Origin of the sequence: Burkholderia sp. Bp8992 (assembly GCF_003853705.1) — a bacterium.
Classification (GTDB): domain Bacteria; phylum Pseudomonadota; class Gammaproteobacteria; order Burkholderiales; family Burkholderiaceae; genus Burkholderia.
This window is the reverse complement of record NZ_QTQI01000014.1, coordinates 112,001-169,671: the sequence shown is the minus strand read 5'-3', so window position 1 is coordinate 169,671 and position 57,671 is coordinate 112,001. Positions and strand designations below refer to the sequence as shown.

50 protein-coding genes and 1 tRNA gene (2 of these 51 running past the window's edge) are annotated in these 57,671 nt (G+C 64.0%); 19 read left to right on the top strand and 32 right to left on the bottom strand.

What is annotated here, in order from left to right; genetic code table 11:
* The 4 genes from DIE03_RS21390 to DIE03_RS21375 all read left to right on the top strand — a co-directional run.
* On the top strand, nucleotides 1–182 hold the end of the coding sequence (locus tag DIE03_RS21390) for a type VI secretion system Vgr family protein (RefSeq protein WP_124453773.1). Its footprint begins 2,512 nt before the window's first position; the window shows 182 of its 2,694 coding nt (coding positions 2,513–2,694); the start codon falls outside the window, past its left edge; it ends in the stop codon at nucleotides 180–182.
* Complete coding sequence (locus tag DIE03_RS21385; protein WP_124453771.1) at nucleotides 175–1,080, top strand: hypothetical protein; 906 nt, start codon at nucleotides 175–177, stop codon at nucleotides 1,078–1,080. Before DIE03_RS21390 ends, DIE03_RS21385 begins: the two co-directional genes overlap by 8 nt.
* 1 nt (nucleotide 1,081) lies before the next feature.
* Complete coding sequence (locus DIE03_RS21380; protein ID WP_409364428.1) at nucleotides 1,082–2,317, top strand: WD40/YVTN/BNR-like repeat-containing protein; 1,236 nt, start codon at nucleotides 1,082–1,084, stop codon at nucleotides 2,315–2,317.
* Between the two features lie 273 nt (nucleotides 2,318–2,590).
* Nucleotides 2,591–3,751 (top strand): glycosyl hydrolase, encoded by a 1,161-nt coding sequence (locus tag DIE03_RS21375; RefSeq protein WP_124453822.1) that lies wholly within the window; start codon nucleotides 2,591–2,593, stop codon nucleotides 3,749–3,751.
* Nucleotides 3,752–3,932: 181 nt separating this feature from the next.
* Here the strand turns inward: DIE03_RS21375 and DIE03_RS21370 are convergent, their stop codons facing one another.
* The 9 genes from DIE03_RS21370 to recA all read right to left on the bottom strand — a co-directional run bounded on the left by DIE03_RS21370 (nucleotide 3,933) and on the right by recA (nucleotide 13,102).
* Entirely contained in the window at nucleotides 3,933–4,283 is a 351-nt protein-coding gene (locus tag DIE03_RS21370) for a TonB family protein (RefSeq protein WP_124453769.1), read from the bottom strand.
* A 452-nt stretch (nucleotides 4,284–4,735) separates the two neighbouring features.
* Nucleotides 4,736–6,514, bottom strand: a complete 1,779-nt coding sequence (locus DIE03_RS21365; RefSeq protein WP_124453767.1) for a Wzy polymerase domain-containing protein — start codon at nucleotides 6,512–6,514, stop codon at nucleotides 4,736–4,738.
* A gap of 153 nt (nucleotides 6,515–6,667) precedes the next feature.
* The gene (locus tag DIE03_RS21360; protein WP_124453765.1) at nucleotides 6,668–7,264 is read right to left on the bottom strand and encodes a pilin; all 597 of its coding nucleotides are present in this window, start codon (nucleotides 7,262–7,264) and stop codon (nucleotides 6,668–6,670) included.
* A gap of 95 nt (nucleotides 7,265–7,359) precedes the next feature.
* Nucleotides 7,360–8,064, bottom strand: a complete 705-nt coding sequence (locus DIE03_RS21355; protein ID WP_124453763.1) for a TerC family protein — start codon at nucleotides 8,062–8,064, stop codon at nucleotides 7,360–7,362.
* Nucleotides 8,065–8,221: 157 nt separating this feature from the next.
* Nucleotides 8,222–9,103, bottom strand: a complete 882-nt coding sequence (gene sucD, locus DIE03_RS21350) for a succinate--CoA ligase subunit alpha (protein WP_006477916.1) — start codon at nucleotides 9,101–9,103, stop codon at nucleotides 8,222–8,224.
* Between the two features lie 70 nt (nucleotides 9,104–9,173).
* Nucleotides 9,174–10,340: an ADP-forming succinate--CoA ligase subunit beta gene (gene sucC / locus DIE03_RS21345; protein ID WP_006755512.1), complete on the bottom strand. Its 1,167-nt coding sequence runs from the start codon at nucleotides 10,338–10,340 to the stop codon at nucleotides 9,174–9,176.
* Nucleotides 10,341–10,408: 68 nt separating this feature from the next.
* Nucleotides 10,409–11,017 carry a DUF2889 domain-containing protein gene (locus DIE03_RS21340; RefSeq protein ID WP_124453761.1) on the bottom strand — a complete coding sequence of 203 codons (609 nt, stop codon included), beginning with the start codon at nucleotides 11,015–11,017 and terminating at the stop codon, nucleotides 10,409–10,411.
* 145 nt (nucleotides 11,018–11,162) lie between these two features.
* Nucleotides 11,163–12,032 carry a recombination regulator RecX gene (gene recX / locus DIE03_RS21335; protein WP_124453758.1) on the bottom strand — a complete coding sequence of 290 codons (870 nt, stop codon included), beginning with the start codon at nucleotides 12,030–12,032 and terminating at the stop codon, nucleotides 11,163–11,165.
* Complete coding sequence (gene recA / locus DIE03_RS21330) at nucleotides 12,032–13,102, bottom strand: recombinase RecA (protein ID WP_124453757.1); 1,071 nt, start codon at nucleotides 13,100–13,102, stop codon at nucleotides 12,032–12,034. The genes recX and recA overlap by 1 nt, the downstream gene beginning before the upstream one ends.
* Before the next feature lie 184 nt (nucleotides 13,103–13,286).
* Here recA and DIE03_RS21325 point away from each other — a divergent pair, with 184 nt between their 5' ends.
* The 4 genes from DIE03_RS21325 (at nucleotide 13,287) to DIE03_RS21310 (ending at nucleotide 17,703) form a co-directional block, all read left to right on the top strand.
* On the top strand, nucleotides 13,287–14,015 hold the full coding sequence (locus DIE03_RS21325) for a response regulator transcription factor (protein WP_124453755.1): 729 nt from the start codon (nucleotides 13,287–13,289) through the stop codon (nucleotides 14,013–14,015).
* A 16-nt stretch (nucleotides 14,016–14,031) separates the two neighbouring features.
* On the top strand, nucleotides 14,032–15,579 hold the full coding sequence (locus DIE03_RS21320; RefSeq protein WP_124453753.1) for a sensor histidine kinase: 1,548 nt from the start codon (nucleotides 14,032–14,034) through the stop codon (nucleotides 15,577–15,579).
* A gap of 226 nt (nucleotides 15,580–15,805) precedes the next feature.
* Nucleotides 15,806–17,464, top strand: coding sequence for an MFS transporter (locus DIE03_RS21315; protein ID WP_124453751.1), 1,659 nt, complete (start codon nucleotides 15,806–15,808; stop codon nucleotides 17,462–17,464).
* 162 nt (nucleotides 17,465–17,626) lie between these two features.
* A tRNA-Met gene (locus tag DIE03_RS21310) sits at nucleotides 17,627–17,703 on the top strand.
* A 207-nt stretch (nucleotides 17,704–17,910) separates the two neighbouring features.
* Here DIE03_RS21310 and DIE03_RS21305 read toward each other — a convergent pair.
* From DIE03_RS21305 to DIE03_RS21250, 11 genes are all read right to left on the bottom strand, one after another.
* Nucleotides 17,911–19,010 (bottom strand): IS3 family transposase gene (locus DIE03_RS21305; protein WP_124453749.1). Its coding sequence is split into 2 segments (ribosomal slippage): nucleotides 17,911–18,758 and nucleotides 18,758–19,010, totalling 1,101 coding nucleotides; the frame shifts between segments, so codons are not numbered across the junction.
* A 357-nt stretch (nucleotides 19,011–19,367) separates the two neighbouring features.
* Nucleotides 19,368–20,087: a hypothetical protein gene (locus tag DIE03_RS21295; RefSeq protein WP_185658191.1), complete on the bottom strand. Its 720-nt coding sequence runs from the start codon at nucleotides 20,085–20,087 to the stop codon at nucleotides 19,368–19,370.
* A 181-nt stretch (nucleotides 20,088–20,268) separates the two neighbouring features.
* Nucleotides 20,269–21,306, bottom strand: coding sequence for a hypothetical protein (locus tag DIE03_RS21290; RefSeq protein ID WP_124453747.1), 1,038 nt, complete (start codon nucleotides 21,304–21,306; stop codon nucleotides 20,269–20,271).
* Complete coding sequence (locus DIE03_RS21285) at nucleotides 21,303–22,559, bottom strand: hypothetical protein (protein WP_124453745.1); 1,257 nt, start codon at nucleotides 22,557–22,559, stop codon at nucleotides 21,303–21,305. The genes DIE03_RS21290 and DIE03_RS21285 overlap by 4 nt, the downstream gene beginning before the upstream one ends.
* A gap of 346 nt (nucleotides 22,560–22,905) precedes the next feature.
* A complete protein-coding gene (locus DIE03_RS21280; protein ID WP_124453743.1) occupies nucleotides 22,906–24,714 on the bottom strand; it encodes a hypothetical protein in 1,809 nt (602 codons plus the stop codon).
* Nucleotides 24,714–25,199 carry an ABC-three component system middle component 2 gene (locus DIE03_RS21275; protein WP_124453741.1) on the bottom strand — a complete coding sequence of 162 codons (486 nt, stop codon included), beginning with the start codon at nucleotides 25,197–25,199 and terminating at the stop codon, nucleotides 24,714–24,716. The genes DIE03_RS21280 and DIE03_RS21275 overlap by 1 nt, the downstream gene beginning before the upstream one ends.
* On the bottom strand, nucleotides 25,174–26,232 hold the full coding sequence (locus DIE03_RS21270; RefSeq protein WP_124453739.1) for an ABC-three component system protein: 1,059 nt from the start codon (nucleotides 26,230–26,232) through the stop codon (nucleotides 25,174–25,176). Before DIE03_RS21270 ends, DIE03_RS21275 begins: the two co-directional genes overlap by 26 nt.
* 984 nt (nucleotides 26,233–27,216) lie before the next feature.
* On the bottom strand, nucleotides 27,217–27,543 hold the full coding sequence (locus DIE03_RS21265; RefSeq protein ID WP_124453737.1) for a hypothetical protein: 327 nt from the start codon (nucleotides 27,541–27,543) through the stop codon (nucleotides 27,217–27,219).
* Nucleotide 27,544: 1 nt separating this feature from the next.
* On the bottom strand, nucleotides 27,545–29,026 hold the full coding sequence (locus DIE03_RS21260; RefSeq protein WP_124453735.1) for a hypothetical protein: 1,482 nt from the start codon (nucleotides 29,024–29,026) through the stop codon (nucleotides 27,545–27,547).
* 68 nt (nucleotides 29,027–29,094) lie between these two features.
* Nucleotides 29,095–29,352, bottom strand: coding sequence for a hypothetical protein (locus DIE03_RS21255; protein ID WP_185658190.1), 258 nt, complete (start codon nucleotides 29,350–29,352; stop codon nucleotides 29,095–29,097).
* Between the two features lie 178 nt (nucleotides 29,353–29,530).
* Complete coding sequence (locus DIE03_RS21250) at nucleotides 29,531–30,244, bottom strand: hypothetical protein (RefSeq protein WP_124453733.1); 714 nt, start codon at nucleotides 30,242–30,244, stop codon at nucleotides 29,531–29,533.
* Between the two features lie 532 nt (nucleotides 30,245–30,776).
* On the opposite strand from DIE03_RS21250, the gene DIE03_RS21245 reads away from it, so the two are divergent.
* On the top strand, nucleotides 30,777–33,371 hold the full coding sequence (locus DIE03_RS21245; RefSeq protein WP_124453731.1) for a hypothetical protein: 2,595 nt from the start codon (nucleotides 30,777–30,779) through the stop codon (nucleotides 33,369–33,371).
* Nucleotides 33,372–33,374: 3 nt separating this feature from the next.
* The gene (locus tag DIE03_RS21240; RefSeq protein ID WP_124453729.1) at nucleotides 33,375–35,174 is read left to right on the top strand and encodes a hypothetical protein; all 1,800 of its coding nucleotides are present in this window, start codon (nucleotides 33,375–33,377) and stop codon (nucleotides 35,172–35,174) included.
* 452 nt (nucleotides 35,175–35,626) lie between these two features.
* On the opposite strand, the gene DIE03_RS21235 is transcribed toward DIE03_RS21240, so the two are convergent.
* The 4 genes from DIE03_RS21235 to DIE03_RS21220 form a co-directional block, all read right to left on the bottom strand.
* On the bottom strand, nucleotides 35,627–35,863 hold the full coding sequence (locus DIE03_RS21235) for a hypothetical protein (protein WP_124453727.1): 237 nt from the start codon (nucleotides 35,861–35,863) through the stop codon (nucleotides 35,627–35,629).
* Between the two features lie 71 nt (nucleotides 35,864–35,934).
* A complete protein-coding gene (locus tag DIE03_RS21230) occupies nucleotides 35,935–36,723 on the bottom strand; it encodes a hypothetical protein (RefSeq protein WP_124453725.1) in 789 nt (262 codons plus the stop codon).
* 255 nt (nucleotides 36,724–36,978) lie between these two features.
* Nucleotides 36,979–37,953, bottom strand: coding sequence for a LysR family transcriptional regulator (locus tag DIE03_RS21225; protein WP_124453723.1), 975 nt, complete (start codon nucleotides 37,951–37,953; stop codon nucleotides 36,979–36,981).
* Nucleotides 37,954–38,128: 175 nt separating this feature from the next.
* Nucleotides 38,129–39,103, bottom strand: coding sequence for a GlxA family transcriptional regulator (locus DIE03_RS21220; protein ID WP_124453721.1), 975 nt, complete (start codon nucleotides 39,101–39,103; stop codon nucleotides 38,129–38,131).
* Between the two features lie 117 nt (nucleotides 39,104–39,220).
* On the opposite strand from DIE03_RS21220, the gene DIE03_RS21215 reads away from it, so the two are divergent.
* A complete protein-coding gene (locus DIE03_RS21215; protein WP_124453719.1) occupies nucleotides 39,221–39,904 on the top strand; it encodes a DJ-1/PfpI family protein in 684 nt (227 codons plus the stop codon).
* A 59-nt stretch (nucleotides 39,905–39,963) separates the two neighbouring features.
* Entirely contained in the window at nucleotides 39,964–40,275 is a 312-nt protein-coding gene (locus DIE03_RS21210; RefSeq protein ID WP_124453717.1) for a cupin, read from the top strand.
* Between the two features lie 46 nt (nucleotides 40,276–40,321).
* Here DIE03_RS21210 and DIE03_RS21205 read toward each other — a convergent pair whose 3' ends face one another.
* The 4 genes from DIE03_RS21205 to DIE03_RS21190 all read right to left on the bottom strand — a co-directional run bounded on the left by DIE03_RS21205 (nucleotide 40,322) and on the right by DIE03_RS21190 (nucleotide 44,897).
* Nucleotides 40,322–40,606 (bottom strand): PAAR domain-containing protein, encoded by a 285-nt coding sequence (locus tag DIE03_RS21205; RefSeq protein ID WP_124453715.1) that lies wholly within the window; start codon nucleotides 40,604–40,606, stop codon nucleotides 40,322–40,324.
* 143 nt (nucleotides 40,607–40,749) lie between these two features.
* Nucleotides 40,750–41,952 carry a porin gene (locus tag DIE03_RS21200; RefSeq protein WP_124453713.1) on the bottom strand — a complete coding sequence of 401 codons (1,203 nt, stop codon included), beginning with the start codon at nucleotides 41,950–41,952 and terminating at the stop codon, nucleotides 40,750–40,752.
* Between the two features lie 92 nt (nucleotides 41,953–42,044).
* Nucleotides 42,045–43,541: an amidase gene (locus tag DIE03_RS21195; RefSeq protein ID WP_124453712.1), complete on the bottom strand. Its 1,497-nt coding sequence runs from the start codon at nucleotides 43,539–43,541 to the stop codon at nucleotides 42,045–42,047.
* A 39-nt stretch (nucleotides 43,542–43,580) separates the two neighbouring features.
* Entirely contained in the window at nucleotides 43,581–44,897 is a 1,317-nt protein-coding gene (locus DIE03_RS21190; protein ID WP_124453710.1) for an MFS transporter, read from the bottom strand.
* 199 nt (nucleotides 44,898–45,096) lie between these two features.
* On the opposite strand from DIE03_RS21190, the gene DIE03_RS21185 reads away from it, so the two are divergent.
* Nucleotides 45,097–46,014, top strand: a complete 918-nt coding sequence (locus DIE03_RS21185; protein WP_124453707.1) for a LysR substrate-binding domain-containing protein — start codon at nucleotides 45,097–45,099, stop codon at nucleotides 46,012–46,014.
* A gap of 9 nt (nucleotides 46,015–46,023) precedes the next feature.
* Here DIE03_RS21185 and DIE03_RS21180 read toward each other — a convergent pair whose 3' ends face one another.
* Nucleotides 46,024–46,416 carry an MAPEG family protein gene (locus DIE03_RS21180; RefSeq protein ID WP_124453705.1) on the bottom strand — a complete coding sequence of 131 codons (393 nt, stop codon included), beginning with the start codon at nucleotides 46,414–46,416 and terminating at the stop codon, nucleotides 46,024–46,026.
* Between the two features lie 418 nt (nucleotides 46,417–46,834).
* Here DIE03_RS21180 and DIE03_RS21175 point away from each other — a divergent pair, with 418 nt between their 5' ends.
* Nucleotides 46,835–49,942, top strand: a complete 3,108-nt coding sequence (locus DIE03_RS21175; protein WP_124453704.1) for a transglycosylase domain-containing protein — start codon at nucleotides 46,835–46,837, stop codon at nucleotides 49,940–49,942.
* A 34-nt stretch (nucleotides 49,943–49,976) separates the two neighbouring features.
* Here the strand turns inward: DIE03_RS21175 and DIE03_RS21170 are convergent, their stop codons facing one another.
* Complete coding sequence (locus DIE03_RS21170; RefSeq protein WP_124453701.1) at nucleotides 49,977–50,324, bottom strand: GFA family protein; 348 nt, start codon at nucleotides 50,322–50,324, stop codon at nucleotides 49,977–49,979.
* Nucleotides 50,325–50,476: 152 nt separating this feature from the next.
* Here DIE03_RS21170 and DIE03_RS21165 point away from each other — a divergent pair, with 152 nt between their 5' ends.
* A complete protein-coding gene (locus tag DIE03_RS21165) occupies nucleotides 50,477–50,722 on the top strand; it encodes a DUF1272 domain-containing protein (protein ID WP_124453699.1) in 246 nt (81 codons plus the stop codon).
* A gap of 27 nt (nucleotides 50,723–50,749) precedes the next feature.
* Here the strand turns inward: DIE03_RS21165 and DIE03_RS21160 are convergent, their stop codons facing one another.
* Nucleotides 50,750–51,454, bottom strand: a complete 705-nt coding sequence (locus DIE03_RS21160) for a FadR/GntR family transcriptional regulator (protein ID WP_124453697.1) — start codon at nucleotides 51,452–51,454, stop codon at nucleotides 50,750–50,752.
* A gap of 134 nt (nucleotides 51,455–51,588) precedes the next feature.
* Between DIE03_RS21160 and dgoD the strand changes: the two genes are divergently transcribed.
* Entirely contained in the window at nucleotides 51,589–52,737 is a 1,149-nt protein-coding gene (gene dgoD / locus DIE03_RS21155; protein ID WP_124453696.1) for a galactonate dehydratase, read from the top strand.
* A gap of 147 nt (nucleotides 52,738–52,884) precedes the next feature.
* On the opposite strand, the gene DIE03_RS21150 is transcribed toward dgoD, so the two are convergent.
* The gene (locus DIE03_RS21150; protein WP_124453694.1) at nucleotides 52,885–53,817 is read right to left on the bottom strand and encodes a CopD family protein; all 933 of its coding nucleotides are present in this window, start codon (nucleotides 53,815–53,817) and stop codon (nucleotides 52,885–52,887) included.
* Nucleotides 53,818–54,195: 378 nt separating this feature from the next.
* Between DIE03_RS21150 and DIE03_RS21145 the strand changes: the two genes are divergently transcribed.
* The 3 genes from DIE03_RS21145 to DIE03_RS21135 form a co-directional block, all read left to right on the top strand.
* Entirely contained in the window at nucleotides 54,196–54,960 is a 765-nt protein-coding gene (locus tag DIE03_RS21145; protein ID WP_124453691.1) for a c-type cytochrome, read from the top strand.
* Between the two features lie 19 nt (nucleotides 54,961–54,979).
* Nucleotides 54,980–56,278: a cytochrome c gene (locus DIE03_RS21140; protein WP_124453689.1), complete on the top strand. Its 1,299-nt coding sequence runs from the start codon at nucleotides 54,980–54,982 to the stop codon at nucleotides 56,276–56,278.
* A 128-nt stretch (nucleotides 56,279–56,406) separates the two neighbouring features.
* Nucleotides 56,407–57,671, top strand: the 5' portion of a protein-coding gene (locus DIE03_RS21135; protein WP_124453688.1) for a DEAD/DEAH box helicase. It continues 193 nt past the right edge of the window; the window shows 1,265 of its 1,458 coding nt (coding positions 1–1,265); it begins with the start codon at nucleotides 56,407–56,409; its stop codon lies off the right edge, out of view.

Below are 57,671 nucleotides of genomic sequence, written 5' to 3'. Positions count from 1 at the left end.
AGGCGTTCATCGCGCACTGGGCCGGCACCGACATTCCGGTCGCGAACACGCGGTACCAGATGTTCTCGAATGGCAAGCTGCTCTCGGAAGGCGTCACCAACGCGGCAGGCGAAACCGGGCTCACGCAGAGCCACGTGCCGCATGACGTCGTCGTCAAGTTTCTAGGGAAATCGAATGGCTGACGGACAACAGGACAAGGTGCTCGGCACCGGCGCGGGGATGCTGACCCCGACGGGATACCAGGATCGGCCGAAGGTGCAGATCAACATCTGCGACAAGCATGTGACGCCGGCGGCCGATTCCATTATCGGAACCTGTCCGTACTACTACCGGCCACTGCATGGCGAGTACTGGGAAACGGTCGAAAAGGTCAGCAAGTCGAGTATCTGGGCGACCGTCAAGAAATTCGCCACGTCATGGGATCCGTGGAAAGACACGAAAGTTGCCCGTGAGTTGCTGCATCGGCGGGAGAAGCTGATAGAAGTCGCAAGCACCGATTCCGACTGGTCACGCCACGGCAATTTCATGATGCGTCATATCGGGTGCGGACATAAGCCGCCGGGCTACTACGTCAGCTATGGTTACTACTACTGCTCGAATTACGGTAAATACCTGCTTCCGGAGTTGAGCGACAAAGGCAAGGCATGGCTGGCCAGCGCACGCTGGTTCCTGCAGCACTATCTGGAACAGGGTTTGCAGCAGAACATGCGCGGCGACACCATTTCCATCAGGGGCAAGAAGCCGAACAGCGGCGCCTGCGTGATGAACGTGCCGCAGTACACGCTCGAACTGGACGACGAAACGTTCAAGACATACGCGTTCAAGACCCATCCTCTCGCCTATCTCGACGGTGGTCTGGCCGGGCTCGGGCCTATCGACATGACGAATATCCTGATGCAACCCAACACTCAGGAATGGGGCGATGGTAGAACGTACCTCCAGGCATACGACAGCGCCAAAGGTGTCAGCAAGCAATATTTCGACAATACCGTGGAATTCGCAAAAGACGCAGGTGACGCTGTCAACAAAAATGTCGTCGATCCTGTTGCACGGGCACTCGACAAACTGATGTCGAAATGAAATGACGAGAAAATTCCTGAAGCTGTCGCTCGGTGCGGCAGTCGTGCTCATTGTCTTGATTGTCGGGTACTCATATATGTCGAATGACTGGCAGGTCGTTTCCAACAATTTCATGAAGAACAGCACGCCGTACGGCGGAGGCGACTTCGTGATATCGGGAAACGAAGCGATCACGCTGAAGATCAGCGATCCGGAGATTACCTTCAAGCCGTACGCGGAATGGAAGGACAAGGAAAAGGCGGAACCGGCCGAAGCCTGGATGAACGACAGCCGCGAAACGCTGAATCGGACGTCGGTCGAATTCTGGCGCGGCCCGGTGAACAGCGACATGACGCGCCATTTCAAGCAGGTCGGCCAGAACGCCGCCTGGTGGCACGCGAAGGATTGGACGGTCGAATTCATCAGCACCGGCTGGATGGACTACAAGTCGCCTCAGCCTGCCGACGGCCTGACGCCGCAAGTGACCAAGCTCTGGAAGTCATCCAATGGCGGACGCGACTGGGTGCAGCTCGCGTGGCCAGAAGACCGGAACATCGGTCGCCTGCTGTTTCTCGATCCGCAGCGCGGCTATGCGATCGGCTGGGGCCCGCATGTGTGGCGCACGTCCGACGGCGGGCAATCGTGGCGGGAAATCGAATTGCCGCCGGGCGCCGCGCAGGCAAGCAAACCTCGCCGCACATTTGACGGCATCGACCTCGGCCCGGACGGCACCTTGCGCGTGGCGTACCACGTCGAGAAATCCGAGCAAGCTGCCGCCGGAAGCGTCGTCTATCGGCTCGGTTGGGAGCAATCCGCGTTCGCGCTGGATGCCGTTTTGCCTGAACAGGTGATCGTCAACCTGTCCTCGTCACCGACCGCGTCGAATCACTATGCGCTTTACGCCCTGTCGCGCCTCGGTGAACCGCGCAATTCCGGCAATCCCGCCGACAAAGGGCAACGCGTCGGTGCCATTTCCACCTGGACGAACAGTGCACCCGAGCAGGTTCAGCAGTTGCATACGTTTGACGACAAGCTGACGCTCGATAGCCTGAGCGTCGGCCGGGACGGATTGCTGCTCGTCTACGCAACCGACTCCAGCCGCAACGGCACACCGCTCGATCTCACGTTCGTCAGCAGCGACGCGGGAAAGACCTGGAGCTCGAGCACGGAGAAACCGACTCAGGGCGGATATTTCAATGCCCAAACGAACACGCTGTATTCGCTGGTCGCCTATACGCTCAAGAAGCGGCAGTTCTGACCGTTCCGATGCGATTACCGCGGGGCCCCCGTCGCGATTCCGGCGTCGGCTCCGCGGCCTGCGGCCGATCCGAAATGGCCGGGCAATGCGGGGCCCGGCCGCACGATCGCGACGCGACGCCTGCCGTAGCTGTCAGATACCGGCCCTGCCGGGTCGGTCATGTCTCCGGGTGACCGCGTATCCAATGACATGCAAACACACACTCGCCGGATAGGGCTCGTCGTGAGCCTCGCCGTTCTGGTCGTGGCGACATTCGGTCATGTCCGCCCCACGATGGATCGGGAGACGATTTCGACAAACTTCATGCGGGACGAGACGCCATACGGCGGCGGCAGCTTCCGCATCAAGGGCAATGACGTGATGAGCGTCAAGCTCGCCAATCCCGTAGTAACGTTCAAGCCCCAGCCCGAATCGAACGAGCCGCAGCGGCCCGAGCCGACCGAAGCGTGGATGAACGACACCGGCGAGTTGCTGAACCGCATGACGATCAGTTTCTTCCGCGGAACCATCGATGGCGGGATGACACGCCATTTCCAGCAGGTCGGCCAGAATGCCGCCTGGTGGTACTCGCCCGACTGGACCGTTCAGTTCATCGGCACGTCATGGATGAACTACAAGGCTCCCGAGGCACAAGGCGGCGACGCGCCACAAACCACCAGGCTGTGGAAATCGACCGATGGCGGCCAGATCTGGTCGCAACTTCAATGGCCCGCTGGCCAGAACATCGGCCGGCTGCTCTTTCTCGATCCGCAGCGCGGCTACGCGGCCGGCTGGGGGCCCCGCATATGGCGGACTTCGGACGGTGGAAACACGTGGCAAGCGATCGATGTGCCGGCCGATGCGCACGTCGGCAGCGAAACGCGCCAGGATTTCAATGCAATCAGCCTCGGCCCGGACGGTGTTCTGCGGATCGCCTACCATGTCGCACAGACTGCCGAAGCACCGGCTCACAGCGTGGTCGACCGGCTCGACTGGGAGCAGCACGCATTCGTGACGGAAACCGTGGTGCCGGGTCAGGTCATCACCGCGCTCGACACCACACCGGGACCGGCACCACACTATTCGCTTTACGCGCTGTCGCGTCTCGACAAGGAGCAGAACGGCGAGGGTCGTGACAATGGCCACCGGACAGGCGCCATTTCCACGTGGACGAACGACCATCCCGACGCCGTGCGGCAGTTGCGCACCTTCGACGGGAAGCTCAGGCTCGACAGCATGAGCGTCGGTCGTGACGGCCTCTTGCTCGTCTACGCAACCGACCCGAACTCGGGAGATCGCGGCGGCTCACCGATCGACCTGACGTTCAGCAGCACCGATGCGGGAAAGTCGTGGAATCAGACGACCGACAAGGTCGCGCAAGGTGGTTACTTCGACGCACAGACCAACACGCTGTACTGGCTGCACGGATTCACGCTGAAGAAGCGGATCTTCTGATCGCGTGCGGGAGGCGTTGCCGGCCGGTCTGCGCCGATACGGCGAGCCGGCCCGCTACGGCTCGCCCGAGATGCTTCGAACACGAATCTCGAGCGCTCGGCACAACTACCGCGTATATCGACTTTCGATAGCCACGCACAACCGGTGCAGCCGCCTACGCACGACGTGCACTGCCCGCACGTCACTGGCCGCGTGACGGCTCGAATACGAACGGTTGGGTCAGCAGGAACGGATTCGCGGTCGCGCCCGTCTGCACGCAGCTTGCGTGCGTCATCGCGTCGACGGCCGCGCGATCGGCCGCCGCGTTGCGACTGCTCGTCGTCACGGTGACGTTCTGCGCTTCGCCGGATGTCGTCATCAGCGCACGCACGAGCACGGTCACCGGGCGCGAGAGCGGTTTGGCGGTGTCCGGATAGACGGCGCGCGGAATGTGACAGGTCAGCTTGCTTTCCTGCGACGACGACAGCATCGCGCAGCCGGAAAACAGCATCGCGACGGCGGGAAGGATCAGGTAGGTCGAGCGAATAGCCATGGTCGAATATCGTTCTTGGTACTGTTCCGGACGAACGCGTCGCGCCCAGGAAAAGTGCCCAGGGCCACGTCACGTGCGTCACACTGCGCCGCGGCCATCGGACCGGCGCCCCGTTACGGCCGCACGGCCGATGATGCTCGGCCGCGATCCTGCCTGGCAGACTACCCGGATGGCCGGGACGCTGCCTGTATTCATGCCGGCCGGCCCCCGCGCCGGCGGGCACGCGAGCGCTTTCGCGCATTGTGCACGCGGCGCCTCGTCAGCGGCGGCGATTTGACAATGGTTGACGCGAATCGCCGTTCATTCGACTGGAATCCACGCGATCCGCGATGTAATCGATACGCCGCTCGCGTCCCATGGCTCGCGCCGGGCTGCCCTGCCCGACGCCAGCCTCCGCCGCAGCGCGACACAATCAACGCCGGAATTCCCCGTTCCGGCGAGTGCTTCGCCCATCAATCCGAATCGTCGTCGTCCGAATCGTCGGCCGCATCGGCCGGTACTTCCCCGTACTTTGCCACGACGGCCGCCCTGAACGTCTTCAGCGCCGGCTGCTGGTCGCACAGCTTGTACAGCAGCGCCAGTTGCTGCGGCCAGTCCTTCAGCTCCTTCGCAAACACATGCAGGCGCGCGACGGTATCGAGCGCGTCGGCTTCGCGGCCCGCCAGCGCCTGCAGCACCGCATAGCGGCGCAGCACCGTCTCGCCGGGCAGCAGCGCGATCGCGCGCTCGTGCGCCGCGAGCTTGGCCGGCAAATCATCCGCCGAAATCGGCAGCAGCGTGGCCGCACCGTATTCGCCCCATGCGCCGAACAGCAGCGACGGCGCATCGCGGTACTGCGCAGCCGGATCGCTGCCGTAGTAAAGCACCTCCGCGCGCTGGTAGTCGCGCAGCACGGGCACGGCCGCCAGCACGCCGCCGAACGACAGCACCGCGAACAGCCCGAATGCCGCGCGACCCGGCAGGATACGCAACGGCTTCACGTCGAGCAGCCCGATCACGAACATCGCCGGCAGCAGGAAGAACATGTACTGCTGCGGATACTCGACCAGCGCATGCATCAGCACGATGCCGATCAGCGCGAAGCCGAACACGCGCATGCTCGACTGCGGCGCGCGCATCGCGCGCACGAACCACGCCACGAGCGTGACAACGAGTATGCCGAGGCCGACGAGGCCGGACTTCGCGAGCAGGTCGATGAAGATGTCGTGCGAGTTGTTCGCGATTTCAACGCCGCCGAGCGTGCGCACGAGCGCAAACTGGTGCGACGGGAATTCGCCCCAGCCGACGCCGAGCAGCGGATGTTCCCGGAACATCGCGAGCCCGTACTTCCACAGCGCGAGGCGCGGCGCGATCTGCCCCGCGTCGCGCATCCGGTCGGCCGCCGATTCCGCGAGATTCAGGTGATAGTGCACGTTGGCCCAGCGCACCGCGACGTTCACCGCGACGAACGCCGCCGCGAGCACGACCGGTATCAGCCACGCGCGCGCATTGCCCGGCGCGCGGCGCGATTCGAGCCACGCCATCCAGAAGCCCGCGACGACCATCACCGCGACCTGCAGCCACGGCCCGCGCGACACCGTCAGCGCGAGACCGACCGACAGCACGAGCGACAGCGCGAGCCACGCCCACACCGCGAGCCGGCGCGTCTGCACGAGATACAGCGCACCCGCGAGCGCGAACGCGATGTAGCTCGCCAGGTGGTTCGCCTGTGCCATGTTGCCGTACGGGCGGCGGTCGACCGCGACGTTGTACATCACGACGAACGGCGAAACGGCCGACTCGAGGTGGAACAACTGCACGATCTGGGTGCCGACCGCGAACACGCCGCCGACGATCAATGCGCCGGCCATCATCCGCGACACGGCTTCGGCCAGCCCGTCGCGCGCAAGCGCGTAGCCAGCCTGCATCGCGACCAGCGCGGCCGCGAGGTAGCCGACCGCCAGCCAGTTCATCGACGGCACCTTGAGCGGCATCAGCACGGTCTGCGCGATCAGCACGGCGGCAAACCCGAGCGGTACGACCAATGCGGCCGGCGCAGCAAACGGCTCGGCCGGGCGTTCGGTGCGCGTGAGCAGCACGACGGACAGCCCCACCAGCAGATACAGCACCAGCGCGGAAAACTCGGAATAGAAGGTCGGGATCGGATACGTGTGATTCGTGATCGCGTACGGCACGATCAGGGCGACAGCCAGCGCAACGAGCGACAACGAACGGGAAAAAGTAGAAGGCATGAGCGAACCGGATGTCAGCAACCGGCGCACTATACAAAACTTTCCCTCCTCTGTGCGGGGCCGTCGCGCCGCGACCGGGCGCGAAACAACGGCCCCGGCCGGCCGAAGCGGCGGCCCGCACGCCGTACGCGCCGCCGCCCGCCTCTTCCGGCACTATGCGCGGCACTCCGCGGGCGCAAATTTCGCGGGCAGCGTCGCGGCGTCGCCCGGCAACGGCCCGGCCCCCGGCGCCGGCAGCGACGACGCGTCCTTGCCGGCCGCGAAGCACTCCCACGCAATCGCACCGGCCTGCATCGCGCCCTTTTTAAGGGCCACGCGCGCAGTGGGCGCCTCGGCCTTGTCGGGTGCGGACGGCACGAGCACCAGCGTGTTCGCGCCGGCCGCGGCGACGCGGGTGGTGAACGCGACCGTGATCTGGCCGGTATCGCCGTCGATCGCAACGGATTCGACGTTGCGGGTCGCGGCAGGCGGGCTGTAGCCACCGTCGAGGCTCGCGCCGCTCGCCGCGTTGTCGGCGACCGCAAGCCGCGCGGACGACGCGAGCGCGAGCCCCTCGCCGACGCGCGAACGCGCAAGGTAATCCTGGTACGCGGGAATCGCATAGGCCGCGACGACGCCGACGATCGCCAGCACGATCATCAATTCGATCAGCGTGAAGCCGGCTGGCCGCCAGCGCGGCGCGGGCCGGTTCGCGCGCCGCAGATCGGCGGCAACGCGACGGAACAGGGAAACGGAAAAGGCTTCGAACATGGCAGGCTCCGGAAACGAAAAACGCCTGCCGATCAAGGCAGGCGTTTCGATCGTAGCCAGCGGGCCGCGAAGCCGACAGTCGGCCGGACGGCCAGTCAGGGCGCGTGCGGTGCGCCGTGGCGCTTCCTGAGCGCGTAGCCGATCGCCACGACGAACAGCGCGCCGGCAATGCTCGCACCGTAGAGCGCCTGCGGCGTATCGAGCACCGCCCAGCGGTCGCCGACCGGGTCGTTGACGATCAAACCGCCCGCGATCCAGCCGAGCAGCCCGGCGCCGAGCGCCACGACGATCGGGAAACGGTCGAGCAGCTTCAGCACCAGCGTGCTGCCCCACACGATGATCGGCACGCTGACGACGAGCCCGAAGATCACGAGCGCGATCCGGTGCGCCGGATCGGCCTGCTCGGCCGCGCCGGCGATCGCGATCACGTTGTCGAGGCTCATCACCGCATCGGCGATCACGATCGTCTTCACGGCGTCCCACAGCCGGCTGGCCGGCTTGATGTCGTCGTGCGCGCCCTCGACCGGCGCCATCAGCTTGATGCCGATCCACAGCAGCAGCAGCCCGCCGCCGAGCTTCAGGAACGGCACGTCGAGCAGCGCGACCGCGAACACGATCAGCACGACGCGCAGCAGGATCGCGCCCGCGGTGCCCCAGATGACGCCTCGCAGCCGCTGGTTCGCGGGCAGGTTGCGGCAGGCGAGCGCGATCACGACCGCGTTGTCGCCGCCGAGCAGGATGTCGATGACGACGATCTGGAGAACGGCGCCCCAGTGCAGGGATGTCAGGAATTCGAGCATGGCGGTGAGGACAGGACAGCGGCCGCCTCGCGGGCGGCCCGGTTCATCGCCGGCACATGCGCGAGGCATGCCCGGTGCTTACGAATCCATTGCGCGAGCATAACAAAAAACGCCGGCAAAGCCGGCGTTTTCTGCAGGACGAACCCCGGGGGAAATATTACAGCGCCTTCTTCAGCAGACGGCCCATTTCCGACGGGTTGCGCGTGACGGTGATGCCGCACGCTTCCATGATTTCCAGCTTCGCTTCGGCCGTATCCGCACCGCCCGAGATCAGCGCGCCGGCGTGGCCCATGCGCTTGCCCGGAGGCGCCGTGACGCCCGCGATGAAGCCGACGACCGGCTTCTTCATGTTGTCCTTGATCCACTCTGCCGCGTTGGCTTCGTCCGGACCACCGATTTCGCCGATCATCACGACCGCATCCGTATCCGGATCGTCGTTGAACATCTTCATCACGTCGATGTGCTTCAGACCGTTGATCGGGTCGCCGCCGATACCGACTGCCGACGACTGGCCGAGGCCGAGTGCCGTCAGCTGCGCAACGGCTTCATACGTCAGCGTGCCCGAACGCGACACGACGCCGATACGGCCCTTGCGGTGGATGTGGCCCGGCATGATGCCGATCTTCAGTTCGTCCGGCGTGATCGTACCCGGGCAGTTCGGCCCGAGCAGCAGCGTCTTGCGGCCTTCGCGACGCATGCGGTCCTTCACCTCGATCATGTCGCGCACGGGGATGCCTTCCGTGATGCAGATCGCGAGATCCAGATCGGCTTCGACCGCTTCCCAGATCGCAGCGGCTGCGCCTGCCGGCGGAACGTAGATGACCGACACGGTCGCGCCGGTTTCTGCCTTCGCTTCCTTGACGCTTGCGTAGATCGGAATGCCTTCGAAGTCTTCGCCGGCCTTCTTCGGGTTCACGCCCGCGACGAATGCTTCGCGGCCGTTTGCGTACTCACGGCAGGCGCGCGTATGGAACTGACCGGTTTTGCCGGTAATGCCCTGCGTGATGACCTTCGTGTCCTTGTTGATCAGAATCGACATGTATTTTGACCTCTGTTCGATTGGCGTCGCGTATGAACCGCGCCGCCATGCGTGTTCATTAGCGCGCGCTTTACTTGCCTGCGGCTGCCGCGACGACCTTCTGCGCAGCTTCTTCCATGCTGTCCGCCGAGATGATCGGCAGGCCCGAATCGGCCAGCATCTTCTTGCCGAGGTCCTCGTTCGTGCCCTTCATGCGCACGACGAGCGGCACGTTCAGGTTCACGGCCTTCGAACCGGCGATCACGCCTTCCGCGATCACGTCGCAGCGCATGATGCCGCCGAAGATGTTCACGAGGATCGCCTTCAGATCCGGGTTCTTCAGCATCAGCTTGAACGCTTCCGTGACCTTCTCGGTCGTCGCGCCACCGCCGACGTCCAGGAAGTTCGCCGGCTCGCCGCCGAACAGCTTGATCGTGTCCATCGTCGCCATCGCGAGGCCTGCGCCGTTCACGAGACAGCCGATGTTGCCGTCGAGCGAGATGTACGCGAGATCGAACTTCGACGCTTCGATTTCAGCCGGATCTTCTTCGTCCAGATCACGGTACGCGACGATTTCCGGATGGCGGAACAGCGCGTTCGAGTCGAAGTTGAACTTCGCGTCGAGTGCGATGACCTTGCCGTCGCCGGAGACGTTCAGCGGGTTGATTTCAGCCAGCGATGCGTCGGTTTCCCAGAATGCCTTGTACAGGCCTTGCAGGATCGCGCGTGCTTGCGGAATCGAAGCGGCCGGCACGCCGATCTTCGCGGCGAGGTCGTCGGCCTGCGCGTCCAGCAGGCCCGTCGACGGCTCGACGATGACCTTGTGGATCAGTTCCGGGTGCTTTTCGGCGACTTCTTCGATGTCCATGCCGCCTTCGCTCGAACCCATCAGCACGATCTTCTGCGAGATGCGGTCGACGACGAGGCTGACATACAGTTCCTGCTTGATGTCGGCGCCTTCTTCGATCATCAGGCGGTTGACCTTCTGGCCTTCCGGACCGGTCTGGTGCGTGACGAGCTGCATGCCGAGGATCTGGTTCGCGTATTCGCGGACCTGCTCGATCGACTTCGCCACCTTCACGCCGCCGCCCTTGCCACGGCCACCCGCGTGGATCTGAGCCTTCACGACCCATACCGGGCCGCCGAGCTCTTCCGCCACCTTGACGGCTTCGTCAACCGAGAACGCCGGCTTGCCGCGCGGTACCGCGACTCCGAATTTCCGCAGGATTTCCTTACCCTGGTACTCGTGAATCTTCATGCGTGATTCCCTTCAGTCTGAGAGTTGGATGAAAAGTCGCTTAAGACGCTTCTTCGAATGATTTCCGTTCATTCCTTCGTGCTGCCATCACCGGGCATATCCGGCCGAATCGGGCCATACCAGCGCGGGTAGTACTGCCGCACGACCTCGCCGTCGAACCGCAGCGCGCGGCAACGGCCGAGCTGGAAAGGCGGTTCGGCGTGCGCGCCGTCGTGATCCGGCCCTTCGCCGCCCTCCTCGCGCACGTTCCACACGTCACCGGCGAACGCCTGGATCGCTGCCGTCGGCAGCACGGCGCACAGTTCGGTGAGATGGGAGCAGCCTGCGACGCCGGCGAGCAGCCGGTTCGCGTTGCGGCGGAAATTGCGGAAGAGATTGAGCCCGATGAGGGCCCGGTAGGCAGGAGGGGCGGATTGACAGTGACCGGGATAGGGCACCCATTCCGAAGACGCTTCGGCGTCGACGACATTGAGTTCACGATCGATAGTCACGCGCAGCCAGAGTTCGTGGATCGGCAGGCCTTGGGGCCGGATGCCCGACGCAAGCGCGACATCGCGCGGCTTGTGGTCGGTCAGGCAGGCTTCGATGTCCCACAAGCCGTCGCCGCGCTCGTAAGCTTCCGCTCGGATTGCGCGTCGATGTCGCAACTGACGGGGCACGGGCTCGGATAGCGGCATGCTGGAGGTTGAGGCCGAAGAGGAAAACCCACGGATTTTAGCATATTGGGTATTTGAGACAGTTTGACGCGACGGCGGGTATTCCCGCCTGTCCGGAGGCAGTTGCATTGCAGCAAAATCGCGCGCCACGCGCGCGACCGGCCGGTCAGTCGTCGATCGGAAAATCGTCGCCGACCTTCAGCAACTTCACGATAGTCGCGCTCGAGAAGCCGCGCGCGGCGAGAAAGCGCGCCTGCTTCGCACGCTCAGCCGGCGTTTGCGGCAGTGCACCGAATTTCTTGCGCCAGACGGCCTGCGCGCGGGCCCATTCGGTCTCGCGCAGCTGGGCGTTCACCTCCTCGACGAGCGTGTCGCCGACTGCATGACGCTTCAGCTCGCTGACGATGCGCGCGGCGCCGACACGCGACGCGCGGCGATGCACGAGGCTCTCGGCGAAACGTGCGTCGGACAGCCAGCCTTCCTTCTCCAGCGCATCGAGCACCGGTTCGACGGATTCGTCTTCGCCGACGTAAGGCGCGAGCTTGCGCGCGAGTTCCGCGCGACTGTATTCACGCCTCGACAGATAGCCGAGCGCGCGGCCCTTCAATGACCGTGGCGGTTTCGACGACTTGCGTTCGGCGGCGCCCGGCATGTCGCCGGATGAAGGACTGGAAGCAGCGCCGGATGCACGGCGCGTGCGGCGCGGATGCTGGCTGCTGCGTGTATAGACGTCTTCTCTTGCCGGTGCCGGCGCATCGGCTGCGCGATCGCCGGGGAAGCTGACACCGGACACGCGACGGCGGGAGCGGTCGTGCGCGTCGAACGATTCGTCGTCGTCGAACGGATCGTCCGGCGCGACAATCTCAAACGAAACGAGGGCATCGTCGGATGCCCTCGTCGCGGTGCGGTTCGCGGCATGACTGCCTGCGCTCCGCCGGTCGGCGCCCGAGGATCCGGCTCGCCGGCCGGAGCGACCGGCCGCTTCGGGCGCATCGCTCTCCACCGGCTCGCCAGCCTGACCTCGGCGCGCCACCATCACTCTTCTTCGTCCAGCGCCTCGGCTTCGTTGGCTACGCCATCGGGCATGCTGACGACGCCGAGCGATTCGCGGATGCGGTTTTCGATCTCGCGCGCGATTTCCGGATTCTCGCGCAGGAATTCACGCGCGTTGTCCTTGCCCTGGCCGATCTTCTCGCCGTTGTAGCTGTACCAGGCGCCCGCCTTGTCGACGATCTTCGCCTGCACGCCGAGATCGATGATCTCGCCCTGGCGCGAAATGCCTTCGCCATACAGGATGTCGAAGATCGCTTCGCGGAACGGCGGCGACACCTTGTTCTTGACGACCTTCACGCGGGTTTCGTTGCCGATCACCTCGTCGTTCTTCTTGATCGAGCCGATCCGGCGGATGTCGAGACGCACCGACGAATAGAACTTCAGCGCGTTGCCGCCCGTCGTGGTTTCCGGGTTGCCGAACATCACGCCGATCTTCATCCGGATCTGGTTGATGAAGATCACGAGGCAGTTCGTGCGCTTGATCGTGCCGGTCAGCTTGCGCAGCGCCTGCGACATCAGGCGGGCCTGCAGACCCGGCAGCGAATCGCCCATCTCGCCTTCGATTTCGGCCTTCGGCACGAGCGCCGCGACCGAGTCGATGACGATCATGTCGATCGAGCCCGAGCGCACCAGCGCGTCGGTGATTTCGAGCGCCTGCTCGCCGGTGTCCGGCTGCGAGATCAGCAGCTCCGGCACGTTCACGCCGAGCTTCGCTGCATATTGAACGTCGAGCGCGTGCTCGGCGTCGATGAACGCTGCGGTGCCGCCCAGCTTCTGCAGTTCGGCGATGACCTGCAGCGTGAGCGTGGTTTTACCCGACGATTCCGGACCGTAGATCTCGACCACCCGGCCGCGCGGCAGGCCGCCGACGCCCAGTGCGATATCAAGACCCAGCGAGCCCGTGGAGACGACCTGGATATTCTCGGTCGCCTCGCCGTCGCCCATCCGCATGATCGACCCTTTGCCGAACTGCTTCTCGATCTGCGCGAGTGCGGCCGCCAGCGCCTTGCTCTTCTCGGCGGTCATCCCGGAGCCCTTCTTGCTATCTTCCATGAATCGTCCTTTGCTATGATGAGCAGCGTCTGTGAAAGGCGCGCCCGCTTTCAAGCGCCGCCGAATGCAGACACTGTATAAAAAAACAGTGTTTTATGCAAGCCCGCAATGCGGGCGTTGTACACGAATCACTCCGGAGACAGCCGCACCGGCGCAAACGCCCCGCCGGCCATCGGTCAGCAACATGCGAATCCTCATCGCCGAAGATGACAGCATACTCGCGGACGGCCTCACCCGGTCACTCCGCCAATCGGGCTATGCCGTCGACCACGTGAAGAGCGGCGTCGATGCCGACACGGCGCTGTCGATGCAGACTTTCGACCTGCTGATCCTCGATCTCGGCCTGCCGAAAATGTCCGGGCTCGAGGTGCTCAAGCGCCTGCGCGCGCGCAACTCCAACCTCCCCGTGCTGATCCTGACCGCCGCCGACAGCGTCGACGAACGCGTGAAGGGGCTCGACCTCGGCGCCGACGACTATATGGCCAAGCCGTTCGCGCTCAACGAGCTCGAGGCGCGCGTGCGCGCGCTGACCCGGCGCGGCGCGGGCGGCGGCCCGACCGTCGTGCGCCACGGCTCGCTCGCGTTCGACCAGGTCGGCCGCATCGCGTATGCGAACGACCACGTGCTCGATCTCTCCGCGCGCGAACTCGGGCTGCTCGAAGTGCTGCTGCAGCGGATCGGCCGGCTCGTGTCGAAGGAACAGCTCGTCGATCACCTGTGCGAATGGGGCGAGGAAGTCAGCAACAACGCGATCGAGGTCTACGTGCACCGGCTGCGCAAGAAGATCGAACCGAGCGGCGTGCGGATCTCGACCGTGCGCGGCCTCGGCTATTGCCTCGAGAAGGTCGCGCCCGCCGCGCCGGCCGACACGGCAGCGCCCCAGCCCGCGGTGGCCGGCACGCCGCTGCGCTGACACCGGCGTCGCCGCGATGGCCACGCCGGCCCACTCCCGCCACCCGACCGGCGCGCCGTCGTCGGCCGCCGACGACGCGCGCGACGCGCGCTACGAAAACCCGTTCGCGCCGCCCGACGAAACCGAATCGCCCGAGGCGCCGCGCCCGCGCTCGCTGTTCGGCGAGATCCTCGACTGGATGCTCGCGCCGCTGCTGCTGCTGTGGCCGATGAGCATCGCCGTCACCTACCTCGTCGCGAAGACGATCGCGAACAGTCCGTTCGACCGTGCGCTCGAAACCAATGCGTACGTGCTCGCCCGGCAGATTCATCCGGTGAACGGCGTGGCCGAGCTGACGCTGCCGGAACAGACGCGCGACTTCCTGCGCGCCGACAACGTCGACAGTGTTTACTTCCAGGTGCTCGGCACCCGCGGCGAACTGGTCGCGGGCGAAGCCGACATGCCGCTGCCGCGCGACGAGGACCGCCCGCCGCCGGGCGTCGTCGTGTTCCGCGACGACCTGCTGCGCGGCAACGACGTGCGCGTCGCGTATACGACGGTCGCACTGCCGCAATCGGGCGACACGCAGCCCGTGCTCGTGCAGGTCGGCGAGACGCTCGACAAGCGCAACGCGCTCGCGAACGACATCATCAAGGGCGTGATCCTGCCGCAATTCGTGATCCTGCCGCTCGCGATCCTGCTCGTGTGGTTCGGGCTGTCGCGCGGGCTCGCGCCGCTCAATGCGCTGCAGGCGCACATCCGCGCGCGGCGGCCCGACGACCTGTCGCCCGTCGAGGCGCAGCGCGCGCCGCCCGAGATCGAGCCGCTCGTCACGTCGTTCAACGACTTGCTCGCGCGCCTCGAACAGAACATGGCGCTGCAGAAGCGCTTCATCGCCGACGCCGCGCACCAGATGAAGACGCCGCTCGCGGGCCTGCGCACGCAGGCCGAGTTCGCGCTGCGCCACCCGGTCCCGCCCGACGTGCAGCGCTCGCTCGAACAGATCGCGACGAGCTCCGAGCAGGCCGCGCGGCTCGTCACGCAGCTGCTGGCGCTCGCGCGCGCCGAGAACCGCGCGAGCGGGCTCACGTTCGAGCCGGTCGAGATCGCCGCGCTCGCGCGGCGCGCGGTGCGCGACTGGGTGCAGGCCGCGCTCGCGAAGCGGATGGACCTCGGCTACGAAGGGCCGCCGGACGATGCGCCGCTCGACGTCGACGGCAATCCGGTGATGCTGCGCGAGATGCTCGGCAACCTGATCGACAACGCGATCCGCTACACGCCCGAAGGCGGCCGCATCACCGTGCGCGTGCGTGCCGACCCGGCCGCGCGGTTCGCGCATCTCGAAGTCGAGGATACGGGCCCCGGCATCCCGGCCGCCGAACGCGAGCGCGTCGTCGAGCGCTTCTACCGGATCCTCGGCCGCGAGGGCGACGGCAGCGGCCTCGGGCTCGCGATCGTGCGCGAGATCGCGACGCAGCACGGCGGCACGCTGACGCTCGACGATCACGTCTACCAGCAGGCGCCGCGCCTCGCCGGCACGCTCGTGCGCGTCAGCCTGCCGTTGGCCGGTACGGCCCCGGATTAACCCTGACACGCGCCGCCGCCGTGTGGCGCAAATGCGTCGAAACCGGCGATTTACCGGACGTTCGCAGCACAATCAACACGAGAAGCGGACGATTCGGCGCGGGTTAACGTGCAGTCGCTTTGTGCGCGCGAGTCAGTCCGCCGTAAGTTTCCGTGCCAATAATCGTCGACAGGCCCGCCCACCCAAGGCGGCCGCACATCTATATCAAGGGACTTGGAGACGATTCATGGCAACGTTAGGCGGGCAAATTTCGCACTCGCCGATGACGGGCGAAGAGAAGAAGGTGATCTTCGCGTCGTCGCTCGGCACCGTGTTCGAGTGGTACGACTTTTACCTGGCCGGTTCGCTCGCGGCCTACATCAGCAAGAGCTTCTTCTCCGGCGTCAATCCGACCGCCGCTTTCATCTTCACGCTGCTCGGCTTCGCCGCCGGCTTCGCGGTGCGGCCGTTCGGCGCGATCGTGTTCGGCCGGCTCGGCGACCTCGTCGGCCGCAAGCACACGTTCCTCGTGACGATCGTGATCATGGGCGTCTCGACGTTCGTGGTCGGCTTCCTGCCCGGCTACGCGTCGATCGGCATCGCCGCGCCTGTGATCTTCATCGCGATGCGGCTGCTGCAGGGCCTCGCGCTCGGCGGCGAGTACGGCGGTGCGGCGACCTACGTCGCCGAACATGCGCCGGCGAACCGTCGCGGCTTCTACACCGCGTGGATCCAGACGACCGCCACGCTCGGCCTGTTCCTGTCGCTGCTCGTGATCCTCGGCGTGCGCACGTTCATCGGCGAGGAAGCGTTCGGCAGCTGGGGCTGGCGCGTGCCGTTCGTCGCGTCGATCCTGCTGCTCGCCGTGTCGGTATGGATCCGGATGCAGCTGAACGAATCGCCGGTGTTCCTGCGCATCAAGGCGGAAGGCAAGACGTCGAAGGCGCCGCTGACCGAGGCGTTCGGCCAGTGGAAGAACCTGAAGATCGTGATCCTCGCGCTCGTCGGCCTGACGGCCGGCCAGGCCGTCGTGTGGTACACGGGCCAGTTCTACGCGCTGTTCTTCCTCACGCAGACGCTGAAGGTCGACGGTGCCAGCGCGAACATCCTGATCGCGATCGCGCTGCTGATCGGCACGCCGTTCTTCCTGTTCTTCGGTTCGCTGTCGGACAAGATCGGCCGCAAGCCGATCATCCTCGCGGGCTGCCTGATCGCGGCGCTGACGTACTTCCCGCTGTTCAAGGCGCTCACGCACTACGCGAACCCGCAGCTCGAGCTCGCGACGCAGAAGGCGCCGATCACGGTCCTGGCCGACCCGGCCACCTGCTCGTTCCAGTTCAACCCGGTGGGCACGTCGAAGTTCACGAGCTCGTGCGACATCGCGAAAAGCGCGCTCTCGAAGGCAGGCCTGAACTACGAGAACGTCGCGGCGCCGGCCGGCTCGCTGGCCGAGATCAAGGTCGGCGACGCGGTGATCCAGACCTACGACGGCAAGGCGGCCGACGCGAAGGCGCAGGGCGCGGCGTTCGACAAGACGCTCGCGTCGACGCTGAAGGGCGCCGGCTACCCGGCGAAGGCCGACCCGGCGCAGCTCAACTGGCCGATGACGATCGTGATCCTGACGATCCTCGTGATCTACGTGACGATGGTCTACGGCCCGATTGCCGCGATGCTGGTCGAGATGTTCCCGACGCGGATCCGCTACACGTCGATGTCGCTGCCCTATCACATCGGCAACGGCTGGTTCGGCGGCTTCCTGCCGGCGACCGCGTTCGCGATCGTCGCGGCGAAGGGCAACATCTATTCTGGGCTCTGGTATCCGATCGTGATCGCGCTGGCCACGTTCGTAATCGGCCTGCTGTTCGTCAAGGAGACGAAGGACTCGAACATCTACGCGCAGGATTGAGGTTGCACGCGCCGGCGGGGACGGGTTGCCGGACGGGTGTTCCGGTAGCCCGCCACCCGCCCTGTCGCGAGGCCGCCATGGGCCGCCCGGCAACTTTTTTCACGAAAGATGGAAAAAGCTGTTGACAGCCAAGCGGCCGACCGACATAATTCAATTCTTCACGGCGAATTAGCTCAGTCGGTTAGAGCGACGGAATCATAATCCGCAGGTCCGGGGTTCGAATCCCTGATTCGCCACCAAATGCGAAAGGCCGCTGCACCGCAAGGTTCAGCGGCCTTTTTCTTTGTCTGGCGCCACTCAGGCGAAGACATAAGTCCTTGTTTCACAAGGATATTTCTGAATTGGCCTGCTTTTCATGCTTTGTTCGACGTATTGAACTGGTACAAAGCGCTGGTACAAACCCGGCCACGCTTTTACCTTGACCTGCGGCGGGATTTTTTAGCCAGTTAAGCAGTGAGTCGCCTGTCGATATTATCGGAATCCAGCCAGGCTCGACGGACCGTGGCGGGAGGTTGGTAACGATGAGCGCTATGCGGTCGGCGCTCGTTGTAGAACTGCCGCCAGCGCTCGATGAGCACCTTGGCCTCGGCCCGGCTGCGAAACCACTCTCGGTTCAACAGTTCGTCGCGCAGCTTGCCGTTGAAGCTTTCGACGAAGCCGTTTTGCCATGGGCTACCGGGCGTAATAAAGGCCGACCCGATTGCCGCGTCACGCAACCAGCGCATGACCCGGGCGGCAGTAAATTCCGCGCCGTTGTCCGACCGAACGAACGCTGGCTTGCCGTACAGTCGCATCAATCGCGACAGCACCAGGATCACGTCCTGCGAACGCAGGCTGGCGCCGACTTCGATCTCCAGGCATTCCCGTGTGTACTCGTCGATCACGCACAGCATCTTCAAGACCCGACCGTCGACCAATTGGTCATGCACGAAGTCGTAGCTCCAGACCGAATTGGGCTTCGTCGCGCCTGGCAGACGGATATCGCTGCCGCAACGCCGTCGGCGCGGCCGTCGCTTCGGGATGTTCAGCTTCAACGCACGCCACATTCGGCGCACACGCGATTCACTCAACGACAGCCAGGCCGAGATCCGGCGATAGCCAAAGCGCGGCACCTCTTGGGAGGCCGCGATCAACCGTTCGCCCAAGCTCCGGTCTTTCTCCGGTTGCTTGAGCGCGTAGGTCGCCACCCGGCGGCTCAGTCCCAGGTAACGACATGCCTTGCGTTGTGACAGCCCCCACCGAGTCAGGACTTCCAGCGCTTCGCGCCGGCCCGCCGGGGAACTCATTTTTTTCGGCTGAACTCCTTCAAACCGTCGATCACCAGCAACTGCTCGGCGACCAACCGCTTGAGCTTCTCGTTTTCCGATTCCAGCTCCTTGAGCCGACCCGCCTCAGCCACGTCCATGCCACCGAACTTGGTGCGCCACCGGTAAAACGTCTGCTCCGAGATGTTGTGGCGCTTGCACAGATCCTTGACCGGAACCTCCTGGCTCTCGGCTTCCCGCAGAATGCGGATGATCTGTTCGTCGGTATGTCGCTTCTTCATCGAGTTCTCCTTGCCTCTAGGATAAGAGAACTCATTTGCCGTTTGGCTACACGATCCGTCTCAGGTCAGAAACGTACCGAAAAAATAAAATTTCCAAACGCACCTCTTGCGCCGACCGCCGCAAGAGGCTCACCGCCACTCGGCTAATGCGGCCTATTCGAATGCTGTTCTCATTTCCGTTTCTGCTGTTGTGTCCCGGCTCCACGCTGACTGCTCCACTGCCAGGTGTGAGTCTGCTTGAGGAAGGAGCGGGTTTGGCACAGTCGAAGCATCGCGGCGCCCGACCCGGTCGCCAGCGAAGAGGATAGGCTCGCCACTCGACTCGCTAGGCAGCGCCCGACACTCAACGTAACCGCTTCAATAGACGCGAAGATAGACTGCAATGCGCTTGCCGTCGGTTGTCCGTTCGGCATTTGCATGTGGCACGTTACCGTCAACGATGAATATTGTTCCGGCTGCGCCAAGTAGTAGCTGACATGCAGCATTTCCTTCCCTGCATGCCTGTGCAACTTTCTCTGCTTCATCGAAGCGCCGGGCATCTCGTAGGTTGGCGATGGCTACCCGCTCACCAGGCCATACCATCAGCGCCCCGTCGCCTTTATCGAGAACGTCGGTCAAGTAAACGCCAACGATAGCACGAGGGGTATTCGGTTCAGGCTCATTCTTACTGTATCCATCGATATGAGGGGCTGGCGACGGAACACCAGACTCGCGCACAGCAATCTGTGCGGGGCCACACCTCAACTCGTCTCGTGATTCAAGCACGTCGCTCGCAGTCTCGAACATCTGACTTACCAAGCGATTTAGCGGCAAATGATTACGATTACCAGACATCCACTGTTGGTATGCTTCGGAGACCATCGATGGGCATGCCGTAACGTAAATCACACCGTCGCGCTCTTTCTCTGTCTTACCAGGGCAGTAGGCTCTGGTGACCTCTGCAAGCAAGCTTTCTCTCAGCTCAACAGGAACAAGGGTCGGTACGATGGAATGTCCATGCGCCCTAAAGGCACTAGCCGCCACGTCATATTTTTTTCCATATGTGTAGATGGTTATACTTGAAATCGGTCTCGGCAATCTGCTATTCCCCGCCAGTTCAACCCGTCAGCCTGCCTTTACTGACGGTTACGATGCTGGGCAATTTCCTTATCGCTCAGACAACACCCATCGCGAGTTGAGTCTTTTGCCCCGTGGACAAGCCCCTGTATCCCCCAATAGACGGACGGAAGGCCGACGCTCCGACCCGAAACACACAATGTCAGACCAATATACGCTTTCTGTCGAGACCAAAAAAGTCGCACAGGACGCCCAATACGCTTTGCGCCCCCGCCGACAGGCGGGAAGGTGAATAAAATTCGAGCGCAAACGCACCAGCTTCAAATTCGCGAGCTGCGTCGAAAAGGGCGGTCTGAGCAACGTTTCGAGAAAAAAAGTCCGCCAGAATGTCAGCGCGCAAGTCCCCGGCCTGAGTGGCAAGCTCCCGTTCCAGGGTTTCTCTGAGTCCAGGCTGCGAAGCAACGCTCGCCACCAGACCGGCTGCAACCTTGCCAATCTTTTCGACGAACGTGCGTCCGGACTTGCCGTAGCGAAAGCCATTCTCCAAGACTACTCTGCGCTCGTCCTGCTCAAGGGTTACGTGGTCACGCAACACGAAGTCGAGTGAAATCAGGAACAGGGAACATGAAATATATGCGAGTCGCCATGCGGATGGGTCCTTGAACCCCATCGAACTGGCTTCCTTCAGGAAGTACTCGATATCAATCAGCCAGGCGTTACATCCGTCGAAGTCGAGCGAATCCAGCACCCTCGACTTGCTTTGCTCGTAGCGCCCGCGCCAGTCACCGCCCAGCTTCCCAAGCGATGAATCGTCGACGAACCGCACAAACTGCTCTTCCGTCAGCCGGTGCAACTGGCTTTTTTCGCTCCGCTTCAGACGTGAGACGAAGTGACCATCCAGCACCCGAACATCATGCTTTAGACCGAACTCCCGGACGTCCGGGCGCGCATCCGTCGTCGCCACCACACAGGCGTCTAGCCCCAGCACGTCCTGCAGCCCCTTGGCCCAGAAGATGCGCTCAAGTGCCTGCGGTGTCTTCTTGTCTTTAATGTCGACGTTTACACGTTCCCGGCTAAGCGGTGAATTCAGTCCATACAACCACAAGTCGATGTCCGTGACATCAAAATCGTTGTATTTGAACTTTGCCCCCCTTAGCACGAAATAGCCTACGCCGAGGAAGTAGTTGCGTAGCCGTTCTTCCGTCGCCGGTCCTTTGGGCAGTTGGTCCCGGTCAATCATTTGCCGAACCCTCCTGTCCTTAGTTCATTCAGGATGTTCGCCGTATTCATTTTTACCGCCTCGGTCACGTTCTTGCGCTGCACCTCCCGGGTCTGCTCAGGCGTTCCATATTCTGTGACACGCGCTCCGGGCATTTGTGCCACGCTTTCCGCCGTGATATCGCCGTCTTCGATGACAGCAAGCGCGAGCCGTCCCACTTCCGGTTTAAGCAGTTTCATCGTAAACATGCCCTTATCGGCAGGTGTCACCTGCACGACGCCACGATATTCGAGCGCCTGATAGTCGCTTCCGATGGCCGTTGCCGGGCCGACCTCACCGCCTCTGATGAGCTTATTCATCAGTAATGAAATCGCCTGAATGCGCCCTCGATAGTAGCTACTTTGCGTCATGCCATAGGTCAGCGAAGCCACAAACGCTTTGGCAAGGTCCAGCGCATCGTCGGCGATGGAATTGCTGAACTTGGAAAACGCTGCTGGCCGAGTGACGAAGAAGCTCTTGCCGCTATCATTGCCAACAGCGTTGACGTCAAACATGCCAATCGAATGGAGACTCTTGAAGAGCTCTTCACCCAAGACCTTCGTGGCCGACGTCAATGGCAGGCACCCTGCGGACTGCAGTTGTGCATTGAGTTCCTGCACCAGTCGCGCCTCATTTGGCTTGAGCGTAGACAAGACTCCGTTGATGCGTTTTGCATCGTCGCGACGAAAAAGATTGCCGTTAAACAGCAGTTTTTCCGAAGCCGAAATGGGTTCGGCATCGAAGAAGCCAATTCCAGTGCCGAGCCGCAGGGTGTCGCCCACCTCTTGGCTCGACAGCTTGTGCATATCGGCCAACAGTTCTGACGCGTGCCGGTCCGTTAGCGGGGATTCGGATGCGAGTTCCGACAGGTCAAGTACCGCATCCTCGAAAACCTCCCTATCGGATTCCTCGAAGATAGTGGACGTGTGCTCGAGAATCCGGTGTCCGCTCAGACCCAGGACCTCGACGTGTGTTGCGTTGGAATTTATCAGGCGCTGTCGCTCCAGCTCCTGAAGGATGGCGGGAACCTCGGTCTTTGGACTCAGGTGGTTTGCCTGCGCGAGTCGGTCGACTCGCCGACGCGTCAGCTGAGACTGCCCGTCTTCGCCAGCAAGCGCTGACAGCAAGATGCCGCACTTGCCCGCAAATCCAATTGCATCAAAATCTTGATTGGTCGTCGCCTGAACCTTGCGCGAATGGTGGACCAGCCACGCGCCCCGCGTTTTCTTATCCATGACTCCTCGCTTCTCTCAGATGCGCATCGGGGCGGTTGATTCCCCTCGGAACCCGCAGCAGGCCGCACTTTTGCTTCCTCGCGTACAGCAACGCCCGTCCGTGTGAGTTTGTAAAGTCTCATTCAGTTTGGCGAGAGACTTCCGCCCCCGCCGGTCACAGCCCACAGACCAGTAGCATATCCAGGTGTGCGGGAACGGGACAGTGCCAGCAGTAACCCTGCCGCCGCGTGTGTCCGCGAAGTGTAAAGAACTCGCAGTTCGGGCACTCGCCGGTTGCTTGTAGCAACGACAAACACGCTCAAGCGAGGTCCTCGTGGGGCTCACCAGCTGTTGGTCGAGGTTCTCTTCACGACGGAAAGAAGCCCCGTCGGCCCGCGCCGCCCGATTCACCGATAAATTCAGTGTGGGAGATTTGTTCGAGTAACGCCGTCGAAGGTTCCTCGTTTTCGAGCACGATAACCTGCCCCGGCTCCTGACGAGCGGCTAGCCACTCGTAAAAGCGGTCGGCCACCGTCGTGTCCAGCAACTCCTCGCCCTTCCCCCCGTGTTTAGGGTCCTTATAAGTGACGACAGGAGAGTCGACGGCTACAAATCCGAGATGTGGATTGCCACTCTGCAACGCGTGCTCCATCAGCGCCACCACATACGCCGTCAAAAAAATCCCGCGCTTTCCTTTCCCGAAGGAAATTCGATTCCGCTGATTTATCAGTATATCCACATTCTTCTCGTCGAAGTGCACCGCCTCGACTCCCGGAACTCCCCACTCTGACAGCAACGCTTTGATGCGACTGCAAACACTCACCGCATCTTTCGCCACGTTTCGGACTACGGTTTGAGTTTTTCGTTTGGCAAGTTGTGAGTACTCTTCACGGCGCTTGACCAGCACGTCGACACGGTCCAAGTCGCGCGATACGAGCGCCCATTCCGTTCTCTGCGTGGCCAGCACGCTCAGGCCGACGCCATCCGCGCCAGGCGATTTCGCGAACAGCGCGTCCTGCTCGGCCAAGTTTTCCTCTTCCCGTTTGCGCACTTCACGAAGGTCTACCGTCAGGCTCTCAATGTCGTCATCGAGTTCGCGAATCGCTGACGCAAGACCCTGCTGAAGATGCGAAATTTTTTGAGACTCTGCGCGCGCCGCCTCGGCCATCAGCGCAAAAGAGTCGTTCTCCGCGTGCACATGTCGCGACTGCATCACCAACGGCGTATCGCACAGCGGACAGGGCCGGGGAGCAAAAATATCCATCACCGACGCGGCCGTTTCGACGGCCTCCAGCCGCTGAAGGTCACTCGAATACTTCTCTCTGAGAAGTTCGAACCTCGTGCGGGCTTCCGTCAGTGCAATGCGCTCATTGGCGATGCGCCGGACCTCTCTTTGCAAGTGCAATCGGTCACGCTTAAGCTCATTTAGCGCGTTTTCATTGCTCCGCAAGAACGTCTGCAACTCCTGAATACGAGTGTCCAGCTTTGCCATCGCTTCAAGTACGTTCGATGAACTAACGTCCTTAGGAAGTCGCGCGTTTAGTATCGCCAGTTCCTCGTCGACTGCTTCGACATAGCCACCGGCACTCGCCCGTTTGGCGGCTGAGGCGACCAGCGTCAGTCCTTCGTCGTCATGTCCCGTTAGAATGACCGCACCACTGGCTCGTCTTCGTGTCAGCAGGTTTGTGTCCGTTCCAACCAACGGTTTCAAGTCAAGAGTTTCAATCTCGTCAAACAAACTGAAGTGACGCAGGTCGCCCGCCGCAAGCCCCTCGCGCTTCCCAGCTTTGACCAAAATTCGCTTTTCCGAGGCACCGCACAGCTGCGCCAAAACAACTGCTATCTTTCGCGGCTTGCCTCCGGGAACTGCGCCCTGAGGTGGGGTCTGATGGTAGCCATCGCATACCGCCTCGCTTCCGTCTACGAGGTCCCGAAAGAACGTCAACTCTTCGCCAGCGGCCGACTTTAACTGGAGCGCAAGTCGGGTATATCCCGCCGAGAACTGATTTTCGCGAGGCTTTCCTGAGGAGCCAAGTCCGTAGCGCAAGCTCTCAAGAACATATGACTTACCTGTATCGGTCGGCCCGAACACGAGATATGACCGTCCGGCGAACAGCAGTTCTGCTGGCTCCCGGTCTGGTCCGGTGACGCACAACCTGTGAAGCTGAATACTCATCAACCCTCCAAGATGTCGGAGCTGCCATCGACGAAATGGGCTCCCCATCGCAATCCGCGCTCGACAAACATAGCCTCTATCTCGCTTGCCGAGCAGCTCCCGAAAGTGTCCGCCACCCAGCGACTTCGCTCCGCCAATACCGCTCCGTATTCCCCGGCAATCAGTCCGACAAGTGCTGTCGCACTCTCCCCCGCCGAATACCAGATTCCGCCAGCGTCAACCTCTATCGACACGTGGCCCCTAGTCGACATCAGGTAAAGCCCTTGCTCGATGACATCTCGCCTGGAAAGGTACTCGCCATTCCGGAGCGGCACTGGCGTATGAAGGCTGCTTGGGCCGCCAAGGTCAGCTGAGTAAATTGCCGCATAGTCCAGATAGACAAGTGTCTGCAGGTCCGCCTTGCGAGGATGCAATGCGAGCAGCAAGAACACCATCCGGACGCCAAGCTCGAATGGACTGTTAAACACTTTCGCCGTCTGCTTCATCGCTTTCGACCCATTGGGCCCGACCTTGATTTGCGAGATGATGACAACTGCCCTGCAGGTCGCCGGACCTGAGGCGCGCCCGCAACGGGTTATTCATTATCTGCAACACGTTTGCTGTTTTAAGAACGGAGTGCAGCCGAACGAATCCGCTTTCGTGCGGAAAGGTCAACTCTGCCCCAATCCCGTTTTCTACCTCGTCCAGGAGCGCTTCAAATGCCCCAGGCAGCTTGTCACGGCTAAAGCGGTGCAATCCCTCCGCAGAATAAAAGAGCCGCCTCTGCGCCTTGAAGTGCGCTCCGTGCGCGGGCGGAATATCGGGCACGTCATCAATCTTCACCTGTGCATGCTCGGCATATACCCGCAGCAATGCAGTCACATACGTCGACTCGCTAGAAACCGGCTTTGGAGGCACTTCTGGGTCATTTTCTCGCGGAGCGAGGACTCCGAATCGCGCCCAATACGAAGCTGCATCTCTCTCGTGGATTGACAGCAGTTCCATGGGTGGCAGACGCTTCACAACTTCAAACGGGAATACCTCAATGAACTTTTCAAGGTCGGCGTCAAGGGGTTGTTTGAACTTCCCGAACTTGCCCTCTTTCTTTCGCCAGTCTTCGAGAAGTCGTTCCTTCAGTCGTACCGGATTCTTGAGCAGGTCAAAAAGCGTTGTGCCAACGTCCCTGCTTGCACATATGAAATACTTCGCAGGGCGCGTATAGTCTTCACGCCAGACGCACGTCACGAACTTCGCAAGCTCTGGAAAAAACTCGCTGGGCGTCAACGGACTATCGTAGTGTTTTGCCTGATAGAGGTCCCAGGTGCCCGCTGCCGGATATTCCTTCGAGTATCCACATACGTCACGACCTTTGTCTCCACTCCCCCCGAGAGCCACCACTTCAACATAGTGTCCCTCCTTCTGAAGTTGACGGACGCATTCCTCGATAAAGTCTTCCCACTCGCCCTCGTGCATCAACAGTAACCGCTGCTGTGGCGAAATAGCGGCAGGACCAGGATGGAAGATACTTGGATGGTTCATAACGAAAACCCGCAAACGATTTTCAAGCGCTGCCAGCGGGAACGCTCAAGGCGGCATGTTGGCATTCGAAACACCACGTCGGCTGTATCGACATGCGATTGAGGCGCCGGCGCGTGCAAGACCGCTGTTTATCGGCGCATTTCTCTAAACCTTGAGAATGATAGCGAACACGGCGGAAATCAAGACCGTCGTGCCTCACCTAGTCAAGGATGAAGAAGGCACGCTCTCGTGCCGCAATAGCTCAAAAAAGCGATATGGCCGCCAAACATCGAAGGCAACTGCGCGGCATCATCTTTGAGATAAAAGCTCGCTTCATGAGGTTACGCACCACGCGCGGCCGATTCAAGGAGCATGAACCTGCGCCCGACATTAGTCTGATACGGCGGGACGGTCCGAGTTTAATCAACTTGGTAGCACCAAAGCGCATGGGCCTGCCTAGCTCTACGATAGTAGATGCGTTCGCTTCTCTGCAAGTTGGCTGTCAGCCTGTGTCCAGGCTGACGAAAACGAGCAAACCGGCCAATCGCTGCTAGCACCATGCATCTAAGAGCTCTTGACAATCTTGCAATATTGACCGCTTTGCCGACTCCAATGATTCCGGCAGATTCTCGTTTGACTTCAAGCGAACGGCCTTCTCATTCAGAATCTGTTTTTCCCTCTCGGGGAAGCTCAGCCGGATTACCGCGAATTCGCGCAGTGCGGGAATCTAACTCGATGGGGTGCAGCTAGAAAAACTGATAGGAAGAAAGTCGAGGGATACCCCAGCGATGCAGGTGCTGGGCCAGTTCGTGCAGAGTTATGGCGTCGTGGGTTGGCACGGCGGCGGGCGGCCCCCTCAAAGCGTCGGCCAGTAAATCTGCCTGCCTCGATGCGTAACGCCGAGCTATCACAGCGTCGCGCAACGAAATCCACGTCTACGATAGATAGGCCGTAATGCCAGAATTCCAGCACGGGCCGCAAATGTCGCTCGCCTTGCGTCGCAACTTAGCGAGAGCCACTACCTCTACCGGCCGCTTGCACATACCCCTCATCGATGAGGCGTCGACACCCGGCAGACACCTGCAGGGCCGAAACGAGGTCCGCCTTATCGATATCGAACCGGGCCCCAAGCTCTCCTGCAAGCTTGAATCCAGCCTCGAGGCTCACATACCGGATTGCTTCACTGTAGGTACGCCCAATGACGTAGCCAATCCTGTACTCTGGAACCCTCGATTCGATTTCATGGAGCGGCGCGTCCTCAACGGCCTCCGCCCCATGTTCGAAGCCAAGCGCGAACGGGCTGCGCTGACAAGATCTGTTCTCCTTTGCCATTTCAGACAGCCACTATCGCGCCGTTTTCTTTCTGCTGCTCGATATAGGCGGCTACTTGCGTGAACAGGTTCAGAAGTTCCTTCGACGTGCGTCCCTTAACCGCAAACTCGAATAGCTGCTCGTGGTACGCACGCTTGACGGCCTGGGTTTCTGCATGTTGACGGACACTTTCGGCACGCAGGTCCCAGCCTTGATTCGAAAAAAACATCTGACCGTAGACCTGTTCGATGAGTTCTTCCGCATGGATGGGCAACATCAGGCCATCTCCGCTGTCCAGTGTCGAAAATGCCGGGTATCTTGAGCTGTTCTTATTATGCTTGGCGGGAAACTCCTTGAGAGTCTGGACAGGGCGGAGTTGTGATTTTCCGCCCCAATAATCCTTGACGTAAAAAACGCTTACCGTCGCCATGGCGAAAATAAACAGATTCTCGGGGCTCCCATGGGCCAACTCTGCCTGCTCTGGCCCACAGTTTCCTCCCCGGTTCGCCTTATACCGTTTTTGCACTGACTCAGTTAGCTGCACCGCCCGGTCGATGTCGTGGGGTGTCATGACCCGAGTGAAGAAATCGTCCTTTTCACGTAGCCATCCCTTTGCACCAAACCATCGCGACAGCAGCTCCGCAAGCCCTGTCCACTCGGCTCCCCGCGTCGGTACTTCGTCGGGTACCATCCAGATACCACAGCCATTGAGCCTGCTGAGGAACTGCGCTGCTACTGTGGCCGACTCTTCTCCTCTAGCGTCCTTCGCACAAGTCTCCCAAAGCGCGCGGTTCACCGACAGATTCACCGCGACCCGTGCCCGCAGACTATCGGAAGCTTCGCGTGCCAGGCTGGCATCCTTGCACCAGGCGTCGACGTTCTGCTTCATGAATTGAAGCGCATCACGGGAACACCGTTTGTCTTCGTTGGCTGGCAGCGCGACGCTTAGAGGTAATCCCAGGGCTTTGTGGCGCCGCCCTGCAAAAAGAGTGATCTGGAAACCGAGCAGTGTATCTAACCAGTTGATGGTCTCCATGAACGCGATATCCCCACTAAAGGGCAAGCTCTGCGCACCTTTCGACTTGAACTGCTTGGGAGACTTCCATTCGGTCATCGCCGCATAAGGGCCGCCAGGCTCGTGAAGTTCCTTCAACAGCTTCTCACGCTCTCCCGCCCACAGCTCCGCAGTCTCTTTGTCCTTGCCGATTAGCAAGGGCGAGAGATACCGCATCGACGCGAAGTCGCGGGGTGTGATACGGCGCTCGCCGGTTGTTCCAACGTCCCATGCATCAACAGGCAGCTTCGCGAGGAGCGGCGCATTCCACTTGTGGGCCAGCGTATTCGACGCCTTCCGAAAAAGTCCGACCAGAAAACTTACATCGTTCAGATGCCCGTCATGCAGAATTTCGGATGCCGTGCGCTCCTCAAGCGAGAGTATGTCCGCGAGATTTTCTCGCGCCCGGCGGAACTCTTCGTCCGTGTAGTTTTTCACGTCTTTGACCATCGCGCTCTCCACTTTCGGGTTGAATTGTTGCCGACCGGTGTGTTGCCGGCCGGCCTCCCGCGTCTAACTTAGTCGGGCTCGTGGATATCTTCACCGTCACCGCAATCACCGTCATCCGGGCCGTTGCATTCGTAGCAGTCCCCCTCGATGAACCCGTCACGGCGGATGTCACCGTCGTCCATCTCATCGATGTGCGTGCAGTCGTTCAGCGCGAGGGCTTCATCGCTGACGTAGCCCTCGAGCATGGTCGGATTGTCCTGCGGGCAGGTATCGCACGGAACCGGGCGGTGATTTTTGTCGTGTCTGGGCTTGGTCGAGCCGTACATGGTAATCCCCAAATGAAAAATTGAACGTCGTCTCGCGACGGATTGGATTGGTGTGTGGCGGCTTCATTTGAGCAAATTACGGAAAGAAAAGCTCGGGCCGAAATGCACACACCCCCTCGGTCGCCCGACACTGCTGGTCGAGGCTTTGCGCAGACAATTCACGGAACCTCTGCGGGCTTTACGTCGCGGGCTCCAGCGCTACCGCTCGCGACCGCCGCGCACGGCTGTCGATGTATTTCAGGGCAGCTGCAGCGAACGGTATGTTCAAACGCTCGAAACAGCGCCGGACGGCCTCCTCCTTCATGGCAAGCGCGGGAATCATGGCATCTCGAAAAGCGTCTGCCTGTTGCCGCAGTCCCAGTTCGTCCACAAGACTGTCAGCCGCCAGGATTTGCGGTCCCTCCATGAGCACATGGTGGGTGAACAGCCAGTTCACCAGCGCGTGCCGTCGCCTGTCATCCGGCACGAGTGGATTGACACGGATTTCTTCAAATTTCCTTGTCATGACACCGGCCCAGTACTCCCGCCGCCCGGGAAACCGGAAAATTTCTTCGGGCACGATGATGAGGTGCTCAAGGCCGTTATCGAGGTTTGTCAGGCCGCTCTCGAGCTCCGGAGTCCAGTCGTTGAAGTCGTCGTTCACAACTATTTGCGGGACACCGTCGACCAGAAACCGGCGCACATGCAGTAGTTCATGCATCACGGACGCGGGCTGAAAGAACTCCTCCCGGGAAACCAGCAGTGTCGCACCATGTTCGTCAACGTGGCAGGCCACGGTTCCGCCTCGCGCGGGCTCCACTTCGACCTGGACAACGATGCCGCCCTGCTGCTCGATGCCTCGCACGAGTGCCTGGAGGTCGTCCGGCAGTTGACGCAGGTAAAGGTCGTCCATGGCACGATGCTCCGTTTGGGTTGCCGGATTCTGCAAGCCTAAGGCACGGTCCGCCTTTCCGTCACGTCTCGCGCACCGCCGCAGTCGGTGGCTCCAGACAACCGGTGCCGCTGCGTATGGCGGACTACCTGCGCTCACCGAAGAAGCTGGCGGACCGGCAACTAGGCCTCGACTTTTAGCATAGGCAAGCTGGTGGACGCCGGACGACCTGCCCGACTATGTCTGCTAGCCTCGAGTCTCAGCACCATCGGCGCCGATGATGACCTGTTCTTTCGGTGTGCTGCGACTGTGTCGCGAACGGAATCGCTTCGGATGCCCTTATGGCGACCTGCCGAGAGGCCGGGATGGGCGTCGTCCATCGAGCGCAGCAATTTGCCGATTGGCGTGGACGTGGCGAAACGCGCAAGTGGCGTTGCAACAACTCGCGCCGTTTCTGGCGCGGGTTGCGGGCGCCAAGTAAAGTGAGATTGGCGCTGTTTGAAGCCGTGCGCGTTTAAAATTAAGCCCAATAAAAATGGCGAAGCGGGGGCGTATGCAAGCGAGACTGACTGACCTGTTAAAGGCTGTTAAGCCGGAACGGGCACTCCTCACCACCTTTACCCTGAGTCTGAGCTGGTTTGAAGCCTTTTGTTTGCCCATCCTGAGGGTGGAAGGCTGCGAACAGATTGACCTTTTTGTGGATTCTCGGGAAGCGTGCAAGCTGGGGGCCGAAACCACCAGTGCCTATGCCGGAACTGCCTTTCGGATTGTGTCGGTCCACATGAACAAGGCGGGTTTTTTCCACCCGAAAATCGCCTATCTTCAGGGAGCCGACGACGACACGCTGGTCGTGGGCAGTGGCAACCTGACCCAACCGGGCCAGGGCGGCAATCTCGAGGTCATTGACGCGGTCAATGCCTCGCAACACCCTCAGGTATTTGAAGAGTTCGCGGATTTCGCCGAACTCTTTGCCCGGCGACCTGGCCTGTCACCGCACACCGTTACCGTACTGAAGCAGTATGCAAAACGGGCGCGCGAGGTTGCGGCCAAAGCGCCCGCCTCAGTGCGCAATGGCCCGCGCTCGGCGTGGCTCGTTCACACCCTGACGGAGCCTGCCCAGGCGCAACTAGGAGGCCTTGTCGCCCGTGAACTTGAGAATCCCGTCGAGTTGACCGTTTTCTCACCCTTTCACTCCCCTTCAACTGAAGCCGTCGCCAAACTCGTGAAAAGTTGCGGCGGCCTTCGCACGCGCTTTGGCTTGATTCCAGTCTGGTCCGAAGAGGACAAGGCCTATTTGAATATCGCCCCCTTTGAGCGCGGTGCGAAACACCTGCCGAAAAAACCCGCCTTTGTCACGGCTGTCACTGGGTTCACGCCTCGGCGAGTCCATGCCAAATGTTTTGAAGTCAAAGGTGAGAACGCTTGCCTGGTGATGACAGGCTCCGTCAACGCGACACACCAAAGCCTTTGCGAAACACGCAACGTGGAAATTTCGCTTGTTCGCAAACTCTCCCAGTCACCCTTCAGCTGGAAAGCAGCCAAGCCTGACGACTACATCCCGTGTGAATTCGAAGGCGAAAGGGACACAGGCCCTCTGGGCTCAGTCGAAGCGTCCTGGTCCGATACGAAAATTTCGGGCGTCCTAGCTCCGAACGAGAAAGCATGTACGGTACGTCTCGAAATCTGGTCAAAGAACCGGCGCGAGATTTCCATCGATGATGTGTCTGTCGATAAGGAAGGGCTTTTCGAGGCTTCGACCCGCGAGACCTGTCAGGCTGACTATGCACGTCGCATCAAAATCGTCGAAGATGCAGCAGTCCTTGCGGTGGGCTGGCTCAATGTCGAAAACGCCCTTGCCTTTCCCCCTAATGACCGCGACCTGTCGAAAGCGGCCAACAATATTTCCACGGGAAAGCCTTCAGAACGTGACCTGCGGACCATCCTCGAGCATTTCCGGCGGGTACTGCGTCGTGAACGCACGACACGCCCGCCCGCACCCCTCAAAGTTCCGGGAGCCTCCCGGATATCGGTGCCCGTCCCGACGCCGACCCGATATGACGACTGGACTTCTGGCGAACAGAAGCAACTCGGCGTATCGCCAAGAACAGCGAAGCAGATTCTTGCCGCTGCCTTTGCCAGTCTGAGAAAGCCGGTTTGTCCCGATGCTGCGCCCCCAGCAGACCCGGAGGCAAAAGACCCTGCCGCCCCCGGGGAGCCGAATGGCACCATCGCGAAGCCGGTTCACGCCGTAAAAATGCGAAAACCCAGGAAGCGGCCCCGCCCAAAGCTTCCGGACAACCCGACGGCTGAAATGCTGAAGAAGCTGCCAGCTGTCCTGCAAATCAATGCCTCAGGCCTCTGGATACCCTCACTGGTGGCGGTTTCGCTCGGCGAACGGCTGACAAGCGCAGTCAAATCAGTGGAGGCAGATGCTTTACCGAAGAACGAAGGTCTGGCGTTGCTAGGCGATACCCTGCGCAAATGGCTCGTTGAATACGCTCGCTATGACTACGGCGAGGCGAATCGTGCCCGACTGATTGGCCTCTTTTGTGGTGCAGCGGCCTGCGCCGTGTTCTTTGGGGGCGAGGCTGTCAACCCTCCGCGCCTCAAGCAACTGCTCGAATCGTTTCGTCAGAGTCCGCTCGATAGCTACGAATGGCTGGACCTTGCTGACAAGGCGCTGGCGCTGCAACCCTTCGAGGCTCTCGATGCGACCACACGCAAGCACGTCCTCGATGGCGCACTCACGCTGGCAGAAACGCTGGTAACGCGACAAGTACTAGAATCACTGGTCATTGCGACCCTGAGCGTGAACAGTAGCACCGAGCCGCGTTTCCCGCGTTACCAGAAGATTCACGACCAGCTGGGCACGCTTCATCGCAACCAGGTCCGTAGCGGAAAGACGGGGCGGCTCTTTGGGATTATCAGTGCGGAACTCAGCCCACTGACAATGAACACGCGGTGCCCGGCCTGCAACGCGCTTCTCGGCACACGGGACATGGTCGCCCTCCTTTCACACAATGGCGTCGCCCTGCACTCGCCAGGCTGCAACAAGCCGGTCTTCGTTGGCCTTGACCGTGAGAAACTGGAAACAGCCCATATCCCGCGTGCCTTCTATGGCTACGTCGGCCCCGAACTCAAGGAGTAACCCATGCTTGACTATCCCCAATATGTGCCCCGCCCGGAAGGCGCACGCGGGCCGGACCCGCTGGGTATGCAGTCCACCATCATGGGCCTTTACCGCAAGGTCTTGCCCGGGCTGAATAATCGCGCAAGATACATCCGGGTCTACTCCGCGATTTGCTGGATGGTGTCGCAGATATGGAATACGCTGGACGACGACGCATCTGATGAAGCTATCCAGGCCGCCTTTGACGCAGGCATCCCCAAGATTCAACTGCTGCTGGTATGGGGCAATACCCGCTGGAACGTCCGCGCTATTCCCGGTTCGAGTCGGAAGTGGCCCACAGACAATGACCCTGGCGTGCTGTCCTACAGTGCCATGCCAACACGCGGCTCGAGCGCTGCTCTGGATGCGGATGATGAGGAAGAAGAAAGCGACGACGCTGGGCCCGACGGCACCACGTTCCTCGGGCCTGACGAGTACGCGCCCAGCATCACCAACGGCCTTCAATTTCTGAGCCGCTGGCAGGGCTACCATCAGGTCTTCGAGCTGACCGAGGCAGGCGAGGCGCTGGCGGAGTCCTTTGAGAAATTGTTGCGGGAACACTACCCCCAGAAGGCACAGTGGCTTCGCGACCCTTCCAGGAATTCCATCAAGGCCTCAGGCGTTGACGCCCTGTGGGAGGTGCTGCGTCTGGACAATACCACCCGCGATGAACGGGAGGCTTTTGCTCAACAGCTTTTTCCTGAGACCCCGACGTCGGCGCTTTCGCCTGATTTTGCGCTGCGGCGTGACGGCATCATGCTGGCGCTGCGCGCCCTCGCAGCAGAAGAGCAGTCCACACCGGGCGGGTATGTGGATGTTGGCCGCATCCGGCATACCATGGCGCGAGGTGTCGGCTCTGACGGAAAGCCCTTGAGCCTGAAAGGCCTGGAGACGACACAGCTTGTCTGGAAGAGTTTGCAAATCCGCAAGTACCTGAAAGTTGCTCTGGAGACACTTTTCAGGTCCTGCGAAGTCCGGATTCACCACGCCATAAGCCGGTCTTTTCAGACCGATGCGTCAGGTCGGCGGCATTACATTACCCGGGATATTGAATCCATCGCACGCGCGGTGGCCGAAGTTGGCAGCAAGAGTTTGCTGGGTGAAAAAGCTGGCACGGTTGCAAGACTGCTCGACGCTATCGAGGAACGTCGCAAGGATGCGCCGGACCTCTATTGTGCGGGTCTGAAGGACAAGGATATCGATCTAGCCAGCAATCTGGCCTATCTCGTAAAAAAGTCAAAGTTCCATATGACCGACGAGCGCGAAAGTGACGCCGTCGGGAGTGCATTGTTTGCCGTATTGTGGTGCGCAGTTCAGGCGCGCTATATGCCCTCGGCCTGTATTGTTGAGGATGGCGACCGGTTATCGCTGGATGTGCTGCAGGCGCTGGTACAACGCTTCCTGCACGATACTCCGGAGGACTTTCTCGTCGCCCTAATCAGCGAACATGTCATCAATCTGCATTTCGATGTTGCGCGGGAACGTTGCGAAGAAGACTACAGCGCGGGGCGAACCGTCAAAGACCGGTACCGGATTCTGATGGGTGATGACGGCCTTGAACGCAATCAGTCCAGAGGCCGCAAGCTGACCCGGGCCATCGAGATGCATGACATTCTGCTACATGCGCTGTACCTGCTCAGCCAGGCAGGATTTCTCGCGGAACACTCCGCTCGCGCCGGGCACTTCAAGCTGACCGCTGCCGGGGCACGACGGGCGGAAATGGACCTGGAAGAACTCGACGGTCCTGCCTCAGTGAACGAGAACAACCTGGTCCCCGTATAGCTGCTTGCGGTGAGACGGGTCCTATGCTTGCCACCTGCCCTTGAGGTCCACGAGCTTGAGGGCGGCGCCTGTCTTCCCCTGCCTAACCATCTCCTTGCACCAGTGCTCGTTAGCCGTCGCAAACAATCAATTCGGTCGCACGCTATGGAACGACGACGTGCCTTGCGACAACGGACGGCTTATGGTACAAAGTCCGGGTACAAAGCGTGATGCGGTCGATTCAACAACCCTTTGATTATTAAAGGGTAAGGCCATTTGGACACAGCAGGGAGTCTCCTCCCTGATTCGCCACCAAATGCGAAAAGCCGCTGTTTCGAAAGAAACAGCGGCTTTTTTCATTGCGTCACGCTTCAGCCCCTTCCTGTCGCAACATTCCCGCTGACATCAAACACCACCGCCCGCTCCCTCGTAATGATCCGGCCCGGTCATCATCGGACGCTCCAGGCACCCTATCACCGCTCGACCTCAACGAGCCGCACGAACAGGCCGTCTTGCGGGTCCGAAAAACCGTACATCGATCCGGAGATATCGAACAGAACGCTCACCGGGTTACCATCGCCCCCGGTCGACGCGCTCCAGTACGGACGGTCAGGTATGCCCGGAAAAGCGACTTCCGATACTGCCTTGCCGGCGGGCGTTTCGGGACACCCCTTCTGCACCACCTCCGGAGAGTGGATGCAGAGCAGCAAACCCGCAGTCGTTCTGGTGCTTCTTCATATCGATACTCGCCTCCCGGTCCCGCTACCGTCACCCGACCCGCTCACTTCTGCTGAACCGGTTCATAGACGCTGTCGATACGCTGATATCGGTAGGAAATCGTCTTGAACTCAGGATCGTAAAGTTGCTGATACGCGCCGTCGCAAGCTTTATCCAGTTTCACCGAGTAGCTCGGTGGCCATGCGGCAATGGGCTGACACCTGAAATCGTCGGCATTGGCGCCGTCCTTCTTGAATCGCAGGACCATCAGGCTTTCCTGGATTTCCTGTGCCATGTCCACGTAGTACGACTGGTTGTTCAGGACCACGCCGATCGGAAAATAATCCGATTTGAGGCCTTCGGCCATTTCCGGCGCGGCCACCATGACGGCCGCCTTGCGCAGATACGCTTCAGCCGCGGCGGGATCCGACCGCATCAGGCGCCATCCCTTGTATTTGTACGCGGCAGCCACGACCGGAAGCTGGCCGGGTGTCGGGTGCTCGCCCCACCATCCGATGATCTGGTCGAGACTACGCGCGAACAGCTGCTGATACTCGTCCGATTTTGATTGCGTCACGCGCAACGGCACTCGACAGTTCACCACGCATTGCGCGACGATCGGTGGATCTCCCGCGTTCCACCGCTTCCAGGTATCTTCCTCACGCGCATTCTGCCGGTGCTCGTCAATGGCGTTGGACACCAGTGCGACGGGCGCGACAGCGACGATGGCCGCGCCCCACGCAACCGTGCACGACGTCGAATGACTGCTGGCAAACAGATTGCGGCAATCGCTCGAACACGCACCGAGCGCCAGCGCGCACGTAACGTACGCCAGGCATCGGACGATCATCATGGGCCTCGACATCGCTTCCCCGCTAATCATTAATCGTTTTTTTTACACCGACATCCGCCTTGTCGGGGCTATCCGCCGGATGCGAAAAGCCGGTGCGTGAATTTAACGAATCAGTCGGTCAAAAGATAACTGTCGGGTCTGTCAGGGACTCGGCCATCCACAGCCGGACCGCGTGGCGGCGGCATTTGACGAGGCAACCTGAACGGCGGCCGAGCGCGGCGCGTCGATGCGCGGCGTGACGCAACATAGCCCGCCTTACGCCGCTACCGCCCCCCTCTGCACCTCCACCGCCTGCGCCCCCACCTTCCCCCGCCAGTTCTCCCCGCCCTCCAGCGCCGGCGTCGACTCGAACACCTCAGCGACCCAGTCGGCGAACACGCGCACCTTCTGCGACAAATGCCGGTTGTGCGGATAAACGATCGAAATCGGCTTCGGCTTCGGATTGCAGTCCGGCAGCACCTCGACCAGCGAGCCGTCGAGCAGGTTCGGCAGCACCATGAACAGCGTCGGCTGGATCATCCCGAACCCTTCGAGCCCGCACGTCACGTAGGCATCCGAATCGTTGACCGTGACGCTGCCGTTCATCCGCACCTCGAACGGCTTGCCGTCGATCATGAACACCCACGGAATCGCCCGTGCACCGTGGCTCGCACGGAAATTCACCGCATGGTGATCGGCGAGATCGGCGATTTCGTGCGGCTCGCCGTGACGCGCGAGGTAATCGGGCGACGCGCAGGTCACGCGCTTCAGCATCCCGATGCGCCGCGCGACCATCGACGAATCCTCGAGCGGCCCGACGCGGATCATGCAGTCGATGCCCTCCTCGACCGGATCCACGTAGCGGTCGGACAGCCCCAGCTCGAGCGTGATGTCCGGATAGCGCTGCCGGAAAATCGACAGCGACGGCAACACGATGCGCCGCCCGAGCGAACTCGGCATGTGGACGCGCAGCACGCCGGTCGGCTTGCGGTTGCCGGTCTGGAAGCTCGCGTCGGCCTCCGCGATCTCCGAGATGATCTTCATGCAATGCTCGTAGTACGCGGCGCCCTCCGGCGTCAGCGACAGTCGGCGCGTCGTCCGGTGCATCAGGCGCACGCCGAGCAGCGCCTCGAGATTCTGGATGATGGTCGTCACCGATGCGCGCGGCATCGCGAGCGTATCGGCCGCGCGTGTGAAGCTGTTCGCGTCGACCACACGGGTAAAAACTTCCATTGCCTGGATTCGGTCCATGCTGCTTCCCCCTTCCAATCGCCAACGGAACAGAATAGAGCGCGCGACGGGCGCGGCACAAGCCCCTGCCTATTGTTATCCGATCCTGAATAGTTGCAGTGTTTCGGACTGGAAATCGACTGTTTTTCGTTCAGTTCACGACGTCGACCGCACCGGCCCGATCCCGCCCCGCGCGTCACCGCACGAACCGCTCGCGATAACCCTGCGGCGACACGCCCAGCACGCGCACGAAACTGCGCCGCAGCGTCTCCTCCGAACCGAAGCCGCAGCGCGCGGCGATCCGCTTGACGGGCCACGCCGTTTCGCCGAGCAGGCGCTGCGCGGCCTCGATGCGGATCTGCTCGACCGCGCGCGCGGGCGTGCGGCCCGTCCCCGCACGATAGTGGCGCACGAAGCTGCGCTCGCTCATGCTGACGCGCTCGGCCAGCGCAGGCACCGACAGGTCGGCCGTCAGGTGCTCGGCCATCCACGCATGCAGGTCGCCGAACCGGTCGTCGGTGCGCTGCATCGACAGCATCGCGCTGAACTGCGCCTGTCCGCCCGGACGCTTCAGGAACACGACGAGTTCGCGCGCGACGTCGAGCGCGGTCGCGCGCCCGAGATCCTCCTCGACCAGCGCGAGCGCGAGATCGATGCCGGCCGTGACGCCGGCCGACGTCCACAGCGCGCCTTCGCGGATGAAGATCGGGTCGGGCTCGACGCGCACGTTCGGGTAGCGCGCCGCGAATTCGTCGCAGCGCGCCCAGTGCGTGACCGCGCGCCGCCCGTCGAGCAGCCCGGCCTCGGCGAGCAGGAATGCGCCGGTGCAGACCGACGCCACGCGCCGCGCGCGCCCGGCCTGCTGCCGCACCCAGCGCACCAGCCGCGCATCCTTCGACGCGGCGTGCACGCCCTTGCCGCCGGCGACGATCAGCGTATCGGGACGACGCGCGGCCGAGCGCAGCGACTCGGCCATCACGACGAGGCCCGACGACGTCTCGACGGGCCCTGCCTCGACTGCCACGACGCGCGGCGCATACGGCGCCGGCTGCCCGCGCTCCAGCGCAAGCTCGTTGACGGACGCGAACACCTGAAGCGGCCCCGACACGTCGAGCAGTTGCGCACGCGGGAACGCGAGGACCAGGATCGAACGCGGAGCATCGGCAGGCATGGCGATTGGCTGAAAACGTGGGTGATATGGCAATTTCGCCAAACACTACGCGCCTAGAATCGATCTGTCCATCCCGTGCCGGCAACGGCGCGCTCCCCTTCCACTCGGAGTCCTCGCATGACCCTGCACATCGGCCTTCTCGTGTTTCCGGGCGTCCAGCAACTCGATCTCACCGGCCCGCACGACGTCCTCGCGTCGCTGCCCGACGCAACCGTCCATCTGGTCTGGAAGTCGCGCGACGCCGTCGCGTCGAGCAGCGGCCTTGCACTCACGCCGACCTGCACGTTCGACGACTGCCCGCCGCTCGACGTGATCTGCATTCCGGGCGGAATCGGGATCAACGACGTGCTGCTCGACGCCGAAACGATCGCGTTCGTGCGGCAACGCGCAGCCGCCGCACGCTATGTGACGTCGGTCTGCACGGGTGCGCTGCTGCTCGGCGTGGCCGGCCTGCTGCGCGGGCGGCGCGCGACGACGCACTGGGCGTTCCACGCACTGCTCGAACCGTTGGGTGCGGTGCCCGTGCGCGAACGCGTCGTGCGCGACGGCAACCTGATCACCGGCGGCGGCGTGACGGCCGGCATCGACTTCGCGCTGACGATCGCCGCCGAACTGGCAGGCGATGAAGAAGCGCAGGCGATCCAGCTGCAACTCGAATACGCGCCCGCGCCGCCGTTCGCCGCCGGCTCGCCCGACACGGCGCCGGCAGCGGTCGTGAAGCGCGTCACCGAACGGTCGGCGGCCGGTTTCGCGAAGCGCAAGACGATCGTCGAGCAGGCGCTGCGCGCGACGGCGCGCTGAATGCGGATACGAAGAACGTGACGGAAGGACGGCGCGCGTTCGCGCGGGAGAACAGATCGATGAAGATTGTCCGGAGTGCGGACTTCACGGCGAATCGCGCGTGGGGCGCGCTCGATATCGCGAACCTGAACGGCATCACGGTCCGGTTGCACTGGACCGACGCGCCCTATCGATGGCACGTGAACGACGGCGAAGAGGTGTTCGCGGTACTCGACGGCCGCGTCGAGATGCGCTACCGCGAAGCCGGCGTCGAGCACGCGACCGTGCTCGATACGGGCGACGTCTTCCACGCGACGGTCGGCACCGAGCATGTCGCGCATCCGCTCGGCGAAGCGCGCATCCTCGTGATCGAGACGGCAGGCAGCGTCTGACGGCGGGCACCCGCCGTGCGCCGAAGACGCACGGCGGAAGCGGGTTTCAGCTCGTGATCGTCCCCGTACCCTGGGACGGAATCAGTTTCGGCTGCGGCGTGCAGACGCACTGGCACAGGTCATGCTCGAGCGCGACGACCTTGCCCATCACGGTCATCGTCCGCTCGCCGCCGTCCGACACGATCACGCCCGTCGTCTTGCAGGCGGCGCAGAACACCGGTGCGCCGAGATAGGCGAGTTCGCGTCCGTCGAACGACGAGTTGGCGATCCCCTCGAGCACCACGCCGCCGTGGTCGGTCGTGTCGCCCTTCAATATGAATTTGCGGCTCATGTGTCGGTTCTTCCCTCGGAAACGCCGCGCTGCGCGGCACTCGGCCGCGCACGGGCAATCGGAATCCGCCCGTCGGTCGCGGGCGTTCCGCGAGCATATCACCGCTCGCGGCCGCCGCTTGCCGATCGCCGCCGCCGCGCCCGTCAGAACTTGTGCCGGATGCCGATCCGCGCCTCGAACTGGCGGTCGTTCGCGGACGCGCCGGGGCCGTTGATCGCGGCGACCGCCGCGCGCCCCGTCGAATCGGTGCCCGATGCGCGCTGAAAGACGGCCGTCGCATACACGTCGGTGCGCTTCGACAGGAAATAGTCGAGCCCGGCCGCGACCTGGTGGTACGTCGCGCCGCCTCGGCCGTTCACGCCGCCGCCGCGCGTGTAGTCGTACGCAACGCCACCGAACAGGTAGGGCGTGAACTGGTAGCGCACGCTGGCCTCGACGTTGTTGAACACCGCGTTGCCGGACACGCCGCCCGGGTTCGGCCCGGACGACAGGTCGCCGAGCCGGCGAAACGACGTGTTCGTATACATCGCGCCGAGCGTCACCGCGCCGAGCGCGTAGGTGCCGCCCGCCGCCGCGACCTGCAGCGTGCGCGCCGACGCATAGCCGGAATACACGGGCGACAGCATGTTGTTGCCGGGCACGCCGCCGACGACCGGCGCGGGGCTGCCGGTCGTGCCGAAGAACGACACGTTCGGGTTGCGGGCATTCAGGTAGCCGGCCGCGACCACGAGCGGCCCGCGCGTGTAGCCGGCCGTCATCGACCACACCTGGTTGCGCGTCGCCGCGCCCGCGATGCCGCCCACGCCATACATGGCCGCGAAACGGAATCCGCCGTAGTCGTTGCTCGTGAACTTGATCGCGTTGTTGGTCGAGTTCGCGTTGTTCACATTGTCGAGATCGCCGGGGTGCGCAACCATGTAGCCGCCGAACTGCGCGGCGGCCTCGAGCGGCCCGAGGAAGTCGACGTTGGTATCGTACTGGCGCCCGAGCGTGACGGTGCCGAACGGCCCCGACAGCCCCACGAACGCCTTCTTGCCGAAGATCAATCCGCCCTGCCCGAGCTTGCCGGTGCTCGGGTCGAAGCCGTTCTCGAGCGTGAAGACGGCCGCCAGCCCGCCGCCGAGATCCTCGACGCCGCGCAGCCCCCAGCGGCTCGCCTGCTGCACGCCGCCGAGCATCCGCCACGCCGGCTTGCCGCTCGCGGTGCCGTTCGGGCCGGCGACCGCGAGGTTGCTCGTGTAGGTCAGCCCTTCGTCGATAATGCCGTACAGCGTCACGCTGCTCTGTGCGTGCGCCGCACCCGCGATCAGCGCGACGCCCGCGCCTGCCAACAGCCGTTTGTTCATCGGAAGGTCTCCATTGCGCGGGTCGAATGGCCAAACGCAGGCGTGCGCGTCCCCCGCAGGCGCGCGGCCTGCTCCGGTGCGAACCGGAACGGTCAGCGGTGAATCGGGGAAGACGGCTGGCGCAGCGCGTCGGCGACGACGGCCGGCGGGGCCCAGCGGCGGCCGGCCGCGATTTCGTACGCATGGCCGAACTGCAGCACGCCCCAGTCGTCGCGGTAGCGGCCGACGATCTGCATGCCGATCGGCAAACCGGTCGCGCCGAAGCCGCACGGCACTGACAGGACCGGCGCCTCGGTCGACGACAGGTACCAGCACACGCGCATCCAGTCGATGTACGACGTGCTCGCGGCGCCCTGCACGTGCGCAGGCGAACGCAGGTCGACGTCGAACGGCATCACCTGCGTGGTCGGCAGCACATAGAACGCGTAGCGCTGCATGAACGCGCGCATCCGCTCGAACAGCCGCGTCTTGCGCACGAACATGCGGCCGAGATCGGCGGCCGTCAGCGAGCGATGCAGCCGGTATTCATCGTGAATCTCGGGCTTCAGCGTCGCACGCCGCGCATCGTCGAACCCGTCGACCAGCGTGCCGATCGTCCAGGCGCGCTCGATGCGGAACACGTCCTCCGCGTCGGACAGGTCGGGATCGTCGAATTCGACTTCGCAACCGAGCGACGCAAACACGCGCGCTTGCGCCTCGACCGCGCGACTGATCTCCGGATCGACCGGCACGCCGGGCAGGCCGCGCGACATCGCGATGCGCGTGCCGCGGAAGTCGCGTTCGAGCGGCTGCGCGAAGCGCGCGCCCGGTTCCGCGAGTTCGGTCGCGGTCTCGCCGCTCGGCCCGGCGATCGCCGCAAGCAACAGTGCGGTATCGGCCACGTCGCGCGCCATCGGCCCGTCGACGCCGAGCGTCGTCCAGCCGTTCAGGTCCGGCGCGCGCGGCACGCGGCCCGGCGACGGCCGCAATCCGACGACGTTGTTCCACGCGGCCGGGTTGCGCAGCGAGCCGCCCATGTCGCTGCCGCACGCGAGCGGATTCATCCCGCACGCGAGCGCGGCCGCCGCGCCGCCGCTGCTGCCGCCCGCGGAGCGCGTCAGGTCCCACGGGTTGCGCGTCGCACCGAACACGTCGTTGAACGTATGCGACCCGGCGCCGAATTCGGGCGTGTTCGACTTGCCGATCATCAGCGCGCCGGCGCTCGCGCAGCGGCGCACGACGAGCGCGTCATGCAGCGGCACGTGATCGGCGAACGACGGCGAACCGTACGTCGTGCGCACGCCGCGCGTCGCGGTGAGATCCTTCTGCGACACCGGCAGCCCGTGCAGCGGGCCCTGCCATTCGCCGCGCATCCAGCGGGCGTCGATGTCGCGCGCGCGGGCCCGCAGCACGTCGGGATCGACGACGGTCACGAGCGCGTTCACGCACGGGTTGACCGCCGCGATCCGCGCGAGATGCGCGTCGAGCAGGTCGCACGCGCTGATCTGCCGCGTCTTCAGCAGGTCGAGCATCGTGCGGGCGGACAGGTCGCACAGGTCGCCGGCCGTGACGTCGGCGGGCGGGGACGAAAGCGAAGCGATGGCGGTCATACGATTCGGGGCGAAGAGGAAAGAAGGAAGCGGCGGCGGTCATGCATCGTGTTCGCTGCGATCCGTTGCGAACGCGAGCGCGACGAGCGACAGCACGCCGCAGGCGATCACGTACCATGCGGGCGCCGCCGGATTGCCGGTCGCGCCGATCAGCCACGTGACGATGAACTGCGCGAAGCCGCCGAAGATCGACACGCCGCCCGCATACGCGATCGACAGCGCGGTGGCACGCGTGCTCTTCGGGAACAGCTCGGCGAGGATCACGCCGTTCGCGCCGGCGTTGATCGAGTGCAGCGCGGCGAGCAGCATCACGACCGCATACATCGTCGCGATCGACGGCACCGCGCGAATCAGCCAGAAGCCCGGCAGGATCAGCACGGTCAGTGCGATGCGCGACCACAGCGCGACACGCTTGCTGCCGATGCGATCCGACAGCCGCCCGCCGATCGGCGCGGCGACGAACATCACGGCGCCGGACAGGATCCCGCACCACAGCGCCGTATCCATCGGCAGGTGCAGCACCTTGATCGCATACGTCGACATGTAGTACAGAACGATGAAATGCGCGGCCGTGCCGCCGACCACGAGGCCGAGCGCTGTCAGCACGGCGCCGCCGTCGCGCCGCAGCACGGTGCCGAGCACCGCCGACGAACGCCGTGCGGCCGCGGCCGGCGCGTGCTGCTCGATCGCGCTGAAGCGTGCGCGCAGGTAGAGGCCGATCGGTGCGATCAGCACGCCCAGCAGGAACGGCACGCGCCAGCCCCACGCTTCGAGCGACGCGGTATCGAGGCAATACGACAGCAGGAAGCCGACGAACGAACCGGCCAGCGCGGCGGCGCCCTGGCTCGCGAACTGCCAGCTCGTGTAGTAGCCGCGTTCGCCGGCCGGCGCGCGCTCGGCGAGCAGCGACGTCGACACGCCGACCTCGCCGCCGGCCGAAAAGCCCTGCAGCAGCCGCGCGACGACGACCAGCACCGGCGCCGCGACGCCGATCTGCGCATAGGTCGGCAGCACGCCGATCATCCCGGTGCCGATTGCCATCGTGACGAGCGTGAGGTTCATCGCGGGCACGCGGCCGAAGCGGTCGGCGACGAGCCCGATCACGACGCCGCCGACCGGCCGCGCGATGAAGCCGACGCCGAAGGTCGCGACCGACATCAGCAACTGCTGCTGCGCCGAGACCGCGGGAAAGAACAGTTTGCCGAGCAGCACCGCGAAGAAACTGAACACGGTGAGATCGAAGAATTCGAGGCCGTTGCCGATGGTGATCGCGACAATCAGCTGACGATTGGACGGGGATGCGGCAGCGTCGCCGACATGCCCGCCGAACATGCTGTCCGCTCGGGGCGCCTTCATGAAGGTGTGTCTCCGTACTGGTTATGCGTGTCGTGTGCACGGCCCGTTCGACGGCCTGCGCATGCAGTCTAGGCATTCAAAATACGCAGCCCGGAGCGACATTTTTCGATCGTGATAACGCACGGTTATCGCGTGCTTTCCACGCGGCGGCGCGGTGTAGGATACGAACGTCGCCACTGCCGCCGCGCCCCGCCTCGCCGTGAAACACCACCAGCTCCGGGCGCTTGCCGCCATCGCCGAACACGGCAGCCTGCGCGCGGCCGCGCGCGCGATCCACCTGTCGCAGCCCGCGCTGACGAAGGCGATCCGCGAACTCGAACTCGATCTCGGCGTGCCGCTCGTCACGCGCAATGCGCGCGGTGCGCAGCTCACGCGTTTCGGCCAGGCCGTCTATGCACGCGCACGGCTGATCCTCGCGGAGATGCAGCACGCGCGCGACGACGTGATCCAGCTGTCGGGCGGCAAGGAAGGCGCGCTCGCGTGCGCGCTGACGCCGCTGATGTCGCTCGGCTTCCTGCCGGCCGCGCTCGACGCGTTCCGCCAGCGGATGCCGACGATCCGCCTCGACGTGCGCGAAGGGTTTCTCGACACCGCGCTGCCGCGGCTGCGCGACGGCTCGCTCGACTTCGTGATCGCGATCGTCGACGCGGCGCGGCTGTCGCCGGAATTCACGTTCCGGCCGCTGCTCGAATCGGAACTGATCCTGATGACGCGCGCGAGCAATCCGCTGCGCCACTGCACGTCGCTCGCGCAGCTGCAGGACGCGCAATGGATCCTCAACACGTCGCCGGAAAGCATCGGCCGGCTGCTGCAGGACGTGTTCGTCGCGCACGGCTATCCGGCGCCGCAACCGATCGTCGAATGCACGTCGTTCAGCGCGGCGTTTTCGCTGTCGGTGCACACCGACACCGTGTCGTGCGTGCCGAAGAGCTTCATGGAAGTCGACTGGATTCGCGAGCGGATGGTCGCGATCGAGGTGGAAGAAACGATTCCGGCCGTATCGGTCGGCGTGCTCACGCGCCGCGATGCGCTGAACACGATTGCCTGCGACTACCTGATCCACTGCTTCGTCGAAGCCGTGCGCCGGCACGCTCGCGAGACGCTGCCGGGGCGATAGCGGCGCCGCTCAGACGACCAGCGCGATGCACAGCGCGGCACCGCACAGATAGGTGCCGAGCGCACCGATGAAACGCGCGGGATTGGGGTTGGCCATCGTCGGCCACGCGAGCAATCCCATGACCAGCAGGCAGCGGCACGTGGTGGCCGCGACGATCAGCGCGAGGATCGCGTGCGACGGATCGTGTGCGCCGAAATAGAGAAACAGCACCGCGAGAAACGGCGCGTATTCGGCCGTATTGCCATGCGCACGCACGAGCTTGTGCAGCCCGTTCGTCGGGTCGGGCGCGCACCCGGATTCGGTGGCCTGCCGAAAGCGCGTGACTGACACGACGAGCCCGAGCCCGAACAGCAGCAGCCCGAGGATGGCCGTGCACACGAGTGCGACGGGATGGATCGTCATGGGACTCAGGGCGTAAGCGGACACGCGCCGCACATCCGGCGATCGTACTCGCCGCCGGCGCGCGCGGCTATCGCGGAAACCCGTAGCGGCGCCGTACGACGCCTCCTTTCGCGAACGCGTTCCGGCCCGAATTGCACCGATTCCGCAGCGCACGAAATCCGTGCATCGTCCGTCGGCCCGACCGCGCGGGCCTGTCCGACGCCGCCCCGGTCACGCGCAAGTCGCCGCGCGACACGCGCAAACGTTAAGCAGTGCCGGCACGCACCATCGCGGCGCAACGCCGATCGCCACGCATCACAGGCACGCGCGTTGCGTCGGCGCATCTCGGTAGTCGACGTCCTTGGCAGCACGCTGCGGAGGACTACACTAATCCTTAATGGGGTGCGGCCGGAGCCCGCGCCTTCAGGGAGACGCCGCCATGAATCGGCCGCTGAATCGTATCCTGCCGCGCGTGACCGGGCTCGCATCGGTCTGGACGTGGGTCAAGTGGTCCTTGCTCGCCGCGCTGCTGATCGCGGTGGCGATCGTTGCGCGGCTCGTGCAGACCGAGATCGAAACGTCCCGGCTGCAGGCGCACTACCTGTCCGAGCTCACCCGCGACGTCGGCTACACGATCGAAACGGGCCCGAGCGATCACATCCGCTTCCCCGCGAACGGCCCGTACGACCAGCGCCTCGGCTATGCGATGCTGCCGGCATTCCAGGAGCGGCTGCTCGCGCGCGGCTTCGTCGTCGGCAAGCAGGCGCGCGATTCGCAGCGAATGCTGTCGCTCGGCGATCGCGGGTTGTTCCTCCCTTTTGAAGAGAAGGATCAGGCCGGCCTGATGCTGTTCGATTCGACCGGCGCACCGCTGTTCGCGACCGTGTTCCCGCAGCGCGTGTACGCCGACTTCGACTCGGTGCCGCGCGTGGTCGCCGATTCGCTGCTGTTCATCGAGGATCGCTACCTGCTCGATGCGAACGCACCGAACCGCAACCCGGCGATCGACTGGGGACGCTTCGGCCGCGCGCTCGCCGACCAGGCGCTGCACGTCGTCAACCGTCACCAGGCGCGCCCGGGCGGCAGCACGCTCGCGACGCAGATCGAGAAGTTCCGCCATTCACCCGAAGGCCGCACCGCGACGCCCCCCGAGAAGCTGCGGCAGATCGCGTCGGCGTCGGTGCGCGCGTACCTGAACGGCCCGCAGACGATGCTCGCGCGCCGCACGATCGTCGTGCGCTACCTGAACTCGGTGCCGCTCGCCGCGCGGCCGCACATCGGCGAAATCACCGGCATCGGCGACGGTCTCGCCGCGTGGTACGGCCGCGACTTCAACGACGTGAACCGGATCCTGTCCGCGCCGACGACCGGCGACAACGTCGACGAACAGGGCAAGACGTTCCGCGAGGTGCTGTCGCTGGTCATCGCGCAGCGCGCGCCGTCGTACTTCCTCAACCGCGGCTATCCGGCGCTGCAGAAGCTGACCGACAGCTACCTGCGGCTGCTGTCGAACGGCGGCGTGATCTCGCCCGCGCTGCGCGATGCCGCGCTCGCCGCGCAGATCGAGCGCAGCGCGCCGCCGGCCGCCGCGCGCGTGCAGTCGTTCGTGTCGCGCAAGGCCGTGACGTCCGCGCGCGCGTCGCTGCTGTCGGCGCTCGGCATCAGCGACCTGTACCAGCTCGACCAGCTCGACCTGCAGGCGACGAGCACGCTCGACAACGGCGTGCAGCAGGCCGTCGCCGAACGGCTCGCGCAGGCGTCGACACGCGACGGCGCGCAGGCCGCCGGCCTGTACGGCTACGAGATGCTCGCGCCGAAGGACGACCCGTCGCACCTCACGTACAGCTTCACGCTGTACGAACACCGCAACGGCGCGAACCTGCTGCGCGTGCAGACCGACAGCGTGAACCAGCCGTTCGACGTGAACCGCGGCGGCCGCATCAACCTCGGGTCGACCGCGAAACTGCGCACGCTGATCACGTACCTGCAGATCGTGTCCGACCTGCATGCGCGCTATGCGAACCTGTCGAATGCGGCGCTCGCGCGCGTGAAGCCCGACCCGATCGACGGGCTGTCGCGCTGGGCGCTCGACTACCTGTCGCATACGCGCGACCGCTCGCTGCAGGCGATGCTCGACGCGGCCGTCGAGCGCAAGTACTCGGCGAGCCCCGACGTGTTCTACACGGGCGGCGGCGCGCAAGTGTTCTCGAACTTCGAGAAGTCGGACAACCGCCGCATCCTGACGCTGCACGCAGCGTTCGAGCATTCGGTCAACCTCGTGTTCGTGCGGCTGATGCGCGACATCGTCCACTACGAGACGCTGCAGGCAGCCGGCCCGTCGTCGTCGTGGCTGGGCGATCCCGAGCAGCGCCAGCGCTACCTGCAGCAGTTCGTCGACGGCGAAAGCCAGGTCTACGTGAAGCGCTACTACACGCGCTACGCGGGCAAGGCGCCCGACGACGCGCTCGCGCTGATGCTGAAGGACGTGCGCAAGTCGCCGCCGAAGATCGCGACGGTGCTGCGCAGCGTCGCGCCGAACGAATCGCTCGCGTGGTTCGATGCGCAGATGCGCGCGCAGCTGAAAGGCACGCCGGCCGCGACGCTGTCCGACGACGATCTCGCCGCGCTCTACGCGAAGTACGCGATCGACCGCTTCAACCTCAACGACCGCGGCTACATCGCGAGCGTGCATCCGCTCGCGCTGTGGACGCTCAACTACCTGCGCGCGCATCCGGCGGCGTCGCTCGCCGAGGTCCAGCGCGACAGCCAAGATGCGCGTTTCTACACGTACTCGTGGCTGTACAAGACGCGCTACCACGCGACGCAGGACCGGCGCATCCGTCGCATGGTCGAGCTGCGCGCGTACGCGGAGATCACGAAATCATGGCGCGCGCTCGGCTACCCGTTCGCGGAAGTCACGCCGTCCTACGCGGCCGCGATCGGCGCATCGGGCGACCAGCCCGACGCGCTCGCGAAACTGATCGGCCTGATCGCGAACGGCGGCCAGAAGGCGCCGACCGAGACGATCACGCGGCTCGACTTCGCGAAGGGCACGCCATACGAAACGCGCTTCGTGCGCGCGGCCGCGCAGCCGCAGCCGATGTTGTCGCCGGAGATCGTCAACGTGGCGCACACGCTGCTGCGCGACGTCGTGCTCAACGGCACCGCGCGCCGCCTCGCGGGCGGCCTCACGCTGCCCGACGGCAAGACGCTCGCGGTGTACGGCAAGACGGGGACGGGCGACCAGCGCTTCAACGTCTACGCGCGCGGCGCGCGGCTGATCGAGTCGCGCAAGGTCAACCGCAGCGGCACGTTCGTGTTCGTGATCGGCGACCGGTTCTTCGGGGTCCTGACGGCAACTGCGCACGAACCGTACGCGGCCCGCTACGACTTCACGAGCGCGATGGCCGTGCAGTTGCTGAAGTCGATGGCGCCGGCGCTCGCACCGCTGATCGAACGCCCGGCCGACGCCGGCACGCGCACGGCGGGCCCGGCACCGCAAGCGGAAACGCCTGCGCCGGACGCGGCGTCGGCACAACCGTCCTGACCGCGGCGCGACCGTTCGCGGCCCGGTGAGCCGCTCAGTGCGAGCGGCCGTCGTAGTGCGTGACGGGCAGCGCGTCGAGGTCGACATCCTCGAGACAGCGGACGTTGATCGCCGCCATCGCGGTGCCGTCCGGATGCACGCCCTCGCCGAAAACGTGGATCCCGCAGCGCTTGCAGAAGCGATGCTTGATCACGTGCTTGTTGAACATGTAGGTCGCGAGATTCTCTTCGGGTGTCAGCAGCTTCATGTGGTCGCGCGGCACGAACCACATCAGCGCGCCCTTGCGCTGGCAGATCGAGCAGTTGCAGGCCATCACGCCCTGCAGGTCGCCTTCCGCCTCGAACGTCACGTCTGAGCAGTGACAGCTTCCGCGATACAGCATGGTCGTCTCCCGGTGCGGCCCGTGCGCGTCGACGGGTATCCGGGCGGACACCGTTGGCGAGGCCGATCCAAACGCGTACAGTAGCGCTCGCATGCGCCGCACGCAATGTCCGGCGGCGCGCATCCCGACCCTCTCCGACCAGGAACATCGTCATGCTCGAACTGCGCCCCGCCTGTGAATGCTGCGACAAGGACCTGCCGCCCGATTCGGCGGAAGCACGCATCTGCACCTTCGAGTGCACGTTCTGCGCGACCTGCGCCGACGACGTGCTGAAGGGCCGCTGCCCGAACTGCGGCGGCGACCTGGTCGCGCGCCCTCACCGGCCGGCGAGCCTGCTCGCGAAGTACCCGCCGTCGACGGAACGCATCGTCAAGCCGGGCGGCTGCGCGAACGCGTGACGGCGCTTCGCCGGCCGCCCCCTTCCGTCACGACATCTCGATCCGCGCGCGCGTCACGGCGAGCAGCGTCGCCATCGCGCGGCGCGCGCCGTCCTCGTCGCGCGCGCGGATCGCGTCGCTGACGGCCACGTGCTCGGCGAGCGACGCGTTGTAGACGTCGGCCCGGCGCGCGTTCAGATGCAACTGCGCTTCGAGCGTGCGGTCGATCAGCGTGCCGAGCGGCACCAGCAGCTCGTTGCCGCCGGCCTCGAGCACGCTCAGGTGAAAGCGGAGGTCGGCACGCACCCATTCGTCGACGTTGCGCGCAGCGGCCATCGCGCGCGCCGCGCCGTCGATCGCGTCGCACGCTTCGGGCGTGTGCGTGCGCGCGGCCAGCGCGGCCGCGTACGGTTCGATCATCTCGCGCATTTCCTGCAGCTTCAGCGCAAACGCGAGCGGCGGCGCGACGCGCGCATACCAGTCGAGCAGGTCGGCATCGAGCAGGTTCCACGCGCGGCGCGGCCGCACGCGCGTGCCGACCTTCGGCCGCGACTCGACGAGCCCTTTCGACGTCAGCGTTCGCAGCGCCTCGCGCATCACCGTGCGGCTCACGCCGTACATCTCCATCAGGTCGGGCTCCCGCGGCAGCAGCGATTCGGGCGGATAGTCGCCGCGCAGGATCGCCGTCGCCAGCCGGAAGGCCGTCTGTCCATGCAGGTCGCGTTGAATGATGATTCTCCGTTGATCCGGCAGGCCGGCTGCCCACTATCTGCACAATAATGCTATTAATACTATTTTTTATCGGGCTACGCTAGGATAACCGTGAAAGCACGCGACCGTGCGCCGCGCCCGAGCGGCCGCGCCGGTCAACCATGGAGACTCGCGTCATGAAAATCACCCGCCTCGAAACCTTCGTCGTCCCGCCGCGCTGGCTGTTCCTCAAGATCGAAACCGACGAGGGCATCGTCGGCTGGGGCGAGCCGATCGTCGAAGGCCGCGCGCACACGGTCGAGGCCGCCGTGCAGGAACTGGCCGACTATCTCGTCGGCCGCGACCCGCTGCTGATCGAGGATCACTGGCAGGTGATGTACCGCGCGGGCTTCTACCGCGGCGGCCCGATCATGATGAGCGCGATCGCCGGCGTCGACCAGGCGCTGTGGGACATCAAGGGCAAGCATCACGGCGTGCCCGTGCACGCGCTGCTGGGCGGCCAGGTGCGCGATCGCATCAAGGTGTATTCGTGGATCGGCGGCGACCGGCCGAGCGATGTCGCGAACAATGCGCGCGCGGTCGTCGAGCGCGGCTTCAAGGCCGTGAAGATGAACGGCTCCGAGGAGCTGCAGATCGTCGATACCTACGACAAGGTCGAGCAGGTGATCGCGAACGTCTCGGCCGTGCGCGAGGCGGTGGGCCCGCACGTCGGGATCGGCGTCGACTTCCACGGCCGCGTGCACAAGCCGATGGCGAAGGTGCTCGCGAAGGAGCTCGATCCGTACAAGCTGATGTTCATCGAGGAACCGGTGCTGTCGGAGAACGCCGAGGCGCTGCGCGACATCGTCAACCAGACCAGCACGCCGATCGCGCTCGGCGAACGGCTGTACTCGCGCTGGGACTTCAAGCACATCCTCGCGGGCGGCTACGTGGACATCATCCAGCCCGACGCGTCGCACGCGGGCGGCATCACCGAGTGCCGCAAGATCGCGACGCTCGCGGAAAGCTACGACGTCGCGCTCGCGCTGCACTGCCCGCTTGGGCCCATCGCGCTCGCCGCGTGCCTGCAGCTCGATGCGGTCAGCTACAACGCGTTCATCCAGGAGCAGAGCCTCGGCATCCACTACAACCAGGGCAACGACCTGCTCGACTACCTGCGCAACCCCGAGGTGTTCCGCTACGAGGACGGCTTCGTCGCGATCCCGCAGGGCCCTGGGCTCGGCATCGACGTGAACGAGGAGAAGGTGCGCGAGATGGCGAAGACCGGCCACCGCTGGCGCAACCCGGTGTGGCGCCACGCGGACGGCAGCGTCGCCGAATGGTGATGAAGGGACGAGACGAGCCGGAAGGCGCGACGATCACGCCGCGCACCGGCTTCGACACGGCCGCCCGGCAGGCGGCCGTTTTCGCTTCTGCGCTTCGCCGCGCGTCGACAGGGAGCGTCGCTACCCTGCCCCGCGCGACGCCCTCGGTCAGCCGAGCGCCGCGAACCCCGGCACGCTGAACGACAGCACGGCTGCCGCGACGAACACGCCGATCATCGTCATCCCTTCGAGATGCAGGATGTTGCGGAACGTGTGCGCGTCTTCGGTCGACGCGGTGCGGCGCAGGCGCGGCAGCGCCGAGAAGCGGTTCAGGCCGCCGAGCACGAGCGCGAGCGCGACGAGCAGCAGCTTCAGCAACAGCACGCGCCCCCACGTGCTGCCGTCGAGCGGCGCGAGCGAGCCGCCGAGCCCGCGGATCGCGTTGAGCACGCCCGTGCCGAGCACGAACACGACCGCGACGATCGACGTGCGCGACAGGTGCTGGCCGATGCGGATCAGCGCGCCGCGCGCGACCGACGAACCGAGCGCCGGCAGCACCGCGAGCCCGCCCGCGAGGACGAGGCCGCCCCACACCGCCGTGGCGAGCAGGTGCAGCGTCTGGATGCCGACCGCCGCGGACAGCGCGCCCGTATCGGCCGCGTGGCCGAGCGAGGCCTTGCCGGCCGCGACCACGATCACCGCGAGCCACAGCACGGCGTGCGCGACCGGGCCGTCCGGTTTCGCGAGCGCGACGATCGCGAGCACGAGGGCGCCGGCGAACGCGACGCTCCATGCAAAGCCCGTGTGCGTCTGCATCAGCATGGTCGGAATCGCGGCGAACGCGCCGCCGAGGCCCGTGCCGCTCATCGTCGCGGCCTCGTAGACGAGCCAGCCGAGATCCGCGAGCACCAGCGCCAGCGCCGCCGCGACCAGCGAATGTTGCGCACGCAGCCATGCCGGATGCGACGGCGCGATGACCGGCCGCGCGCCGTCCTTGCCGAGCCACGCCTTGAGCAGCGCCGAGCCGACCGCCATCGCGAACGCAGCGTCCATCAGCGCCGCGAGCGCGACCTGACCGATCCACAAGCTGTCGAACTTCATCGCGCGGCCCCTCCCGACAGCGACGGGCCGGCAGGGCGGCGGCAACGGGACGGACAGCGTGAGGCAGGCAACGGCACGGTAGAAAACGTCATCGATGAATCCGGAAACGGGAGAAATGACTGGACCAGCGGCGGAGGCGGCGCCGCGCGACCCGCGAGTGTACGGTCTTCGATGGTGAAAACGCACGCCGGTTCACACTGCAGCGCCGCAATGCGCGTCAAATTGTCGCAAGTCGTAAACAGGCAGGAACCGATGTCCTTTTGCCAAATAGCCGTCATTACCCATCGATGATAGAATGCCGCGTCGCAGCAGCCCGGCTGTCCTGCCGTCCATGCGCCGAGCCGATCGTAGCCCGGACAAGGTCCCCGACGAATAAACATGGAGTCTCGTGTGTCTTCAAGACGCCTCTTCCGTCCGCTGCTCGCCGTTCTGATGATCGGCGGCGCGGGCCTTATGAGCGCTGCCCAAGCGCAGACCAAGCCCACGGAGCAAGCGCACGCCCAGCAGGCGCCGCTCAAGGCACCCGATACGATGGCCGAGCGCGTGCGCGGCTGTACCGCATGTCACGGCGTCCACGGCCAGGGCACGGACAACGATTACTTCCCGCGTCTTGCCGGCAAGCCGGCCGAGTACCTGTACAACCAGCTCGTCAACTTCCGTGACGGCCGGCGCAAGTACCCGCCGATGAACTACCTGCTGACGTACCTGAACGACGACTACCTGCGCGAAATCGCCGAGCACTTCTCGGCCGAACGTCCGCCGTATCCGACGCCGGCGAAGCCGACGCTGCCGGCCGCGACGCTCGCACGCGGCAAGCAGCTCGTCACGCAGGGCGACCCGTCGCGCAAGCTGCCGGCCTGCGTGGCCTGCCACGGCGCCGGGCTGACCGGCATGCAGCCGGCGATCCCGGGCCTCGTCGGCCTGCACGCCGATTACCTGAGCGCGCAGCTCGGCGCGTGGCGCTCGGGCAACCGCCACGCGAAGGCACCGGATTGCATGCACGACATCGCCGCGAAGCTTTCCGACGAAGACGTGACGGCCGTGACCGCATGGCTCGCCGCGCAACCGGCGCCCGCCAACCCCGTGCCGGCCCCGGCGCGTTCGATGAAGACTCCGCTCGCCTGCGGCAGCGAACCGCAATAAGGCAAGGGAGACAGACACAATGAAACGCAAGTCCCTGTTTGCACTCTCGGCTGCCGCGATCGTCGCGGCCGCTGCCCTCGTGCCGGTCCTGTGGCCGGGCAACGACACGCTGCACGGCGCTTCCGCCGTCGCGGCCACGCCGGCCGACCAGGCCGCGCTGATCAAGAAGGGCGAATATCTCGCGCGCGTCGGCGACTGTATCGCGTGTCACACCGTGCGCGGCGGCAAGTCGTTCGCGGGCGGCCTGCCGATGGCGACGCCGTTCGGCACGATGTACACGCCGAACATCACACCGGACGACCAGAACGGTATCGGCAAGTGGACGTCGGACGACTTCTACCGCGCGATGCACACCGGTCGCTCAAAGGACGGCAGCCTGCTCTACCCGGGCTTCCCGTTCGCGAGCTACACGAAGGTCACGCGCTCGGATTCGGACGCGATCTACGCGTACCTGCGCTCGGTCGCACCTGTGTCGGTGCCGAGCCGTCCGCACGAACTGAAGTTCCCGTTCAACAACCGCAACCTGCTGATCGGCTGGCGCACGCTGTTCTTCAAGGAAGGCGAGTACAAGCCGGATCCGACGAAGTCGGTCGAATGGAACCGCGGTGCGTACCTCGTCGAAGGCCTCGGCCACTGCTCGATGTGCCACACGTCGATCAACATGATGGGCGGCCCGGTGAGCTCGTCGGCGTTTGCCGGCGGCCTGATCCCGCTGCAGAACTGGTATGCGCCGTCGCTGACGAACGACAAGGAACTCGGCCTCGGCGACTGGCACGTGCAGGAGCTGTCCGACCTGCTGCAGGCCGGCGTGTCGCAGAAGGGTGCGGTGTTCGGCCCGATGGCGGACGTGGTCCACAACAGCCTGCAGTACATGACCGACGAAGATACGCGCGCGATGTCGACGTACCTGAAGTCGATCCCGCAGAAGGCTGAAGCGCCGAAGAACATGCAGTACGAGCCGTCGAAGCAGTTCGGCAACGCGCTGTTCGACCAGGGCAAGAAGATCTACGCGGACAACTGCGCGACCTGCCACGCCGAAACCGGCGCCGGCAAGCCGCCTGCTTATCCGCCGCTCGCGGGCAACCACTCGATCATGATGGAATCGGCAGTCAACCCGATCCGCATGGTGCTGAACGGTGGCTATCCGCCGAGCACGTTCAAGAATCCGCGTCCGTACGGGATGCCGCCGTTCGCACAGTCGCTGTCGAACCAGGAAGTGGCGGCGGTGGTCACGTATATCCGGATGTCGTGGGGTAACAACGGTACGCCGATCTCGCCGCAACAGGTGAGCGACCTGCGTTCCGCGCCGCTCGACTAAGAAGCGGCTGACACAAACGGGGCGCGGCTGCGGGAAACCGCGGCCGCGCCCTTTTGCATTTGTGCGATGCAGGTTTTCCGCGCGGGCCGCGCGACGCGTCGCCATCATAAAACTCAAGAGTGGTATCTATGTCTTTCGAATCTCTCGGCTTGGCCGAACCGCTGGTCAAGGCGGTCAACGAGCTCGGCTACACGTCGCCGACTCCGATCCAGCAGCAGGCGATCCCTGCCGTCCTCGGCGGCGGCGACCTGCTCGCCGGCGCGCAAACGGGCACCGGCAAGACCGCCGGCTTCACGCTGCCGATCCTGCAACGCCTGCACACGTTCTACGCGGACAATCGCGGTGCGAAGCGCGCGGTGCGCGCGCTGATCCTCACGCCGACGCGCGAACTCGCCGCGCAGGTCGAGGAAAGCGTCCGTGCGTACAGCAAATACCTGAAGCTGCGCTCGACCGTGATGTTCGGCGGCGTCAGCATCAATCCGCAGATCGATGCGCTCAAGCGCGGCGTCGACATCGTCGTCGCGACGCCGGGCCGCCTGCTCGACCACATGCAGCAGAAGACCATCGACCTGTCGGATCTCGACATCCTCGTGCTCGACGAAGCCGACCGGATGCTCGACATGGGCTTCATCCACGACATCAAGCGCGTGCTCGCGAAGCTGCCGCCGGACCGCCAGAACCTGCTGTTCTCGGCCACCTTCTCCGACGAGATCAAGGCGCTCGCGGACAGCCTGCTCGACTCGCCCGCGCTGATCGAGGTCGCTCGCCGCAACACGACCGCCGAAAGCGTCGCGCAGAAGATCCACCCGGTCGACCGCGATCGCAAGCGCGAGCTGCTCACGCACCTGATCCGCGAACACAACTGGTTCCAGGTGCTCGTGTTCACGCGCACCAAGCACGGCGCGAACCGGCTCGCCGAGCAGTTGACGAAGGACGGCATCAGCGCGATGGCGATCCACGGCAACAAGAGCCAGTCGGCCCGCACGCGCGCGCTGGCCGAGTTCAAGAACAGCACGCTGCAGGTGCTCGTCGCGACCGATATCGCCGCGCGCGGGATCGACATCGACCAGTTGCCGCACGTCGTCAACTTCGACCTGCCGAACGTCCCCGAGGATTACGTGCACCGGATCGGCCGCACGGGCCGCGCGGGCGCGACCGGCGAAGCCGTGTCGCTCGTGTGCGTCGACGAGAAGCAGCTGCTGCGCGACATCGAGCGGCTGATCAAGCGCGAGATCCCGCAGGAAGTGATCGCGGGCTTCGAACCCGATCCGCACGCGAAGCCGGAGCCGATCCAGCAGCGCCGCGGCCAGCAACAGCCGCGCGGTGGTGGCGGCGGCGGTGGTGGCGGCAATCGCCAGCCGCGTGCAGGCGGCTCAGGCCAGCCGGCCGCGAA

Coding starts and splice junctions, on each gene's coding strand:
- DIE03_RS21385 (WP_124453771.1), top strand. CDS start 175: ATGGCTGACGGACAACAGGACAAGGTGCTCGGCACCGGCGCGGGGATG.
- DIE03_RS21380 (WP_409364428.1), top strand. CDS start 1,082: ATGACGAGAAAATTCCTGAAGCTGTCGCTCGGTGCGGCAGTCGTGCTC.
- DIE03_RS21375 (WP_124453822.1), top strand. CDS start 2,591: ATGGATCGGGAGACGATTTCGACAAACTTCATGCGGGACGAGACGCCA.
- DIE03_RS21370 (WP_124453769.1), bottom strand. CDS start 4,283: ATGGCTATTCGCTCGACCTACCTGATCCTTCCCGCCGTCGCGATGCTG.
- DIE03_RS21365 (WP_124453767.1), bottom strand. CDS start 6,514: ATGCCTTCTACTTTTTCCCGTTCGTTGTCGCTCGTTGCGCTGGCTGTC.
- DIE03_RS21360 (WP_124453765.1), bottom strand. CDS start 7,264: ATGTTCGAAGCCTTTTCCGTTTCCCTGTTCCGTCGCGTTGCCGCCGAT.
- DIE03_RS21355 (WP_124453763.1), bottom strand. CDS start 8,064: ATGCTCGAATTCCTGACATCCCTGCACTGGGGCGCCGTTCTCCAGATC.
- sucD (WP_006477916.1), bottom strand. CDS start 9,103: ATGTCGATTCTGATCAACAAGGACACGAAGGTCATCACGCAGGGCATT.
- sucC (WP_006755512.1), bottom strand. CDS start 10,340: ATGAAGATTCACGAGTACCAGGGTAAGGAAATCCTGCGGAAATTCGGA.
- DIE03_RS21340 (WP_124453761.1), bottom strand. CDS start 11,017: ATGCCGCTATCCGAGCCCGTGCCCCGTCAGTTGCGACATCGACGCGCA.
- recX (WP_124453758.1), bottom strand. CDS start 12,032: ATGGTGGCGCGCCGAGGTCAGGCTGGCGAGCCGGTGGAGAGCGATGCG.
- recA (WP_124453757.1), bottom strand. CDS start 13,102: ATGGAAGATAGCAAGAAGGGCTCCGGGATGACCGCCGAGAAGAGCAAG.
- DIE03_RS21325 (WP_124453755.1), top strand. CDS start 13,287: ATGCGAATCCTCATCGCCGAAGATGACAGCATACTCGCGGACGGCCTC.
- DIE03_RS21320 (WP_124453753.1), top strand. CDS start 14,032: ATGGCCACGCCGGCCCACTCCCGCCACCCGACCGGCGCGCCGTCGTCG.
- DIE03_RS21315 (WP_124453751.1), top strand. CDS start 15,806: ATGGCAACGTTAGGCGGGCAAATTTCGCACTCGCCGATGACGGGCGAA.
- DIE03_RS21290 (WP_124453747.1), bottom strand. CDS start 21,306: ATGATTGACCGGGACCAACTGCCCAAAGGACCGGCGACGGAAGAACGG.
- DIE03_RS21285 (WP_124453745.1), bottom strand. CDS start 22,559: ATGGATAAGAAAACGCGGGGCGCGTGGCTGGTCCACCATTCGCGCAAG.
- DIE03_RS21280 (WP_124453743.1), bottom strand. CDS start 24,714: ATGAGTATTCAGCTTCACAGGTTGTGCGTCACCGGACCAGACCGGGAG.
- DIE03_RS21275 (WP_124453741.1), bottom strand. CDS start 25,199: ATGAAGCAGACGGCGAAAGTGTTTAACAGTCCATTCGAGCTTGGCGTC.
- DIE03_RS21270 (WP_124453739.1), bottom strand. CDS start 26,232: ATGAACCATCCAAGTATCTTCCATCCTGGTCCTGCCGCTATTTCGCCA.
- DIE03_RS21265 (WP_124453737.1), bottom strand. CDS start 27,543: ATGGCAAAGGAGAACAGATCTTGTCAGCGCAGCCCGTTCGCGCTTGGC.
- DIE03_RS21260 (WP_124453735.1), bottom strand. CDS start 29,026: ATGGTCAAAGACGTGAAAAACTACACGGACGAAGAGTTCCGCCGGGCG.
- DIE03_RS21255 (WP_185658190.1), bottom strand. CDS start 29,352: ATGTACGGCTCGACCAAGCCCAGACACGACAAAAATCACCGCCCGGTT.
- DIE03_RS21250 (WP_124453733.1), bottom strand. CDS start 30,244: ATGGACGACCTTTACCTGCGTCAACTGCCGGACGACCTCCAGGCACTC.
- DIE03_RS21245 (WP_124453731.1), top strand. CDS start 30,777: ATGCAAGCGAGACTGACTGACCTGTTAAAGGCTGTTAAGCCGGAACGG.
- DIE03_RS21240 (WP_124453729.1), top strand. CDS start 33,375: ATGCTTGACTATCCCCAATATGTGCCCCGCCCGGAAGGCGCACGCGGG.
- DIE03_RS21230 (WP_124453725.1), bottom strand. CDS start 36,723: ATGATGATCGTCCGATGCCTGGCGTACGTTACGTGCGCGCTGGCGCTC.
- DIE03_RS21225 (WP_124453723.1), bottom strand. CDS start 37,953: ATGGACCGAATCCAGGCAATGGAAGTTTTTACCCGTGTGGTCGACGCG.
- DIE03_RS21220 (WP_124453721.1), bottom strand. CDS start 39,103: ATGCCTGCCGATGCTCCGCGTTCGATCCTGGTCCTCGCGTTCCCGCGT.
- DIE03_RS21215 (WP_124453719.1), top strand. CDS start 39,221: ATGACCCTGCACATCGGCCTTCTCGTGTTTCCGGGCGTCCAGCAACTC.
- DIE03_RS21210 (WP_124453717.1), top strand. CDS start 39,964: ATGAAGATTGTCCGGAGTGCGGACTTCACGGCGAATCGCGCGTGGGGC.
- DIE03_RS21205 (WP_124453715.1), bottom strand. CDS start 40,606: ATGAGCCGCAAATTCATATTGAAGGGCGACACGACCGACCACGGCGGC.
- DIE03_RS21200 (WP_124453713.1), bottom strand. CDS start 41,952: ATGAACAAACGGCTGTTGGCAGGCGCGGGCGTCGCGCTGATCGCGGGT.
- DIE03_RS21195 (WP_124453712.1), bottom strand. CDS start 43,541: ATGACCGCCATCGCTTCGCTTTCGTCCCCGCCCGCCGACGTCACGGCC.
- DIE03_RS21190 (WP_124453710.1), bottom strand. CDS start 44,897: ATGAAGGCGCCCCGAGCGGACAGCATGTTCGGCGGGCATGTCGGCGAC.
- DIE03_RS21180 (WP_124453705.1), bottom strand. CDS start 46,416: ATGACGATCCATCCCGTCGCACTCGTGTGCACGGCCATCCTCGGGCTG.
- DIE03_RS21175 (WP_124453704.1), top strand. CDS start 46,835: ATGAATCGGCCGCTGAATCGTATCCTGCCGCGCGTGACCGGGCTCGCA.
- DIE03_RS21170 (WP_124453701.1), bottom strand. CDS start 50,324: ATGCTGTATCGCGGAAGCTGTCACTGCTCAGACGTGACGTTCGAGGCG.
- DIE03_RS21165 (WP_124453699.1), top strand. CDS start 50,477: ATGCTCGAACTGCGCCCCGCCTGTGAATGCTGCGACAAGGACCTGCCG.
- dgoD (WP_124453696.1), top strand. CDS start 51,589: ATGAAAATCACCCGCCTCGAAACCTTCGTCGTCCCGCCGCGCTGGCTG.
- DIE03_RS21150 (WP_124453694.1), bottom strand. CDS start 53,817: ATGAAGTTCGACAGCTTGTGGATCGGTCAGGTCGCGCTCGCGGCGCTG.
- DIE03_RS21145 (WP_124453691.1), top strand. CDS start 54,196: ATGGAGTCTCGTGTGTCTTCAAGACGCCTCTTCCGTCCGCTGCTCGCC.
- DIE03_RS21140 (WP_124453689.1), top strand. CDS start 54,980: ATGAAACGCAAGTCCCTGTTTGCACTCTCGGCTGCCGCGATCGTCGCG.